Origin of the sequence: Nostoc sp. EspVER01 (assembly GCF_034530635.1) — a bacterium.
Classification (GTDB): domain Bacteria; phylum Cyanobacteriota; class Cyanobacteriia; order Cyanobacteriales; family Nostocaceae; genus Nostoc.
In genome coordinates, this window is record NZ_JAVRCS010000045.1 from 1 (window position 1) to 50,381 (window position 50,381).

The following is a 50,381-nucleotide window of genomic DNA, read 5'->3' on the forward strand; positions in this document are numbered from 1 at the left end:
CTTGTTTTACTTACTGCTTTCTCTGTGTGCCACTTTTAGGTGCGGAATGTGGGTTCTAAATGTCCTGGCGGAATGATTGCTACCATCAACTCTGGTGTTTCTAGCCAGTGTCCCCACTGCGGTAGAGCTTCCAATGGGGGCTGATCAAGAGGAATTTTACATTCTGGGGGATTGAACAAAAACTCTTTTAGCAGATTCATGGGCAGAGGCAATCAAGTATTAACAGCAATTTGAAGAAGAATGCAAAATCCAGAATTAATTTGGTGGGGGACTTAAACCCCTTTATTCATAAGCCACTCACACAGAATTAAATTCTGTTAGCGGTAGCGGGGCGTTTAGCCCATTCTGGCTCCTGAATTCTGTTTGTTAAATACTTCAACCTGATTGTCTCAAAAAGTAGATTTCGATATTCCGCAAGAATTGAAAAGACAGTAACAATTGCAGGCAAGTATTTTCAAAGTTATGATTTCGATTCGAGTGATTGTCAATGCCTGTTCTGATTCCTATTTCAACCTTCTTTATCGGCTGTCATGGGCTACTTGCTCTAGGTTTATCCTATCGAGTGGCAATGGAACGCACCCGTACTCGGATTTGGCATGGTGCATCTTTATCTGAGGTTGCCTCACAGCCCAATTACTTAGATCATCCGAATACTTGGGCAGAGTTTGTGGAAAAAATAACACAACAATCTATTGTCACGAAAAACATCGAAGATGGGGTGTTACAGCGTACTATCCGAGCGCATGGGAACTTTACAGAATACGTACCCCTTAGCCTCATGTTCCTAATTGCCCTAGAGTGGATGCAAGCTCTTAACGGACTGTTGTGGATGCTAGGTACTCTATTGACAGTAGCTCGGATTGCCCATGCCTGGGGATTAATACAGACTTATGGCCCATCACCGGGCAGGGCGATCGGTTTTTTCGGAACTTGGCTAGTTTATATCGTCGGCAGTCTGGCTTGTCTTTACTACAGCGTGCAGCAATTTTTATAGTCCAGCGACGGTTCTAACTCAAAAATTATAATGCTTAAAGCAATTGATACTGACCTTTGGGTTGCTGAACAACCCCTAAAATATTTTGGCTTGGAAGTAGGGACGAGGATGACTGTGATTCGTCTAACCAGTGGTAAATTAATGGTGATCTCACCTATTGGTATAGATGACGCAACTATCAATGAGCTAAATCAATTGGGAGAAGTTATTTACATCGTCGCCCCCAACTTGTATCATCATCTATTTGTTGCTGACTTCAAGCTGTGCTATCCTCGTGCCAAACTATGGGTAGTATCTGGTCTAGAGCGGAAACGACCAGATTTGCAAATCGACCAGATTATTAGCGATCGCACTATTCACCTGATTGATGGGGTTGAATATTTATTAGTACAAGGCTTTAACACACTGGATACTAGTGGATTTTCACCACTCAATGAATGCGTCTTTTTTCATGTCAAAAGCCGGACTTTGATTGTCACAGATACAGTTTTCCATTTTGATGATCAATGTTCGCCAAGCACAAGGTTAGTAGCCAAACTTCTAGGTGGTTACAACCAACTTCGTCCATCGTTATTGGAGAAATTTGCAACTCAGGATAAAGTCAAAGTTAAATGGTCAATTCAACAGCTTCTCACTTGGAATTTTGAACGAGTAATCATGGCGCATGGCAGCATAATTGAACAAGATGGTAAATCTCAGTTTAAAGCTGGTTATGAGTGGTTTTTAGAAACTCCTTTGTAGTGATACTTTACTCACAGAAAATATATAATTCTGTTTTTGAACTTTATACCAAAATAAAATTAGTCTTTTCAAAAAAGCCGCACCCGTTACTGAATAGTATCGGGGTCTACATTGAGCGATCGCAACCTTGCCTTTAACTGTTCTATCTGCAATTCTGCTTGTTCTGCTCGTTGGCGTTCCTGTTCTGCTCGTTGGCGTTCTTGTTCTGCTCGTTGGCGTTCTTGTTCTACCAGTTCTTCTGCCTGCTGCCTTGCTAAAACTTCCTGCCCCAAAGCCTCTGCCAGTTCATTAGGGATGAGTAATTTTTCCCCAGTATCTTCTCGATAAAACCCAATTAGCCTTCCCTCAATCACCAAACGCAGTAGTAATGGTTCACTGCGTCCATCTTCTATAGGTTCGTAGATTTCTCCCCGCAGACGATAACCACGTAGCTGTTGTTCCACCCACTCGCCTTTAGGATCAAATAGCCAGTATTCCTTGACACCCAACTGCTCATAGAGGGTCTTTTTGAAGATTTCGTCTTGTCCCTTAGTCCCAAAAGATGTCATTTCAAAAATAACTGTGGGTACTTGACCTTCTTCCCAGATTTTATAGTTGTCCCGACCGCCAGGTGCAACATCAAAAATCACCATCACATCTGGGGCTACCCGCAACTTAGGAAAGCCCTGTGCATAGTAAAGGAATTGATTTCCTAATACTGTTGCCTGACGATTTGCCAAATACTGTTTCAGGACTTCTAAGGTAGTTAGTAAGGCATAAAGGTGGTCGTAGGTTTCTGCCACTGGTTGACCATCAGCACTGGGGTAAAATATTTCTGATTCGACACTAACAGGTAAAGTAGCCGTCATGGTTGTAAAATCAGCGCTACAAAATTATTGTAGAACAACTCTAGTTCTTCCTAGCTTGAGATGTGCAAGCTTTTCAAAATATAACTAGATAACTCACAAAATCCTTCGCCTTCAGCAGCGCTAGTAATATAAGCAGGGTGATATTTCAACTGATTTATATATTCCAGCACGTTTGCCACGCCTACAGAAATAGGAAAATAACGCTGATCAAATAAACTTTCATCATTGGGACTATCGCCAACAGTGACAATTTGTTCTGATGAGTACTGGGGCAAATATTCGCGCAATACTTGCAACAATCCCACAGCTTTATCTTGTCCTTGGGGTTTAATGTGACACTGCACATTGCTATAGGTAAATCCCCAACCCATATGTTGACAAAGACTATCTAGGGTTTGTAGTTCATCTTGAAGCAAACCAGCTACATCAAAAGTCCAGTCGGTGATGCGAAAGCGATTATCAGCAGATTCTTGGATTTGGGGAAATTTAGTTCGTAAATTCTCAAAAGTTGTAGCTAACTGCTGGCGATGTTTAACTAAATCGGGAATGGGTGTTAAAACTACTGGTTTATGGTTCCCCGGTGGAAAGTACAAACCGCCATTTTCTGCCATTGCACCTGCTACTGGCATCAAGCTACTCAATCCACTTACCCACCCAGCCGAACGTCCGGTGACAATTAGCACTTTAATGTCAGCTGCGGCTAAATCCTCTAAAGCTTGCAGCAGTGCGGGAGTAAATTTTCCTCGTCTAGTCAGGGTGCCATCCATATCTGTGGCTATCAGACGAATATTGCTCAGGCAAATAGATGAAACCTCTGATAGGGGAGGGAGGCTCAAATCTCTGGACATATACGGTTTGTAAAAGGCTGTAAAAAATATTAATCATACAGCAAGATGACCCTGAAGATTTGGGCATCCTAAACATCAGGAGTCAAGTTTTTCAGTTTCCCACCATGTCCACTTCAATGTTTCTTGCCCAATCCTCTGGGAAAAAGACTACTAAAAAGGCATCCCAGGAAGTGCCAGCAAGTAATCCTCAAATACCACCATTACTGTTGGTAACTTCTGGAGGACTGGCTTTAGTGGTGATTGCTTTGATTGTATATATTAAACTCCAGAAGGATAGGCTGGAGAAAAAACTTAAGTTTGAACACTTCCGCGCGCGAGAACTAGAGAAAAAGTTTAAGCTGGCGCTGGAAACAATTCGCAAAATGGAAACTAATCCCGATTTGGTGAACTCACGGGATTTTAACCTGGATTATCTGCGGATGCGGATGTCAGAGGAGGTGTTTCACTTTGCAATTCTTAATCAAATAAAGATTCAGATCAAAGAAAAAATTTCTCAAGCCCTGCGTCCAAGTCAAGCCCAACAAGGATCAGTTGGAATCGCTAATAGTGCTGGACGGCAAGTAGATGAAATTTTTGATGTCGAGTATGAAACTGGTAGTCCAGGGAATTCTGCTAAACGGGTGCTGTTTCGGATTCAAATCAAGTTAATGAAGTTACCGACGCAAGCAACTTCTGCGACTATTAGTCAAATTATTGATTGTATAGAAACTTATTTAAGCCCCATAGAAGACGAAGATAGTTGGCAACCAATAATTCAAGGTCGGATTGCTACTATGCATTGGGATCAAAAGGCTAAACCTACGCCTCTACTTGTGCTGGAACAATCGAATGAAGGGGTGAATGTAACTTTTCGTACCAGTCGCCAACCAAATACTCCAACTCCACCAAAGTCATCTGGAATTAAAAAATCAGGCTCGGCTAGACAATAAATTATGGTTGTCATTGGTCATTGGTCATATCAAGTTCAGGTTATTACTTGTAATAAAATCTATCAATGTAGGTTGGGTTGAACACCAGTGAAACCCAACATAAACAAGGATCAAATGTTGGGTTTTTCAACCCAACCTACAAATATTATAAGTGTTTAAACAGACATGATATTATTGGTCATTCACAAAGGACAAATGACTAAAAATCATGACTGAATAACTGTATTGGGGGAATTACGGGTTAAAAGACCATCTTCCATTTCGACAATGCGATCGGCTATGTCTAAAATCCGGTTGTCGTGTGTCACCAATAAGATAGTAGTTCCCTGATTTTTGGCTAGACTCTGCATTATTTCTACAACATCGCGTCCTGATTGTTTGTCTAATGCTGCTGTTGGTTCGTCTGCTAGTACCAAAGGAGGACGGTTCACTAAGGCGCGAGCGATCGCAATTCTTTGTTTTTGTCCACCAGAAAGATTGTCTGGGTAGTAATCAACTCGTTCTTCTAGACCAACAGACCCCAGCATAGCTTTTGATTTAGCCACTGCTTCTGTTTGAGAAATATTATCGTTCAATTCCACTGCCATTTGCACATTTTGCTTGGCTGTCAAGAACCCTAGCAAATTGTGAGCTTGGAAAATATAACCAATGTTGCGTCGCATCTGCACTAATTTGCTTTGACTGACGCCAATAAGTTCTTCACCTAAAAATTTTAAACTTCCTTCTTGTACAGACCGCAAACCACCAATTAAGCTCAGTAATGTTGTTTTACCTGAACCTGATGGCCCGGTCATAATCACAATCTCACCTGGATAAATATCTAGGTTGATATCAAATAATATCTGTTTTCTCAGTGAGCCTTTGCCATAGAAGTGATTGAGATTTTTAATGGCGATTACAGGTTCTTTTTCCATCATATTTTTGTTAGTTATAAATTAGTAGTTCCAAAATTTAACTGTAGTGGCTGTCAGAAATTAAATTTGCTTAGTTTTTATCATAAGTCAAACTTATTATTAATATCTTTTAATTAATATTGTATTAATTAAAAGATATCTGCTGGATCGGCAGAGCGTAATTTTCTAACTGCGATCGCACCAGAAATAATACACATTAGCATAGTCAAAATCAATACCATTGTAGCTCGTTCAAAACTCATAAAAACTGGTAAAAGTGTTGCATTTCTGGCACTATCATACATAAATAAGGCAAAAACTATTCCAGGAAAATAGCCTAAAACTGCTAGTAATAAAGCTTCTTGAAGAATGACCGTCAATAAATAGTTTTGCGTGTAACCTATCGCCTTGAGAGTAGCGTACTCAGCTAAGTGGTCTGCGACTTCTGTATAAAGAATTTGATAAACAATCACAGTCCCCACAATGAAACCCATGACAGTCCCTAATGTGAAAATAAAGCCAATAGCTGTACTATTCGCCCAGTAGCTCCGCTCAAAATCAATGAATTCTTGTTTAGTTAAAACATTTACTTCATTAGGTAAATACTTTCGTAATTGTTGGGCAACAACATTAGCATCTGCTCCCGGCTTTAATCTAATTAGCCCAATATCAATTAATCCTTTTTGACGATTACTGAATATTCGGAAAAAGTTGAGATCGCTCGTAATTAAATTACCATCTGCACCAAATGATGCACCTAATGTAAAGAGTCCTCCTACTTTAATTCGCCGCCTTCGTACTTCTGCTGTTACAGGCTTTCCTTGATCATAATTAGTAGCGATCGGCCCATACTCTACTCTAGAAGAACGGTCAAATAGAACGACATCAGGTAGTTTAAGTTTATCTAAATTTTCCTGAACTCCAGGTAAGTTAACTAGGTTAGTTTCTGGGTTCATTCCAAAAATTAGGATACTCCGAGGACGACCTGTAACAGGATTTTTCCAAATTGTAAAGTCCAAATAGATCGGATGTACTGATTGAACTGCGGGTAATTCTAAAGCTTTATATAATCGTCGTTGAGAAAAGCTTCTCATCGCCAATATAGCGTTAGATTGACTATTAATTAAAACAATGTCGCCTTGCAAGCTGTTATGGAATCTAACGTTACTATAATACAGAGCATCTCGGAAGCCGAGTTGCATAAACATTAAAATATCGGCAAAAGCAATTCCTGCTAAAGCAACAGCCAGACGAGTTTTTTCTCTTGTCAGTTGTAGCCACGATAGAGGTATTTTTTGATTCATTTTATAGGCGTCTCAACAAGAGTAGCAATTTTAGATTTTCAACCCATTATGGTGACACCCGTACAGAATTGATAGAATGTTTAAAATTGATTAAACAGACCATTCAAGAATATTTTTAATCCAAAATATCAAATTATGGATTAGGATTACTGCTCACCGACAACTTAATTAGTTATTAATATCGACAATAACTTTGGCGTAAGTTAAACCAGAAACTTTCTGGCTATCTTCTGGAGATAGAGCAATTTTCACTTCTACAACTCTGGCATCCACATCTGCGGCTGGATCTGTATTCAGCACATCTTTTTTACCAATTTTTCTGCCAATATCAGTGACAGTTCCCTTTAATTCGCCGCTAAATGCGCCGTTATCACTGGTGATAGTAGCATTTTGACCAAGACGGACTTTACCAATGCTGTCTTCAGCGACTTCAGCAATTACAAACATTTGGTTGGTTTGCCCAATTTCAGCAATGCCATTTGCGCCGATCGCTTCACCCGATTTGGTGTAAACCTTTAAAATCTCTCCAGCGATTGGTGCTTGAACGTAGCTTAATCTTAGTTCTGCTTCGGCTTTTCTGACATTTGCGATCGCATTACTAACTTGAGCTTGTGCTACTTGCACATCGGTAGGACTAACATCTAAAATTCTGCTTAGTTTGGCCTTTTCTTCATCGATTTGTCTTTGCAAAGTTGCGACAGTTTTATCGCGGTTAACTTTAGCTTCGATTAACTGCTGTTGCAAAGTTGCTAAATTTTGTATTTGGTTGGCTCTAGCTTCCGCAAGTTGCTGTCGCAAGGTTGCCAATGTCTGCTTTAGGGTAGCTTGGCTTTCAGCCACCTGCTGATTAGCAGTTATTGCACTCAAGCGTCTTCTGTCCCGCTCTTGCTGAGAAATAGCACCTTCTTTGTATAAATAATCATAGCGTCCGGCATCGACTTGAGCATTGCGCTGTTCGGCTTTAATACGTACAACCGTTGCTCTCAGAGCATCTCTTTGCCCACTAAGTTCAGCTTCTAGGCGATTCACGGTTGCTTGTTGGACAAGTTTATCACCACTTAACTGAGCTGCAACCCGCGCGATCGCTGCTTGCCCTGCATTCCTTTCGCCAATTAACTGTGCTTGTAGGCGAGCAATAACTGCTCTTTGAGCTTGAATATCTCTGGGAGAACCAGCCCTGACTTGTGCCAAATTCGCACGGGCTTCTTGGACTTTCGCTTTTGCCTCTTGTAGTCCGGCTATTTGGGTATCGCGGTTGTCCAAAATTGCCACAATTTGACCTTGCCTTACCTTTTCACCCTCTTTCACCAGAAGTTGCTGAATTCGTGACGATGGCGCTAATCCTGATGATGGGGCGGACAATTTAACAACTTCGCCTCGCGGTTCCAAACGCCCTACAGCACTAATGCTATTGGTAGATGGCATTACTGGTACGGATGTAGCTAGTTTTCTTAACTGCTCGATTTTAGCCGTACCTAGTATCCCAGCAGCGATTACTACTGGCACAGCTACAGCAATACCCCACCAAATCTTAGGTTGTTCATGATTTAGTGTCTGTTCACTTGGCTTCGGCTTTTCAGTCACCCTTGACATAGTATGTTGCCCATTTACCTGAATTGTGCTGATGGAAGTAAAAATAAAAAGGTTTTTAATCAACAGCCAGCTGTTAGGACAAACAACAGTGGTTTCAAGCTGGGTATGGCTTAAAAATCCATTGTGTGATGAACGTTCAACACTATGGCTTTACAAAATGGTGTTTTCTATAGCCGATCATTATGTATGCAATACACTTTGACCTTTCTCCAAACGGCTTTGAGGCTTACTAAGGGGCGGGATTAGGTCTGTATTGAAACTAAGAAACGCTATAGTAGCTGACTATGCAATAACTCTGAGTATTATTGAGACATGAGTGCAATGGGAGTTAGCAGAATTCACAAGCAGTATGAATCTAGATATAGAGACGCGATATATCACATCTCTATAAAAAATTCTAAATTGGTATGATGCGGTACTTTACTGCTACATTCACTACGGCTATAGTTAGTCACAAAATTGAAAAGAAACATCAAAAATAGACTGTTGCCTTTGTTGGACACAATCTTGCTAAAAAAGTTAGTCTTCCTTAAGTCAATCAACGATTAACTAACTAAAAAATGTCTGTCAATTTAAACATTCCTAACATCAGAGTTTCCTTAACTTTCTGGTCAATGAGTTAGCTGTCTCTAGTTGTTTGCATCTACTAGGACAACAAACCATTTTGTAATATTCGCTTCAAAGACCTTACTATTCTCCCTGTTCTGTTTTGGAACTCCATAAAACTCTCGTTGAATGAATTCTACATTTATCCATTAGCTGAAAACGTAGCAGAGCCTACAGATGGGGGAGATGAGGGAGATGAGGGAAATAATTAACTAATTTGGGGGGTTTAAGTTGCATAGCAACTAACAGATGCAAGTTTTGTGGCTCTTGTCTTATAAGAGTTACAAAACTTAATGACGTTAGCGAGTCCGTGAGCGGCATTACGAATTACAAATTACGAATTATTTTAAGTTGGGAGGTCGAATAAAACTGTGGTCATGTAATTTTCTGCCCAAGCTGGGCCAAAGGCTTTTTCTAGTACGCGGCGGGTTTTATCATTTTGCTGCTGTTTGGTGCAGTAGTTGTGTTGTCCGGCAAGATTTTGGGTGACTTGTTCAACTGAAACAGGATGTGAGGCGATCGCTTGGGTGCAATGAATATCTAAAAATTCTCGCACCCGCGAGAGAAACATTGTTTCTTCTTCTGGGGAACTGGGGCGGACAAAGATACAGAAATCTGAAAAAATATTTCCCCATTCTGGTAATTCACGGGGTTGGGAAAAGTTAAGCACTGTTAGCTGTGTCAGTGCAGAAGTATAAGATTCTGGTAAGGTGCGCTCTACGTGAATTGGAGAAAGGTCTGCGATCGCTGCACTAATTTGGCCTCTACCCCCAACTAAATCACAACCAAACATCGGCAGGTTGTATTCTGGACGGGGAAACATGACGCAGTGCAAAATATCCAGCATATTTCCGATTTTTGCCAGTTCCAAGTGCATTTTCCGAAACTGGGGCGTTTGATAGCAACGGTTTTCAATCGTCAGTTTTTCGCCTTCTAATCTACCTTCCACATACCCCAACTCATTAGGCAAATGGTAAGGGGATAAATCCAGGTGTTGATGCCAAGCTGCCTCAATACAATCAGCTAGCTGACGAATTAGGGGATGTTGTTGCTCACGCAGCGAGGGCATAGAAGTAAATGACATATTCTAGTTGGGAATGCGATCTAATGGCCAGTCTACAACCTGTCGTGCCATACCTGTTCTGGTCTGCAATATAAGCAAACACTTGCACCCAGCCAACGTAAATTTATAAGACAGATGCTTTTCACAAGGATTATTTATTTTGTAGTCTAGGTTACAGAAATAATTTTAGATTAGCCCATTTGTGAAGGTTAATAGAAAGCTATGAAACTAGATTCTCATAGACCAGATTTTGCTATGCAAACAAAAAGGCACAATAATCTGGAAGGTTTACAGAGGTTCAGAGCTTCTACTTGGGTAAACCTTTTACAACTTCCCAACCCCTTTAGTTTTGACGAAGCACTTTTATTGTGTCCGGTTTCAGCAGATGAGTGGCTAGCCTGGATTCCAGATCATGGAGAGGCAATACTCAATATCAGGCAATTTAGTTATTAGTTATTAGTTATTAGTTATTAGTTATTACTCATTACTCATTACTCATTGGTTAATAACTTTAGACAAGGGACTATTGCTGCCAGAAATCAGTGACATCGTATCCCAATTCACTTAGCATCTGGCGCAGCAGGGGTAAACTAAGTCCAATTACATTGCTGTGACAGCCTGCAATTTTTTCTACGAAGAAACTTCCAAAACCTTCAATGGCAAAGGCTCCAGCACACTTGAGTGGTTCACCAGTGGCAACATAAGCTTTAATTGCCTTTTCGCTCATTTGAGCAAAGTAAACTCTTGTAACTTGTGACTTGACTAAAGTCCGATTTTGGTCATGGTCAATTAAAGCGTGACCTGTGTACAAATCGCCAAAGTTACCTTGCATTATCTGCCAACGAGCGATCGCTTCAGAGAAGTCTGCTGGTTTGCCGTAAATTTCACCATTGATGGACAAAACTGAATCACAACCCATAATCAAAGCTGATTCAAACTGTGGGGCTACAGTTTCCGCTTTATACTGGGCAAGAGTTTTGACCAATTCTGCTGGTTCACTTAGTTCAATTTGCGACTCATCAAAGTCACTTGCTCGAACTATCGGTTCAATACCAACAGTTTGCAACAAGCGGCGTCGGGCTGGGGAAGCTGAAGCAAGTACAAAAAGTGGAATTTTCATGAGATTTTAGAAAAATTTGTTAATTGGGCATTGGGCTATTCAATTTTGGATTTTGGATTTTAAATTTTGGATTAAATTCCAATCTAAAATCTAAAATCTAAAATCTAAAATTCTTACTTGCCACTCCCCAATTAATAGACAGAAAAAGAATTAACAACCTCATCAATCATCCGTTTAACTTTCTGCCAGCGTTTTTCAGGAATTGAGGCGTTGAAGGTAAAAAGTTTACCACGGCTCACAGCGACACTGGCGATGTTGTGTCGTTCCTGTTGATTGGGGAGTTTAACCTCATACTCTAAAAGGTAGTATGTTTTACCGTCTACTTCTCGCTGTGCGGCATTGACTAATTCCGCCGAACGACCAGAGTCAGGAGGCGCGAGAGCCGCTTTTCCTAATTTGTATCCTACTTCTGTTGGGGTTCCCAATTCTGACAAAGTTTTGCCTTCTGGAACTGGGCTAATCACAACCGAAACATTTTCAGACACCTCAATCAAATCATGAAAAACCACATCTGGCCCATCGGCAACTTTAACTGGTAGCCAGCCGTTAGGATATAAAAACTGATAGCCATCACCACTGTCTACAAAGCTTTTGAGTCCAGCAGCAGACACTACATCCGAATTACTCAGACTGAAGCTCAACACCAATAGCAAAATTAATACAATTCGTTTCCACATTTCTACAGATTCCTTTGGGCTGGAGATAACACAAGGCTTGCATCATTTCTCGTCTTTATTCTCCCACCAACCGGGACGCTTCGGATAATGCATTAGATAGTGAAGTATAAATGCTTAAAGTTTCCAATGATATTAGTCTTTCCAGTTTGCTGATACTAGAAAGCAAACATTGAGCTTCATGATGAGTTTTATCATAAATAGGACTTACGCAAGAACTCTCTGAAACCTTCTTCCCTTCGTGTCCTTTGCGTCCTTTGCGGTTCGTTTTTCCATAATTTTGCGTAAGTCCTGATAAAGCTCAATGTTCCGTAACACCTAATTATAAAAAAGGAGAGGTAGAATTATCTACCTCTCCTATACGGGGACAAACAAATTACTTGAACTATCCCATGATTAATTCCAACTAACTAGACTTAGTATCTGTTGGGTTTGTGAACAAGGAAGCTGAGAACTTGGCACTGCTTGATGTTGTCAAAACCCACAACACGGATATAGCTGTTGTTGAATTGAGAGCGGCATCCTTGAACTTCGCTCAATACTTCTTGAGTAGATTTAGCACCGAACAAAGGCAACTTCCACATTGTCCAATATAATTCTGTTGGCTCAGAAGTTTCGTTAAACTCGATCGCAGGAATGTAACCTTGATTCAAGATGTACTGAACCTGTTTAGCGATTTGAGCATCAGACAGAGGGGGAAGATAAGAAAGGGTTTCGTAACGACGCTCTTTTGGTAAAGTTTGCATAGCTTTTGATAATGGGTTGCGATTTTTACTAGTAGATTGACCGAACTAATTGGATAAGTTATCCAAATTCTGATCTGAAGTTGTTTGCTGTTCTGGTTGCAGACTGGGGTTAGATGTGTCTATTCGTGTGATCCGTTCTAAATGCTGGCGACGCTGCTCCATGTTGGCTTGCTGAATGCCAGTGCGAACCATTTCCGGTAAAAATTCTGCAATTTCTTCCGCAATGTGTTCTCTGACAGTCATGATTCGCAAAGCCAAATCTGGTTTTTCTCGCAACAGCTGCTCAAGGAATGACTCACCATTTTGAATTTTGCCAGACGAAAAGTTATGCAACCAAAGTTCTAATGGCGGATTAGTTTCGCCTAGCTGTGCCAATACTGTCCTTAGAGCCTGATAAGTCAGATAGCTTTGGAGAGTTTTGGCTGTGTCCTTCGCAATTTGCTTAAGATTCATGCTTGACCCCAGCCCTGAAGAGTTATGAGTTATGAGTTATGAGTTATGAATTAATGCAAATCCTAACTCTTAACTCTTAACTCTTAACTGTTAACTCAGATCAGACGGTATCCATTGCTTCAAACTCGAACTTGATTTCTTTCCACAGTTCGCAAGCAACAGCCAATTCAGGAGACCACTTGGCAGCTTCGCGGATGATATCGTTACCTTCACGAGCCAAGTTACGGCCTTCGTTACGAGCTTGAACAACGGCTTCCAAGGCGACGCGGTTAGCGGTTGCACCAGGAGCGTTACCCCAAGGGTGTCCCAGAGTACCACCACCGAATTGTAGTACGGAGTCATCACCAAAGATTTCTACCAGTGCGGGCATGTGCCATACGTGGATACCACCAGAAGCAACTGCCATTACACCAGGTAGAGAAGCCCAGTCTTGGGTAAAGTAGATACCACGAGACTTGTCTTGCTCAATGTAGTTTTCACGCAACAGGTCAACGAAGCCCATTGTGATGCCGCGCTCACCTTCCAACTTACCAACTACTGTACCAGTGTGGATGTGGTCGCCACCAGACAAACGTAGGGCTTTAGCCAATACACGGAAGTGGATACCGTGGTTCTTTTGACGGTCAATTACAGCGTGCATCGCACGGTGAATGTGTAGCAAGATACCGTTATCACGGCACCAACGAGCCAATGTGGTGTTGGCGGTGAAACCTGCGGTGAGGTAGTCATGCATGATGATGGGCATTTTGAGTTCTTTAGCGTACTCAGCCCGCTTCAGCATTTCTTCACAGGTAGGAGCGGTGACGTTGAGGTAGTGACCTTTAATTTCACCGGTTTCAGCTTGAGCTTTGTTGATAGCTTCAGCTACGAACAAGAAGCGATCGCGCCATCTTTGGAATGGTGCGGAGTTGATGTTTTCGTCGTCTTTGGTGAAGTCCAAACCACCGCGTAAGCACTCGTATACAGCGCGTCCGTAGTTCTTAGCGGAAAGACCCAATTTGGGCTTAATGGTACAACCCAACAAAGGACGACCGTATTTATTTAACTTGTCGCGCTCAACTTGGATACCGTGAGGTGGTCCTTGGAAAGTCTTGATGTAAGCTACTGGGAAACGGATGTCTTCTAGACGCAGTGCCCGTAAAGCTTTGAAACCAAATACGTTACCAACAATTGAGGTCAATACGTTGGTTACAGAACCTTCTTCAAACAAGTCCAAAGGATAGGCAACGTAACAAATATACTGGTTGTCTTCGCCGGGAACTGGTTCGATGTCATAGCAACGACCTTTGTAGCGATCGAGGTCGGTAAGCAAATCTGTCCACACAGTTGTCCAAGTACCTGTGGAGGATTCAGCCGCAACAGCCGCACCTGCTTCTTCGGGAGGAACACCAGGCTGAGGTGTCATACGGAACGCAGCTAGAAGATCGGTATCTTTTGGTGTGTAATCGGGTGTGTAATAAGTTAATCTGTAATCTTTAACCCCGGCTTGATACCCAGATTTGCTCTGAGTCTTCGTTTGAGCGTAAGACATAATTTTATCCTTCCCTGAAATCACTCTTGTTAATTATCAAATCACGTTTTGTGCAACTTCCCATCACTCAGCTCTTACCCCCCTTATCGGAGAAAAGATCAGGAAAATTTTTGTTAAGGATTGTTTTTGGCAAAGGTTAGCAGTTTTTTTGCGGCGGACACTTTGGTAGCGGTGGTAGCCCTCCTCACCAGTGTTTTCCCCTTCTAGGGGTACACGACCTAGCGCTTCTACTGTTCCCTCTTGCTAAAAATCAAAATTCTTTTTTACTTCTTCTTCGCACCCAACTAAACCTTCTCAATTTCACCAAAACTTCCGCCTTTTGTGGGCAGCATTTAGATAATTCCCCCATAAATCAGGGTATTCAGGGGATTGGGCTGGCTGGCACACATTCCCGCCTTTACACTCCTTATATCTTTTCCTTTGTTGGAAAAGATACCAGAAAAGAATTTACTTGACAGAGATTTAGCAGAGTGGTGAGCAAAAGATAAAAGAATTGCACACCGCGTAATTTGTAACTTGTTTCACAATATATCAAGAATTCGATAAGTTATTCTTTGAAAGTTTTTAACTTATCTATTTAATTTTGTTATTACATAAAGATTTAAACTTTTTGTTACAAAAGCTTTACAAAATGTCATTAATAACTGTAAAGGACTGAAATGATCGGGTCGTGACGTGTCAAGACTAAATTTGTGCATTAGCAAACTCTTGTGGGATGGGCTTCTAGCCCGTCCTAATTGGCGGGCAAGATGCCCGCCCCACAAGAAAATTTATTGCAACATTTTAGCCTTGACACGCCAATAGATGGCGAAATCCCCAGTTACCACCAATACACTCTAGTTTCGACACAACGACTGCGCCCTTCTCTACGAGAGGCTGCGCTCAGGACAGGCTCAGTGCATCGCTGCACGGAAATCGAGCGACTTGTGCCGAGCGAAGTCGAGGTAAGTCGAGATTCAACTACCGCTTGTCGTTGGCATAGCCTCTCCAAGAGTTGTGTCCCCAATCCCCAATGTTTAAAAAATACCAGCTAAGGGAACACTGAAATTAACCCAAAGCCAGTTTAGGTAAATGCTATGGGTACTGTCTCCAAAGGAAATGTCACCGTGGTATTGTTTTACAAGCGTACTAGTTTATTAATTACTTCTATCTTGCTGGGGTTGATAGCTTTGCCAAATATGGGATGGGCGCAAAAAACCCCTGACATTAATTCATCTGATGTAACCCCCGCTTACCCATCTTCCGCACCGCCACCGCGAGTAGAATCTTTGCCCGATGAGCGGGGCGTTGAAGAAAATTCGCCGAAAACTGATTATCGTGTTGGTAATTTATTGGGAGATGTTACAGGTAATCTTTGGGTAGGTTCATGGCGGGGACTATCGCGGATCGATCCTAAAACCGGCAAGATTATTTCTCGTGTTAGCTTACCGAATGTTGCCATTGGGGCTTTAGCCCAAGACAAAGTAGGACGTTTGTGGGTAGGAAGTTATGAGGGACTAGTTCGAGTTGACCCCCGCACTAACGAAATCACCGCACAAAATTTATTTTTGCCTTCTAAACGCGTGTTGTCACTCTTACTTGACAAACGGGGTTATTTGTGGACTGGAACCGATAGCGGTTTAGCTCTCATTAGTCCCGACCAAGGCTTGATTATGACGACATTAAAAAATCTGCCTGGTGTCAGCGCTAACGCCTTGACTTTAGATGCTGAAGGTCAATTGTGGGTTGGTACTCTGGATGGATTGGTGCGGGTAAATACTGCTAGTGCTGCGATTATGAAGCGAATAGCCGATTTACCAGGGACGACTGTACAAGCTTTAGCTATTAGTCCAGAAGGCTTAATTTGGGCGGGAATGCCGAATAATTTGCTAGTTATTAACCCAAAAACTGGTGCAGTGTTGCGGTCTGTGACTCGCTTGCGTGGGCGTGACGTGACAGCGGTACGTTTTGCTAAAGATGGTAGTCTCTGGGTCGGGACTAATAATGGTTTGTTACGATTAAATCCAAATACAGGAGCTGTATTAGACGAAGAAGTTGCTGGACTTCCTTCTAGTCGGGTTCTTACCCTTGCACCTGACATCGGCAATAAATTATGGATTGGCACTAGTGAAGGTCTAGCTTGGTTAATGCCCAAAACCGACAGTGCAAAACCCCATATTGCTTTCAGCCGCGCCGTTAAATGATTAGTTAAGAGTTATGAGTTAGGAGTTATAAATTAAAGAATTTTTGAAATTGAAAACTCCTAACTTCTCACTCTTAACTCCTAACTCCTCGCTCCTAACTCCTAACTCCTCACCTATAAAAATGGCAATCACTACCCAGCAATTAATTCAATGGAAACAACAGGGACGTTCAATTGTCGCGTTGACTGCCTGGGATTATGCGATCGCTCAACTCCTCGATGCAGCTGGTGTAGACTTAATCCTTGTGGGTGACTCTATGGCAGTAGTTTTAGGGTATGAAACGACACTGCCAATAACTTTGGATGAAATCATCTATCATGCCAAATCTGTACGCCGTGGGGTGAAACGGGCATTAGTAGTTGTAGATTTACCTTTTTTGACGTATCAAGAAAGTCTCCAACAAGCGATGCACTCAGCTGGGCGAGTACTAAAGGAAACGGGCGCTCAAGCGGTAAAATTGGAAGGTGGCTATCCAGCAATGACCGAAACTGTAGCTCGTTTAGTAGAAGCTGGAATTCCAGTCATGGGTCATGTGGGTTTGACACCGCAATCAATACATCAACTGGGTTTGCGACAACAAGGAAAGACGCAAGAAGCTAGTGAGAGAATTTTACAAGAAGCGATCGCTCTCGAACAAGCAGGTGTATTTTCCCTCGTGTTAGAGCATATCCCCGCAGATTTAGCAATGCAGATTTCCCAAAAATTGAGTATTCCCACAATTGGTATCGGTGCGGGAATTCACTGCGATGGACAAGTTTTAGTTACCTCAGATGTCCTCGGACTGGCCCAAAAGCATCCACCATTCGCCAAAGTTTACACAAATTTGCGCGAGACGATTACCAAAGCCGTGCAAGATTATGCCGTGGAAGTGCGAGAGCGGAAGTTTCCTGAGAAAAGTTAAAGAAATAAGCTGCTAATCGAGAACATAAAAAACCCCGACTTGATAGCCGAGGTAAATGGGAGAAGTCCAAATGTCGATGGGATATTGCAAAACCGAAGTCTGTTTTTCTTAGTTAACACCCAATGCAACCAAAACTATATCGGTAATAGACAAGGTGCAATTTTAGCTATGCACCTTTCTTTTGGGTTTTACTAAGCTATGTAAATAAATATAACAATAATATTACAAATAGTCAACTAGACTTGACAAATGAAGGCTGATGTAATTCGCCGCCCCTATTTATCAAGGCAGTACGATCGGCAAATAAAACGGGTTACTGGGTAAGATAGTGGGATGAAAACGAGAACCGAACTTTTAAGGAGTGGAAAAAGTAAGCGATTAGCTGCACAATTCAGGGTAGGTGGAATTAAGGGATTTCCAAATAAAAACATCCCAAATTTTCTTGTGGGATGGGTGTCCCCACCCGTCCCAATATCTAGGGCGGGCAAGATGCCCACCCCACAAAATGGATAATTTATTTCTTGGAAGTCCCTAAGCCAAAAATTTGAGAAGCTAGCTACTAGATCGCGAAAGTCTTTACAATTCCCTTGTTGACTCAAAAAGTATTTCTCGACCTATGACGAATCAAGCTCCTATCCCGGTTATTGTCAACGGTGCTGCTGGCAAAATGGGCCGTGAAGTGGTTAAGGCGGTGGCACAAGCACCTGACTTAAACCTAGTGGGTGCAATTGACTACAGTTTAGAACATCAAGATAAAGATGCTGGGGAGTTGGCGGGTTTAAGCGAACCTCTGGAAGTGCCGATTACCAATCAATTAGAACCGATGTTGGGGTATGTGGCTGGTGACAGACAGTCTCCTCCAGGGGTGATTGTAGACTTTACCCATCCCGATTCAGTTTATGACAATATTCGCAGTGCGATCGCTTACGGTATTCGTCCTGTAGTGGGCACCACTGGGTTAAGTCCAGAACAAATTCAAGATTTGGCAGACTTTGCAGACAAAGCTAGCACTGGTTGTCTAATTATTCCTAATTTTTCCATTGGGATGGTACTTTTGCAACAAGCTGCGATCGCAGCCTCAAAATATTTTGACCATGTGGAAATTATCGAACTGCATCACAATCAAAAAGCTGATGCTCCTAGCGGTACTGCCATTCAAACAGCGCAGTTATTAGGAGAATTGGGTAAAACTTTTAACCCTGCTCTTGTAGAAGAAACGGAAAAATTAGCAGGAGCGAGGGGCAGTATCGCAGATGAAGGAATTAGAATTCATAGCGTCCGCTTGCCGGGATTGATTGCCCACCAGGAAGTAATTTTTGGCGCAGCAGGACAGATTTATACTTTACGACATGATACGAGCGATCGCGCTTGCTATATGCCAGGAGTGCTACTAGCGATTCGCAAAGTCTTAGCGCTAAAGTCGTTAGTATATGGATTAGAAAAGATACTTTAAACACACAATTGGGCATTTATTACTTAGCACTCATGTTAGTACCACTGACTCGCCAGAAATTTGAACAAGTTGTCCCCCTAATTGCCACTGGTTTGCAGTATAAGTACTACTGGGGGAAATTCTCAAATTTTTTGCAACGGCTGTTAATTTCTGTAGTTGCGGTAGTTGTTATTTTGCTTGCAATAGTTATTTTCAAGCTTGAGTTTGCTTCAATAGTATTTGTGCTAGGGGTAATTAGCGCTTTTTTTTGGCTGTGGTATCCAGTGTTTCAAGCAAGTATGCGGAATTTACAATGCCGCCGTTACAAGTATGGCGGCTTTTTCCGTGGTCGAGTCCTAGATTGGTGGATTACAGACCAGTTGATAGGTAAAACCGAAACAGTCAACAACAAAGGCGAATTGGTGATTATAGAAAACCGAGAAAAACAGATAAACTTAGAGATAGGTGATGATACAGGATTTACCATTGAGTTTGTAGCACCATTGCGTCCTGCCCACAAAGTTATTACTCGCGGCCAAATTGCAGAAATGGTAGTGATGTCAAATCGTCCAGATTTGAGCAGTATTGAAGAATTCAGCGATATATACTTTCCCAATCGCGACCTGTGGGTTAGCGATTATCCTTTTCTGCGGCGGGATTTCTTTAATGAAGTCGGTCGCCGCTTGCGTGAAGACCAACAACAAAAGCCGCGTCGTCGGCGTCGTACAGTAGAGGATTGAAGAGGTAATTAGTACAGGCTTCTCTTTCAGAAACGTACAAGATAGAGATAGACTCACACCCTGCATTTACGCATTGTGTGAGTCGTTTAGTAATTAAGAGCCTTAATCGCAAATATTTCGGCAGTTTGCTCTCAACTGCAAAACTTCTTGATAGTTGCCCAAAAGACTCGAGCATTTGGATTCGGGATAAATCTCTCCTGACTTTTTGCTAACGAGAGCATCCCACTTTGATGAGTTTCCCTTGCAAACGATAAGTCACTGTCCCGCAGGCAAAACCTGCCGACTTAGGTTCTACATAAGGTCGTTTTGGCGGATTTTGTTTATCTAACCGCGATTTCCAATCGCCGGATATTTTTTCTAGAGTAGGATACTTGCTTAAAAATTGTGAGCCTGCAACAATATCGTGAGACCCTTTAACATTTATTTTAGAACTATTAATGTAGACATTATAATCATAAATAACATTTTTATTTTTAGTCTTATTATTAATATTTTTTCCAGGAAAAGCATAAAGAATATTCCTAAGAATTCTGACATCAGATGATGTGTGAGCAAATATTTGCCCGCCATTAAGTTCTGGACTTTGGTTATTTAAAACAGCTGTGTTATTTACAATATCAACATGTTCGCTTAAAAATGCATGAATACCCGATCCACCATTATTAAATGCAAGATTATTTTTAACTAAAGTGTATCCTTTATATGCACCCAATTTGGGGTTTTCATCATTTTTTGTACTATCGATAATAATGCCATTACCATCTGTGATCTTTCCGACTGCAATCCAAGGGATGTACATCCGATTGTTGTAGGTTTTGTTGTTAGTAACAAACATCTTGTATCCCCGTTTGTTGTCATAATTCCAACTGCTCAATATCGAAATGCCACTGCAACCATAAACGCTATACCAGGAATTATCGAACACTTCGTTATTATCTATTGTCACATAGTCCGATTGAATAGCGGAAATGCCTGCTCCTCCACACCCATGTACCTTGTTGTTGACAATACGTATATGGTGACTATGACCATCTTTTCGTCCATCTATGTTAATGCAGTTTCCATTCGTTAGCGGGTTTAATTTGTTAGTTTTCTGACTCATCGCATAATCAAGGGTTATGTTGGCATTATTTCCTATCACCTCCAACCCATTTATCTCAATATATGACGCTCCCTTGTGAATGAAAATTCCCTGCCATCCATTGTGTTGAATTTTCGGTTGATGTCCAGGATATGCTTTAAACTTAATCCATGCATTTGCTGTTCCAGAGCGAGTAATAGATACTACGTCCCCACTTGGTTTTGCATTCCTGTAGACTCCATTCATAATCAATACTGTATCGCCAGGGTTAGTCAGATTTGCTGCCCTTTGAATTGTCCTAAAGGCGGATGAACTAGAGAGTCCGCTATTTGTGTCATTTCCAACACCACTAACATAGTATGTTTTTGGAGTTGCCCTAGTGCTGATTAGCTCACGGCTGGATAGGATAATTTCTTTGTTAGTAGATACCTGACGAACGTTTTTAACCAAAGATACTTTTATTCCTTCTCCATCAGCCAAAAGACTTAATATCACAGGAATTGCAAGATATGCGCTTAAACTGAAACCTTGAATTACCACAAGAAAAGGCTCCTTGAACAGCACTACTTAACGCGATGTGCGACTTATTTTTAAAACCCCACTTCCATTTCTCTTCCCGTTGGCGTTAGCCTGCCGTTAGGCAAGCGGAGAGAGGCTTTGAATCTTACTCCCCAACGCTAGTAGGGAAGGGGTTAGGTTTGAGATAAAGTTGCACACCGCGTTACTTAACAAAAATATCAGGATATTCAGTGATTGATGAATACTCTTTTGGATACAGAATAGAATAGAGCTGACTTTCCTAGCTCCCTCGATTTCCATCTTGTCCATAGGCTTGCCAAGCTAAGTCTACTAATCCATCAACGATCGCAGCGGCTACAACTGCATTACCTTTGCGACCGTCAATTATAATGTGAGGCACTAGAGAGTCTTGTAAACGCTCCTTAGCTTCATCAACATTTACAAATCCCACTGGAGTTGCAATTATTAAAGCAGGTCTAATTTCCTCAACTTCAATTAAATCCACCAGTGCAGTCAGTGCCGTTTGTGCTTGACCTACCACAAAAATGCCCTCTGGATAACGCTTGGCTAAGGTTTCTATTCCCCATGCGGCGCGAGTCTTTTCTTTTTGAGGGCGTGTTAAAGCTTCCATGCTGCAATACACTGGATTCGCAAAGGTGTTTTGAATGTCGTAAGCAATACCTACTTGTACCATCGGCACATCTACCACAATCGTGGTACGTGCGGCTAGCGCTGCTGCTCCAGCTTGCAAGGCACGCTCAGAAAAGCGAATCAAAGACTTATACTCAAAGTCAGCCGTGGCGTAGATTACCCGACGCACAATCTCATACTCTGCGGGTGAAAAGACATGATCGCCAATTTCACTATCAATGATTGCTAAACTTTGAGCATCAGTTACGTGCCATTCCATTTTTGTTGAGCTTCTCAAATATTAGCTTTCAGCTTATCAGCTTCAGAGAGTTAAGAGTTAGGAGTTAGGAGTTATAAGTTAATTAAACTACTCACTCCTAACTACTCACTCATAACTCATTACTAGAAGAAGACCGACTGAAAATAGGAGATAGGTAGGCAACCAAGACGCCAATGAGAAACCCAGAGATATTGCGAACTAAAGGCAACCAGTCGCTTGTACGTGTCACAACTGGCCCAATGCCGAAGGCAATAAACAAGATTCCCCACAAAGGTGAGAAAATTAAAGCCCATTGCCAAGCAAAAACTTGTCCTTTTTCGCGGGGTTGAGCTGCAAATCCACAAATCACCCCACCAATTATTGAGCTAATCAAGGTGAGAATCCACTGTTCTCGTGGTAATCCGGGGACAACATTGCAACCCCCTTTGAGCAAACAGCCTTTAACCGATTCTAAGGCTTGTAGAATGGCTTGGTCTTCGCCTTGTTCGCGGACAAAATACAAATTACCGAAGCGGGTTTGCAGTTCTATCCAAAAAGTCCGGGGTAAAAGTTCATAAACAGCATCGCCGACGCTAAAACTGAGGATGTTACCGCCACGAGAATCAGCAACGAGTAGAATACTTTTGTCATCCAAACCCCAATATTTGATAACTGCCCTACCTGGAGTGCGGTCATATTGGGTCAATACTCGCAGTTTCCAGCCCGTGTCAGCTTCAAACTGCTCTAAATCTTTGACAAGCTTTTCTTCTTGCAGTACAGGCAGAGATTTAGCTAAATCTACAACTGGGGTAAAAGTGTCAGGAAGTAACTCAGGATTGTCATAAGCCAGTGCTGGGGGGGAATGCATCACCCAAATTGACCCAGCCAGGAAAAATATTGCAATAGATACGAGAATTCGTCGCCAAAAACAAGATTGCATGGACGTTTTTATACAAATATTAACGGTAAAAGCGAACAAGTTGTTTTAAAAGAGTACTAGAAAAATGATAGTTCTTTACACTTGTTTACTTTACTCTAATCTAAGGGATCAAAGCAAAAGGTTTTTGGGGAGTGGAGAGTAGCCTTCGTGATACATAAAGATAAAGTATATTTTGTCAAGCGCTTAAAATACTCAAAATATCCCTGTGCCTAAGGGAGAGGGGAGGGGGTATAGACACTAGCGCTCTTCTATGGCTCTGGAGAGAGAATAATCCAAGCGATTAGAAAGAAATCGCAGCTACACAAACAAAGTCAGTCTGCGCGGACTAATTAACTGTTGTTTCGAGTGATAATGACTTTTTGCGAATTCAACAGGTGAGAACCTTTTTGGTGTAATCTTGGATTTGATTTGTAGCATAGAGCTATAGCTGCATAATTAATTTTTGGTCAATCTTCGTCATCGAAATTTGTTTCCCAGCTAGCAGTGTCGTTATAACCGTCATTAACGCGGTATACCTCTGCTTTGCTCCGACGATTTTCTTGCCTCAGCACTTCTCGTTCTCGCAACGTTAGTGGTGGTTTTTCATTGCTTGGTAAGCGATCGCTCGTCCGCCTTACAGGTTTTTGGCGCGTGAAGTTTTTCCAAGCAGCTTTCGCGCCAATCAAGATGCTGCGCGTACTTACTTGCAGATTTTGAGCCTGAATTCTTGCATTATCAAGACTTTGATCGACTTGTTTAGCTACTTGACTGGCACTTTTTACACCTTCACTAACATCATCAGTTAAGTCAGTGATTTCCAAACCAGTCACACGTATAGCTTCTAAAGTGGGTGGTAACTCCCGTGAGAGGGTATCAAATAGCTTTTCTGCACTACGAGCGGCGCGTGCTAACTCCTGCAATGCCGGTATTGCCGCCACTAAAACCGCAGTCAAGCTTGTGGCGACTAAAAGTAAAGAAAGTCCCAACCAAAACAGGGGTTCAATCACGGTTATGTCATTTATGAGCGTTCTAATTGTTGGGGAAGCGAATCTGAGTCTTCAACAGCTGTTTGTCGCTTCAAGACTTGGCTTTCTCGCTGGCTGGCATCTACACCTGCTGCGATCGCTTCCCTTAATCTATCTAAAGTCTCATCCCAGTTTCGCAGGGCGCTAGCAGAGAGACGATCTGCCTGAATTTGTACACTCATTGATAAATCTTCTGCCAATTCTGGGATAGCATTGGCAGATTTTTTCAAAATTTTACGCGTTTCGCGCCCTGTGCGTGGAGCCACCAGCAAACCGGTCAAAGCACCGATGGTAGCTCCCAGCATCAAACCGCCAATAAATACTCCAGAACGGTTATTAGACATCTTATTGTTTCTCTCCTTACACCCATTTTAGGTGGGTTTTCTCCCCTTGCAAGACTCAACTGATTTTATTCAGTTAATCTATGGTGACAAAATATCAGCCAGAAAAGTTGCTTTTATTCATTAATACTAAAAGTATTAATTACTTATTATTCAAAACTCCCCGTATCTCCTAAAGTTTTGATACCTCTGCTGGGCGTCCCTTTGGGTTATGTCTTGGGTAGTTCTGTACCCTTTTCCTGATGGAGACGCTCTTAATGACAAGCTTTGAGGGTATGGAAAGGGGAAGTGATGCCTGCGGCGGGCTACGCCTACACTAGAAGCCAATACATCCCAATACTGCTTGGGTTTAGACGAGGTTTATACAAATATTTACATAGATAAAATATAAAAAAATATCTGGTGTATTTGGGTACAATTACTAAATTGTTACTCATTTATATTAGTAAATGCATTGGTATAAATAAAAATAATTATCAAAACTGTCACCAGTGGGTAAACCAACTACTGATGATTATCCCAAAAGTTTACATACATTGTGTTTCCACAGACTACAAATCTCAAATTTTAGTTTTTGTCTCAATTCAATATAAAATCTAAAACTTAAAAACCAAAATCAACATGGCAGACCTAACTCCTAATTCTAGTTTTAGTTTGACACTACGCTTGCAGATTCCCAATCGTGTAGGGATGTTGGCGTCGGTAACACAGGCGATCGCAACTACTGGTGGTAATCTCGGACAAATTGATTTAATCGAGCAAACCCGCAAAGAGTCCACCCGCGATATTACTGTGGATGCTGCCAGTACTGAACACGCTGAAACCATTGTGCAAGCAGTCAAAGCCTTGCCAGATATCAAGTTACTCAGTGTTTACGATCGCACCTTTAATTTGCATCGCGGTGGCAAAATCAGCATTACCAGTAGAATCCCCCTGAAGAGTGTTTCCGATTTGGCAATGGCTTACACGCCCGGAGTCGGTCGAATTTGTACTGCGATCGCTCAAGATCCAGAGGAAGTTTACAACTTAACCATCAAACAAAACACCGTAGCCATTGTTACCGATGGTAGTGCGGTTTTAGGTTTGGGAAATCTTGGCCCAGCCGCCGCCCTACCAGTCATGGAAGGTAAAGCAATGCTATTCAAGGAATTTGCAGGGCTGGATGCTTTTCCCATCTGTCTCGCCACCCAAGATACAGAAGAAATTATCCAAGCAGTTAAAAATATTGCTCCGGTATTTGGGGGCGTAAATTTAGAAGATATTGCTGCACCTCGCTGCTTTGAAATCGAAAAGAGATTACGCCAAGAGTTAGATATCCCCGTTTTTCACGATGACCAGCATGGTACAGCAATTGTCACCTTGGCAGCGTTGTTTAATTCGCTGAAACTGGTGCATAAATCCTTAGCAGAAATCAAGATCGTGATTAACGGTGCTGGGGCGGCGGGAGTAGCGATCGCTCGGTTACTCCGTAAAGCTGGGGCAGAAACAATCTGGATGTGCGATTCTAAAGGGATTATTTCTACCAATCGCACCGATTTAACAGAGGAAAAACTTGAATTTGCTGTGAAAGGTCAGGGTACATTAGCCGGTGCAATGCAAGGTGCAGATGTGTTTATTGGTGTCAGCGCACCAGGAGTTTTGACACCAGAAATGGTGCAATCGATGGCTAAAGATCCAATTATCTTTGCAATGGCAAATCCGATTCCAGAGATTCAGCCAGAATTAATCAGTAAAGATGTTGCTGTCATCGCAACAGGTCGCAGCGATTACCCAAATCAAATCAATAACGTCCTCGCTTTTCCTGGGGTATTCCGTGGTGCTTTAGATTGTCGGGCACACACAATTACCATCAAAATGTACCTCGAAGCCGCAAGTGCGATCGCTTCTTTAGTTAAGCCTTCAGACTTAAATCGGGAACATATTATTCCTTCCGTCTTTGATGAGCGCGTTGTCACCGCTGTTGCTGCTGCTGTGCAACGCGCCGCGCGTGAAGAAGGTATCGCGCGAAATTAATTAAAAGAGAATTCAGAATTCTGTATTCTGAATTCTGAATGCTTTTCCATTGACGATTTAGACCAGTCACTACAAAAGTTGACTACCAAATTCAAAATTTGGTGCGATGTTTCACCTTTTATTCTAGACGCTCTCTACGAGACGCTGCGCTGTCCACCAGTCACCCTTCACTTCTGTTAAGTAGTTCAACTTAATTAAACGTAAAACGCTCAATTTGATACTGTTAACGCACTAGGCATTATCTCTCACTTAATTTCTGAACTCTCTCTATCTTACGTTTTTTTGGGTTGACCTACTTAAAAGTTTCAGTATCAAAAAGCCAAAATTTCATCACTCGTATAATAGACATTGATTTAGTTTATATATTAAACTACACTAAAACTATAGGAATAGTGGTTTTTTTATGGAAAGCGTCCAAAACATTAGTCAAAAGTTGAATGTAACAAGAGACACAGCACTAGAGCAATTACAACAGTCTACTCCAATAGAGTTCAAAAAAGACATTTTCAAAAAACTCAGAGGTGGATTTTTTCTGGTACTAGGATATTTACTATCACCACTATGTTGGTGGAATGACCTACTATTCAATCTGCCAATAGCTTATGGTTTTGGGTATGCATGTAGTTTACTTTTACCAAAATTGCTTATACCTTGTTCAATTATCGGATACTGGCTCTCTAATATTATGGGAATTCTTTTGATGCAATTCGGTTCTAAGGACATTTTTCAAAAAGAGCCTCAAGAGCATAACCTCAAAAAAGAATTGTTCACAGGTCTAATTTCTTCAACAGTTTATACCCTGTTGATTATGCTATTGCTCCAGTTAAAGATTATTGATTCTCCCATTTTCTTCTCCAAGAGTTAATTTAGTTTATCACCTTTCTACAAAGGAATCGATAGTATGGGCGCACCTCTATACGTCCATACTATTTCAAAAAATCGCGGTTTTGAGTCTCTGGATGGAGAGTAAATCAGCGTAAGGATTCAGGTGCTGGGGTATTGACAAGTGTGGTAGGGGAAGCAGAGTATAGCAATTATGGAAAAAGACCTGCCACCAAAACTAGACATTAAAACCCTAAAACAGTTGGAGAAAGAGCAACTGGTAGAGATGCTCCCTGAGCAGGCAAAAGCTATAGAACAGCTAAAATCCAGAGTAATAGAACTAGAATCTATAATAGAGAAACTCAAAGTCAGCAGAGATTTAGACAGCACAACATACATCATCAAAACCACCGTCGGCAGACATCCTCAAAAAAACCGAGAAAAAACTTGAAGATGAACCAGGGGAGAGTGAAGCGCCAAAACGGAAACCAGGAGGACAGCCAGGACATCCGGGACATGCCGCCTGGTAATAATTTAGCTGAACGAACGTTACGTTTAGCAGTCACAAAACGAAAAGTCAGTGGCGGTTCTCGTTCTATGGAGCGCTTCCAAGATACTGCCAATTTATTGACGGTTATACAAACTTGTCGTCATCAAGGACGTTCTGTTATTGACTTTTTTGATCAAGCTATCAAAGCGATGGTTCACCCTACTGTGCAGACTCCTTCTTTAATTCCTCAAATCTAGACCTGAATCCTTACAAATCAGCGAACAAGAAGATCAATTATCATCAAATTTTAAAAATTCACTTAAATTCAACAATTTTGGAGCTTCATTACTTACAATTAATGGCAACTTACCATTCCATTTTTCTATTGCTTGCCTTTGCAGAATTTCTGGAGTTAAACCATCACGTAATAATCTGTGTGCCTCAGCCTCTCCTTTGGCTAAATTCACTTTTGCTTCAGCCTCTTTTGTTGCTTTCAATGCGATAAATTCTGCTCGTTTTGCTTCTTGTTCAGCAATCTGCTTCGCCTCCACCGCCTCACCAAATCGTTCTGAAAAATGGACATGAACTAGAGAAATATCATTAACTGCAACGTGATAGCTACCCAATCTTGTGGACAACGCATCATCTACTCCACTTTTGACTTCTCCTCGTTTAGTGATAATTTCTTCAGCAGTATACTTTGCTATTACCGCTTTTAGTACTTCTTCAACTGCTGGGTTAATAATCCGAATAACTACATTTTGTTCATCTCCAATTTCCTGAAAAATGACATTGACTTCCTGAGAAATAATATGCCAATTGAGAGCTACATCGACAAAAACATTTTGTAAATCTTTGGAAGAACCCTCAGCAGAAATTTCCTGCTTTTGGACTCTAATACTTAACTTTTTTACAGTATTAACTACAGGAATAATTAAGTGAAGTCCTTCTCCTAATATCTGGTTTTGTACTTCGCCAAATTTCATTAATACACCACGTTCTCCTGCATTTACAATTACACAGGGCGTCAGAAAGAGAGTTATCAAAAACAAAAGAGCAGTCAGTTTACCGGCACTGTTAAAACTTGTAATTTTTATCATCTGTGTGAACCATGTATGCATCTTGTACGGAATAGAAAAACGAGTAATTGAACTCGATATTGAAAAATGCTTCGATAGGATTAACCACTCAGGCTTTGAATTTTACTCCCAACGCTATTAGGGAAGGGGGTGGGGGTTAGGTCTGTATTCTATGCAACTGAGAACCGCTATAAATTGCTAAAAACCAAGCTAAATAATGTTGTTATCTTTTAATTCTTAACTTTTTTGATACCGCATACCTGGTAGTTGCGAAATAAAACCCATAAGTTCCAACTGTAACAAAGCACCGGAAACTGAGCCAGCAGCCATGCCAGTTTGTTGGACAATAAAATCAAAGGGCAAAGCATCACTTGCGAGTGCCTCCGGCACGCCTGCGGCGAACGCATTCATTACTGTTTGCAATTCTGGCGATAAAGTTGGCAAACTTAACTGTTCTGGTGGTGTAGAAGTCTCAATTGCATCAATTTGTGGTATTGCTCCTAGCATTGTTAACAGTTCGTCTAGTTCCTTAAGAATAAAGGAAGCTCCCTGACTCAGTAACTTTAAGCATCCTTGGGATGGATAATCGTCAAGTCTTCCAGGTAATGCATAGACATCTCTACCAAATTCATTTGCGTAGGTAGCAGTAATTAAGGCACCAGATTTTAAAGGCGCTTCCATTACCAGAATGGCGCGGCTTAAACCTGCGATAATTCGGTTTCGACGGGGAAAGTGAGTCCGATCGGGTGGGGTTTTTGTGGGGTACTCACTTACGACTAGCCCAGCCGTCAAAATTTGCTTGTACAAATCCCGATTTTTATGCGGATAGATAACATCTACACCAGTTCCCAAAACTGCGATCGTTCGTCCACCTGCTTTCATAGCGGCGATGTGGCTTTCGGTGTCAATTCCCTCTGCCATACCAGAAACGACTGTAAAACCATTTTTAGCTAAAGCTGTACTAATTTGGCGAGTCCAACGGATACCATATTCTGAGGGTTGGCGGGTTCCGACAATCCCAACCATTGGTTTTTGTCCGAGATTTTCTTGGAGTTCGACTTCACCGCGATAGTACAAAATTGGCGGTGGACTGGGAGTTTCTAGCAGTAAACGGGGATAATCTGCATCTGCTGGCGTCCAGAAATGGGAATTTTCCTGCTGGTGCTTGGTGAAGAGTTGTTCTGGGTGCAAACGCGATCGCTGTTGTACTACTTTTTCTAGTGTCTGAAAACCAAAACCCTCTACTTCTCCTAACTGTACCTTAGTAGCGTTCCAAGCTGTTGCTAGCGTGCCAAAATGCTGTTGCAGCCGTCGCAGTAATACTGGCCCAATTCCCGAAATTTGTGCCCAAGCTAGCCAATATGCGCCTTCTTCTACCACCGTTCTATCCTCACGCCACTGGATTGAGTATTCCCAAATTGGGGTTGGCTGTTGATGGCTAGGGGGAGTGGGGAGTGAGGGCAAGGGGAGCAGGGGGGTCTTTCAAGGGCAGGCTTTTAGGCTTTCGATAAATAGTTGAGAATGTTCTCAATTATTGAACGTAGTTTTAAGTTCTCAGACAATGGTTTTGGTTTTAAAATCCCAAAAATTTGTCTAATCAAAAAAACCTGCCCCAGAAAGAGCAGGGGGGTAGGGGGGACAAGGAGGAATTATTGAAAATCTCTCCCAAGTCTCCCCCTTCTTTCTTGTCTCCTTTGTTTCTTCTTCATGCCCAATGACGGCAGTTGCTCCACTTGGGGAGACCCCATCGCCCTTGGCGTCTCCCCTTGGGAGAAGACCGCACTGCCTCCCCAATGCCCAATTTCCAATCCCCCTTGACTTTTGACTCTTGACTCTTGACTATTAACTATTGACTATCTATCTTCTTATCTTCTGTGATGAAATATTTTTATCGTCTTCTAATAAGCCTATCTGGGTGCTTAATATTTTTACTGGTGCATAGTGGCCTTGGTTTATTACCTAGTTTGGCAGCCGAAAAAGTTACCGTCAGGTACGGATTGTTTGAGCAATCGATTCCGGTGGCAGATATACGCAACTATGATGAGACACAAAAGGTTTCTGCCGATCTAAAATCTTTTCTAGATTACCTTAGCGCTAAAGAAAAACAGAAATTTCAAGAAGCCCTACAAGTGAAAATGTCGCTTGATATTGTGGCTTTAGATAAGCTGGTAAACACAGGAATGGGCAAACAAATTTTATCTTTTACTTCCCAAGCGATCGCTCGTCGCGATCAAGCCAGTATACAAGCACTACGATCTGCCCTGATCATCGGAGCAAAATCACCGGAAGGTTTAGGAATAACTAGCTTTCTAGAAGCCTATCCCAGTAATCAACTAGTTATTGATGTGTCAAAAATTAAGAAACTAGTCGGCATGGCGAATTCCTCTGCTAGTTCTGCTGATGCGCCGCCGAAAGATGACGTAACTTCTTCACCTTTAGGGAAAGTTGCCCTACAATATCAAACACTCGCCGCTCAAGATAAACAGTTCTCAGGTTGCTTATTTGGTGATTCTATTTCGGCTGGACTTGGTAATACCCTTGGGAGTGGTACTTTTAATTTTGGGTTAAATGGTCTGAGTACAATCTCATTAATAGAACAACTGAAAAGTTTAATTCCTACCAAGGTTAAATGCGAAAAAGCCATTATTGCCATAGGTGGAAATGATGCTTTGTATGGAATTAGTGATGAGTTATTTAGCAAAAATCTCCAAGAGGCGATCGCACTTATCCGTACAATGGGAACTAAAGAGATTTTTCTGATTCCGGCTTTTTATTCAACAGTGGCAGCAAGCTCAGATCCAAAAGTAGCAGCCCCACTTTCTAGAGTTGAACAAATTAATGTTCTGATTAATCAAGTTGCTGAAACAGAAAAAGTACCAGTTGCCGCAGCCGGACTAGCACCATTATATGAAAATAATGTTTTGAAAGAAAATTTAACCAGTGATGGCGACCATTTGAATGCAGAGGGTCTGAAAATTTATCGGCAAGCATTATTACAAATCCTGGGTAAGTAGGTCAACCTAATTAAACATAAAATGCTCACTAGATAGATCCCCGATTTATTAAATAAGTCGGGGAATTACGAATTATATCATGTCCGCTTGATTGCTTAATAAACCCGAAGAACCCCACCCCGCCAAAGCTGTGCTTTGTCTCCCCTCCCCGCAGGCGAGGGGGTTGGGGGTGGGGTTATTTGATTATGGGTAATTTGGCGGACATGATATTACGAATTACGAATTACGAATTATCACTGTTAGGCTTTCCAATTCAAAAAACGTGCATAAAGATAAGCTATACCTTCATCAAGAACCGTCCGCACACCTTCGCTAGAATTCCACCATTTGTTTGGATTATAATCTTGCGTTGTAGCAGCAATCACACCAACATTAATTTCAGGGGCAAGTATTTTTTTAAAAAGAAACCAACTCCTACGGGCATGAACGTCCAAGGAAAAAAGATTAATCGATTCTATTTTTAAATTTGAATTGGATAGCCAACGCTCAAATTCAGCAGCAGATGCATAACTACGATCCTTAACTACAAAAGGTGTCGGAACAGCTACTACTTTTTCTGCTTCTAAACCGAGTTTTATGAAAGTGTCAGCCGACACGTCTGCAAAGTTCTTGTATCCGGTAAGATAACTTCCTTTTCCTAATGTGCCTCCGGTAGTAATTATTTGATGATAAGAACCGTTTTTAAATTCAGTCAAAGCTTTTTCTATAGCGTAATCTGGTAGCCATCCTTCAACAACTAATACTTCTGCTGATTCGATCGGGGAAGTTACGGCGAGAAATGAGTGTACATGAGTAAAAAGGAAAAATATTAAATAAGCAATCAAAGCGATCGCAATCGCCCACCCTTGAGCCGTAAGTGTCCACATTTCTTGGCGTTTGATTAGTTTGATTTTGGGAAATTTTTGACACCGACGATTTTTTATCCGCATTAAACCTTAGTTAAACGTTGTTCTTTCAAGTAGGTAAACACAGACTTATCTCCAATATCAGCAGGAATTGCTTGGACTGTCTTGCGCAGAGCAAACACTAAAAATAATATCGCCCAAGTTCCTAATAAAATGCTTTCTCCTTGGGTTGGTAAAATTCCTACCAAATGTCCTAACAACAGTAGCGGTACAATTGGGGTTAATACTTTGGTTTCCAGGCGATTGAAGCAAAAAGCCTCTTTAAAATAAATACCTGTCAAAGCTACGAAGATAAAACCAACCCCAAATAAGGTAATTGGATGATTGTAAACAGCAAGAGCTAAAGGTTCACTACTAGTAATTGCCAGAATCACTGATGCGATACTACCAATCGCCCAAAAAACTTGCAATGTTCGGTGCAGTGATGCCATATAGATATGGATGGTAAATAAACTTACACCAAGCGCGAGACTAAAACAAGCATATAGAGGTGTCAGTAAAGTTACAACAGTTGGGTTATTGTTGAGTAAAATTAAGGCGCTGCCGATGGCAAAGCTCAGTGCTGCTAACATTAACCCAGCGCGATAGATAATTACGCCAGTGCGATCGCTCTGAGTAATTGTAAATTCCCCAAACTGACCTTGATAAACTTCTGGTGCAGAGAGTGTTTGTGTAGTCATAGCTAAGAATATAATTATGATTCTCTAGTAGAGTACAACAGGAAATTGCTCAAGGGTTACTTTTATTATTATGAGCAATATAGCGGTTATCAGTTGAGTGAGGTACAAGAACCCCACTCCCAACCCTCCCCGCTCTTCGAGAGGGGACTATGATGTACCTCATGTGATTAGTAAACGCTATAAAGCGAACTTCATGTCACCATTCCTAAACTTACGTCTTTTAGCAGTTGCTTTCTAGAAATTTTTGTCGAATTGGCACTGCTTACGATGAATGAAAATGCTTGTTTTTAAGTGGTGTGTAGTTGCCCATCCTCCTTTTTATATCTAGAATTTTCCCCTTTCTTTGACTTCCCCACAAATCAGTAACAGGCACTTTGCAGCCTGGTGACTTTTTACTGTCTTAACTTTAACAATATTCACTGGTCTGATTTTCTTAAAAAAACAAGACTTCTAGCACATCTTGTAAATTAATCTGTAATTGTGAGTGAGCATCTCCGCAATTAATGGCAATTTCTACCCAGCCATGACTGCCAACTAAAGCTATTATCTCCCCTGCTTTGACTTCACTGTAAGTTTCACAGCCTGGTACACTCAATCCGGCAACTTGCACATACCAACTTTTGCCTTGCACGTAACTCGCTGGAATGTTACTCACTAGGTTGCCAAAGTGGTCAATATATTGAATGCAACCCACTACACTGGTGGTTGTCTGCTTGCAGTTGCCTATATCCAGGTTTACCAAACTTACTGGTTCGATTGCTTGTCCTAGCTGTTTGAGGGGGACACCACTAGCAAGATTAGCTGCCACTGGTGCAAAGATATCTCTACCGTGAAAAGTCTTGCTTGGTTGAGGAGTGCGCCAATAATTAAGATTTGTAAGTTCGACGGCTGCGATTGCAGGACTTTGACTGAGTATCCCGCTGAATATACCATTATCTGGCCCGACCAAAAACCCTTGAGCAAATTCTACTGCGATCGCTCGTCGCTTGCTTCCCACTCCCGGATCTACTACTGCCAGATGCACTGTCCCAACTGGGAAATGAGCATAAGCATTCATCAAGCTAAACCTGGCTGCGGCGATATCTTGCGGCGGAATTTGGTGCGTTAAATCTACCACCGTCAGTCTAGGGTTGATTTGGGCTATGACTCCCTTCATTATGCTTACATAAACATCGCGATCGCCGAAATCGCTTAGTAATGTCACAAGGGGTTGTCGATCTATCTGGTTATTAGACATATTTTGGTAGAATTATATAAAAAATATATTTTCTGTAGCAACAGCTACAAAATATGTGTTATGTTAAGAATACAAGACATAAACTGAAAAATTAAAGCAGGTAATCACTATGAGTCAAAATAGACTACAAAGTTTGAGCAAATCACGCGAAGCTCACAGAGCCAATATTCAAAGAAGCCTAGAGCATCGGTTGGAAATAGCCAGAGCAAAAGGCGACGAACAGCTGATTCGTCAACTGGAAGCTGAAATGAGGTATTCCAGCTAAATCAAGTTTTCATTGTTCATAGTTTTGTTGTGTAACCCGCTAAGGCGGGTTTTTTCTTTTTAGATAGGGAGTTTCCTGGCAATTTCGCTCTGACAGCGTTTTGCAATTAATTGAATTACCCCACTTCCTACTCCCTCCTCACGCTCCTGGCTCAACACCCAAGGCTCGTAACTGTGCTGCCAAGCGTTCAACCCGTTGCAGGGCAGTTTCTTTAGCTTCTCGCTCTTGTTCGGCTCGTTCTGCACCAGTAGGAATCACATTACCTTCAGTATCACACCACCGCAACCAAACATCCCGCTTACCTTCATACGCACCTTCCCACAAACATAAACCTAACTCAACTTCAGTCAGCCATTGCTCGCTTGTAGGTATATATTGCCGCCCTCGCAACTCATACATTTGTAGAATTTCACCACCAAGTTGCTGAGTTGGGTCAAAGATAATGTAGTACATTACCCGCATCCTGGCATACTCTAATAATTTTCGCCCTGTTTCATTGCCTTCTCGATTGGAGACAATTTCAATTACTACCTCTGGCGGTTTGCCAAACTCCCAAAAGAAATAGGAGCGATGTTTTTTTTCCCACCAGTTTTCTGCTATCTGTACATCTAGGCTCAAAAATACATCTGGCACAATCGGCGGTTGCTTACCAGTGGTAAATAAACCCACATTGGCAGCAACGAGAAACCCTTGGGCATTACTTGGCCCGTTCCAAGAACTGTAAAGGGTTTCTGTTAGTAATCTTTGTTGTTTTTCTGATGGTAAATTATCCAAGGGTTCATCGTCTTCTGTCGCCAGAAGACTAACATCTGGTAAAAAATCTTCTGGTAAGAAGCCCGCGTCTGTCAAGGTAATAGATTCACTCATAAGAAATACTGGAGATAGCAGCTTAATTCTATTGTGGCAGCAGGGGAGCAGAGGAGAGTTCAAATACCAAGTTCTTTCCCCTCTGCCCCTCTGACTTCAAGCTTGTAAGAAATGCGGGTATAGCGATCGCGATCGCACCCTTCGACCCTATTGAAGTCAGAGATTAAGGTAAAATTATAAGTAAAAGTATTAAGAATTTTAAAGAAAATAATCCATGTCCAGGATACCTCTTGACAAAAGTAACTCTCGTGTAGTCGTTATCGGTGCCGGAATAGGTGGACTGACTGCTGGAGCATTATTAGCTCATAGAGGTTACAGTGTCTTAATTTTAGATCAAGCCCTCGTACCAGGAGGCTGTGCTTCAACGTTTAAACGCCAGGTATTTACCTTTGATGTAGGAGCAACTCAGGTTGCAGGATTAGAAGCAGGGGGAATCCACCACCGAATTTTCTCAGAATTGTCAATAGATTTGCCAGAAGCAACGCCTTGCGACCCTGCTTGTGCGGTGTATTTACCTGGGGAAACCACACCCATCAACGTTTGGCGCGACCAAGAGAAATGGCAAGAAGAACGACAAAAACAGTTTCCTGGTAGCGAACCATTTTGGCAGTTGATGGCAACTTTATTTGATGCTAGTTGGGAATTTCAAGGACGCGACCCGGTACTACCACCGCGTAATTTATGGGATTTGTGGCAGCTAACTCAGGCGGTGCGTCCGAGTACATTAATTACCGTACCCTTCACCTTGTTTACGGTAGGAGATGCTTTACGGTTATGTGGATTGGGAAATGACCGACGACTGAGAACTTTTTTAGATTTGCAACTGAAGCTATACTCCCAGGTGGATGCAGACGAGACAGCATTACTTTACGCAGCCACAGCGTTGAGTGTATCCCAACTGCCCCAAGGATTGTTTCACCTCCAGGGAAGTATGCAAGTATTAAGCGATCGCTTGGTACAATCCTTAGAGAGAGATGGCGGCAAATTATTGATGCGCCACACAGTAGAAGAAATCAAAGTAGAAAACGGTAAAGCTACTGCTGTTGTTATTAGAAATCAAAAAACTGGCGAAGTTTGGACAGAAGCCGCCGACCACATAGTTAGCAACGTCACCGTGCAAAATTTGGTGCAGTTGTTAGGAGAACAAGCGCCATCTGGTTATAAAAACCGGGTGGAAAAACTGCCCCAAGCATCGGGTGCTTTTGTGGTGTATTTGGGTGTAGATGTCAGTGCAATTCCGCCTGGGTGTCCTCCCCACCTGCAATTTCTGTATGATGTCAATGGCCCAATTGGCGAGAATAATTCCCTATTTGTTTCCGTCAGTCATCCCGGAGACGGCCGCGCACCGGAAGGTAAGGCGACAATTATCGCTTCTTCGTTTGTCGATCCTACACAGTGGTGGCAGACTGATGATTATGAAGGACTAAAAGAGAAGTTTACCAAAGAAGCGATCGCTCGTCTTGCCCAATACTTTTATCTCAAACCAGAAACTATTCTTTATCAAGAAGCGGCAACACCCCGCACCTTTGCCCATTTCACAGCCCGCGATCGCGGTATAGTTGGTGGTATTGGTCAAAGAATTCCTACCTTTGGCCCCTTTGGGTTCGCTAATCGGACTCCAATTCAGAATTTGTGGTTAGTTGGTGACTCCACCCATCCCGGCGAAGGTACTGCTGGGGTGAGTTATTCGGCGCTGACGGTAGTTAGGCAAATTGAAGCGCAAATGTAGTATTTTGTAAAGTTAGTAATGAAGAGTTTGTAGTAAGGACTTTAGTGCTTAGAAAATAACCAATAAAGTCCCTACTACAAAATTGTCTACAACTATTTAGATAGAGCAGAAATTTTATTAAATACTATAAATCATACTTATAACCGATGCCAAGCAGGACACAAAACTGATGAAATAAGGTTAGTGTTGCGAATTTGGAGTAATGACAGACAGCGTTTTAATTCTTGGAGGAAGAGGGCGGATTGGTAGCAGTGTTGCCGAGGATCTAGCTACCCATACGCAAGCAAAAATTACGATTACTGGACGTTCTGCGGAGTTTGGGAAGGCTGTTAGCTTGTCTTCGGGGGGACAAGTGCAGTTTTTGATATTAGATTTGACAGAGGTTGACAAGTTGCGAGATGCGATCGCAAACTCTAACTTAGTCATACATTGTGCTGGACCATTTCACTATCGAGATACTAATGTTCTCGAAACGTGTATTGCTGAAGGCGTTAATTATCTAGATGTTAGCGACCACCGTTCTTATACAAGCAAGGCTCTGAATTATCATGAAAAAGCTGCTACTGCTGGCGTGACGGCAATTATTAATACTGGCATTTTTCCTGGTATTTCTAACAGCATGGTACGCCAGGGAGTTGAACAATTCGATCGACCAGAAAAGATCCATTTAAGTTATTTAGTTTCTGGTTCTGGTGGTGCTGGCATTACAGTGATGCGGACAACTTTTCTAGGGTTGCAGTATCCTTTTGAGGCTTGGATAGATGGAAAATGGGAAATAGTCAAACCTTACAGTGAAAGGGAAGTAGTTGAGTTTCCATCTCCTTATAGACGCAGCGGAGTTTACTGGTTTGATATGCCAGAAACCTTTACATTACCCCATGCATTCCCATCAGTGAAAACTGTAATTACCAAGTTTGGCTCTGTTCCAGATTTTTATAATCACTTAACTTGGATTGCGGCACACGTTTTTCCCAAGTGGTTAATGCAGCGTCGTTACATGATTGAATTTCTGTCTCATGTCAGCCATTCAATGACAGATGTCACTAATAATTTTAGTGGAATTGGAGTAGCAGTTCGTTCAGAAGTTACAGGGCAAAAAAATGGTGCAACAGCCGTTTATTGTTCAACTGTAGTACATGAAAATACAGCGCTGGCTTCTGGTTGCGGCACAGGTAGTATTGCTCAATTATTGCTAGAAGGTAAACTCAAGAAACCAGGAGTTTTTCCTGTAGAAGAAGCATTACCAACAAATTTATTTGCAGAGGTAATGCAAAACCGAGGAATTAAAATTAATCACAGTTGGTCATAAGTGTCTATCCGATAATAAAGTCAAAATATCAGTCTACTTGAGTAGACTTGAGCTATTAGTCCAGAAGTTGAGTTCTAGATGGTATGTTAGTAAGCACGACAATTTTTGACTATAGCGATTATCATTTTAAAGAGGTACACGGCTAAGGTGGCACGATTTTGTCCTACTACTAAATCATTTGTGAACAACGAGATCCCCGACTTTTTAGAGAAGTCGGGGATTTTAGTATTGTGAATAAGATTACCCTAGCTAAAAATTAATATACCTTGAGATAGAAGAAAGAACTGTACCTAAACACTTAGGATGCCTGTGAGCCTAAGATATCTAACCTATCTTCTACCTAAAAAAGCTCATCACAAAAATTAGGAGATTTTTTTCATGCAAAAAATTCTATTAAGTTTAAAACAAGCATTACGTTCAAGCTTTTTGGTTGTTGGCTTGATGGTTTTCATCAGCTTGACAGGTTCCTTCATTTTTGTTCAGCAAAGTAGTTATGCAACTACTCTGGAAGAACTAAAACTAGTACCTCCACAGTATAAACCAAATTCTGAAGAAAAAATTAATCGTGCTAACGAATACGATCCAGGTGTTGGCATTCAAGAGGAAGATAGACAAAAAGCTTATGAGCAAGCAATAAAAGATTCAAAAAATCTTAATACTATCGAAAAGACTTACGAAAGAAATTTGAAGGCGGAACAAAAACAAAATTCCCCAGAAAGTTTTAGCGACAAAGCGAAAGAAGTTATTGAAAAAGTGACAGGTAAATAGGGAATATAGACTTAATGTAAACCCCTTTCTTTATAAGAAAGGGGAATTAAGAATAAAAGCAACTCTCAGGTTTGAAGTAATGTTCAGACAATGAAACTGTCGCCACTATCTAAAAGTGACTGCAAAAATTAATTGATTTCACTCAAATTCGTCTATTGTGGTGGGAGGAGTAGTCTTTCTCTTGTTAGCAAAATTGCGCTCATACCACTTCATTAATGGAGTTGCACTAATCCCATGCACAATTACCGAAGCGACAATTGTAGTGTAAGTTATCCAAGCAATTTGTTCCGCTGCTTCACCTTTCAAGCCATGACCAAAGGCATAAGCTAGATAATATAAAGAACCAACACCGCGAATACCAAACCATCCAAATAACAACCGAGTTCCTGGGTGGAAGGTTCGCCGGCGTGAATCTAAAGGACGTTTACCTATTGTGCTAATCCAAACTCCTAAAGGTCTGACGATAAAGAATAACAAAATTATCACTAACACAGATTGCATAGCATAATTAAGCATTGGTTTCAATAATAATATTGAACCTAATAGTAAAATTGTCCCAACTTCCAGCAGTTTTTCTACTTGCTCAACAAATTCTAATTGTTCTATCGGTTTTTCAGAATTCCTGTAACTGCGTTGGACAACTAACCCAGCAACAAATACCGCCAAAAATCCATAGCCATTAACCATTTCTGTTAATGAATAAGTTATGAGAATTGTGCTGATAGCAATAAAATCTTCCATTAACTCATCGGCAGGACGGCGTTTTTGAACTTTTTTTTCAATCCAAACTATAGATTTGGCGACAACAATTCCCATAACAATACCAGATGCGATCGCCCATATTAAATCAACTGTAATCCACTGTTGAAACCAGTTACCCCAATTGTCATCTTCTAAGGCATGAATGCCAAAATAAACGAAGGGAAAAGCTAAAGCATCATTTAACCCACCTTCAGAGGTTAAACCAAATCTTAACTCATCTTGGTCATTTGCACTGGTGAGTTGTACTTCTGATGCTAATACTGGATCGGTCGGTGCGAGAATTGCTCCTAATAAAATTGCTTCTCCCCAATTCATCCCTAAAAACAATTTACCCACAACAGCCAGAGCAAAAATTGAAATTGGCATCAGAAATACAATCAATCGCACCGTAATATCCCAAACCCCCAACTTTAGAGGCCGAACAATTCTTAAGCCACAGCTAAATACAGAAATAATTACTACAAGTTCTGTTATTTTCTCCAGCAGTTCGCTGTTAAAAACGTCATCTCGACGTAATTGAATCAGCCCTAAGCCATAAGGGCCTAGAAAAATACCAACCACTAGGTAGATGATGGCAAAAGAAAGGGGTAAGCGACTAATCCAACCCGACCCTAAAGTTACCATCAGTAAAAGTAGACCAATTACAAATAGGTCAATAATATAGATATCTACCATATAGCGATTTACATAAATATAAGGTGTTGCTTTGTAAGCTTAGTTGCAATACCTTTGTATTAGAATTTACCTATAGGCAGATTTTCTGGGATTATGAATTTAGAGACATCACCAAATTGGAGAAGAAAGGAATAGATAAATTTGGCGTTGCCTTTGCCCATCGTAGACATTGCTATTTGATTATTTGTTAGAAGTCCTTTAACTAATCGGATGTAGCACGGGAATATAGCTAAGACACACCTATACGCTTTTAGGAAGGTTTATAAGCTAAACGACATCTAATCCAAAATTTATATAACTCTTGTGGCATAGGTCGAAAAGCCTACGCTAATTATGCAAATTAAATGTGGAACAGCTTAATCGTGTCCGGTTAAAGGGATTTTTAGGCTTTCTGCATAGATTAGGGAATATAGCCAATTGGACGGACAGGATATATTTCCTACTTTCTGACTCAGATATCGCCCATTTTAGTACAAATATACTATAATGGGTATAGCGTCCACAAAGCCTAGCCAAATGCATAATGGCTCTGTGAAAACCTTCTGGAAGATGGATTCAAGGGTTAGTTCGATGATGAAGCATTATATTCTCAACCTCAATCCGACTGCCAAGCATGAATGGGATCGGTGTATTTTACGTGACCCGCTGACTGCCAAACGCCCAGACATTGCTAAACTAATTGCCGAAGCAGTTGGTGCTGATACAGGTAGTTATTTGGTCAGCGTGAATATTGAAGTTCAAGTTTTGCAGCAAGCGGCAGTACCTCAAGCCGAACAACTCTCGCTTTCATTTCCAGAAGTGAGTGTGCCCTCACAACCACAACTGCGGGAAGCGGCTTGAGGCTACAAAATCGCTCATTTGGAATATCTGCGTAACCAGTTTAGTGTAACTAAGTTGGAAGCAAGATTAGCGTAGCTTGCCGCCGTAGGAATCGCTCAACAACTCTCTGATTTTGAATCTCGTGAATTAGTTGGTTTGTAATCACACCCATAAACCCCAGATGTGAATCTGGGGTTATCTAAACAAAATCGGTGATTGTAAGATTAGAGAAGTAATTATAATCTGTGGGACAGCAGTTGGGAAATTTGCTGATTAATAGTTGCAATATCAAAACGCTGACTAGCAGTAGTCCTGGCATTATTAGCTATAGTCGCAGTTATTTTCGTCTCCTGTAAACAAGTGATAATTACTTGTGCAAGTTCCTGGGGTTTTCCTGGTGTTGCTAGAAAACCATTAAGGCCATGTTCTACTAATTCCGTTGCGCCCCCAGCTTTGGCTGCAACTACAGGTTTTCCGCATAGCATCGCCTCTACAATCACTCTACCAAAGGGTTCTGGCGAAGTAGATGTATGTGCCACTAAGTCACAAGCTGCCATTAACTGGGGAATATCAGAACGAAATCCTAAAAATTTGACGCGGTTTTCTAATCCCAGTTCACTAACTTGTTGGTGTAACTTTTGAACATAATCTTGTTCGCCAAACAGTGCATCACCTACTAAAATTGCTATCACATTATGCGGACATTTAGCCAGGGCATCAATTAAAATATGCTGACCTTTCCAAGGTGCAAGACGGCTAAAGTGTCCAACGACAAATTTTCCTTCTAATCCTAACTGTTGCTGTAATTGTTTAATATCAGACTCATCAGTTTGATAAATTTTTGGATTAAAGCCGTTATAAACAACTTCGATGATATCTGGGCGTCCTCCTGCTTGCACAAAGGCAGTTTGACTAGCTTGAGAATTAGCAATTACTAATGATGCAAAACGATTAGCTAAGTTAACAGCAATGCGCAGATTAGTTTGGCTAAAATGTTCTTGGGAAAGAATATCATGTAAATGATAAACCAGAGGGCGACGACTGAAAAAACTTGCCAATGCACCGACAACTAATGCTTTTTGGGTGTTGGCATAGATTAAATCGTATGTCCGCGCTTTTTTAACTACCTTACTAATCAGAGGTACAAGTTGTCCCAAACTCTTGAATCCTTGTAGCAAACTGCTTTCTTTGCGAACTTGGATTGTTTGAGTTGTGAGAACTTCTACTGGGATATGATTTTGTTGTAGTAAATCTTTAAACGATCCATCTGCAAATAAACCTACTAAAGCGCGATCGCCATAAGGTTTAGCAATATCTATTAAACATAATTCGGCACCGCCTGGTTTACCGCTTTGGTCTAAAAAAAGAATTTTCATAAAACCTCTAATTTATCTAATTTGACCCACGCAGCAACCATAAAATCTATTACAATTATTTGTTTAAGCTAATAAAACATTCCGTACTTGCTGGGCAATTTGATTCCAGTCGTAGTGTGTGGTGGCATAGTGGCGACAGGCTTCTCGTGAAGGTATGGGGATATTTCCCAAAAGTGCTTGTTCTAATTTTTCAGCAATAGCTAAGGCGTCTGTTGAAGTAGTAATTAAATCTGGTGAAAATTCTGATAAAATTTCTGGCATTCCCCCAATTGGAGTACATAAAACAGGAGTACCACAGGCTAGAGACTCAACTATTACTAATCCAAATCCCTCAAAAGATTGGCTAGGCATAATAGTCAATTCAGCCGCTTGATAAGCTATGGGTAATTGCTCATCAGGTAGAAAACCTAAAAATTTAACGTTGTCAGCTAGTCCTAATTCTGTAGCCTGTTGTTGTAGTGCAGCTTGGATGTGACCACGACCTGCGATCGCTAGCCAAACATCTGGTATTCTGGGCTTAATTATAGCCAGAGCTTGCAATAATTTGTCAACTCCGGTTCGATGTACTAAGCGGCGTGATGTAAATATAATCTGGCGATTAGTAGGCCAGCCTAACTTTCTACAAGCCTCTTGGGGTGATAAATTTGGTTGAAACCAATTAATATCAACTCCACCAGGAATAATATTAATTTTGTTCCACGGTACTTGATATTTATCATGTAAAATTTTCCCAAAAGCTTTGCTCAAAACAATGAAGCGATCGCAGCGATTATAAGTATTTTGTTCTATTAGCCAGTGTTTAATTAAAAGACTGAGGTTTTTGTTAACAACTTCCTGCTGACTCTCAGAAGCCCAAGGGCCATGAAAGTTAAAAGTAACTGGTACTCCCTTTGGTAAAATATCTAAAATCGGAAAGCTGTATAATGCAAAGTGCAAATTAATAGCATCTGGTTTGCTGGTTCTTGTTTTCTGGAAGTTCGTGCGAATTGACCATAATCTTTGCCAAATAGCACTATCCGGACTCGCCAAGTTAGTCAGCTTAATGGGCGAATTTATTTCAGTCTCTGGTAGACCGACTCCGCATAATTCAATCTGGTCTTGATTTGCGGCTAATTTATGAGTTAGTTCGTAAATATACCTTTCTAGTCCTCCAGGACTTTTGGGAAACCAGCCTAATCCCAGAGTGAGAATAGATGCAGATGATGAAGTAAAATTTTCTAGTTTCTTTTCCACTAATGTATCTCCTATAAATATACTAAAATGGGCGCACATCTGTGCGCTTTTACATCTGTATCTATAACTGAATCAATAGAATTTATGAATACACATTACCAATAATAATTTTTGTATAGAAAACCAATTTATAAACTATTTATATATCAACGTCAACAAGGAATTAAAACTGTATTTTTATTAACTCGATTACACTTAGATAGATATATATATATGATACCTATAAATTCAGAAATGTGAATGCTATATAGGGAGAGAGAAAAGCTGCTACAAAGTAATAAATATAGAATGTTTTTGTATTAATATTTACCATTCTGATTTAAAAATAAGTAAATATTAATACCTTAACTCGACTATATCCATTTTTGTCGCAACGCGAACGCCTAAGCTGAAACCTTTGTGGGAAGGGAAGTTTACTTTTTTAACTTCATCGATATCTGTGACGTGGAAAAAGTATTTACCAAAAATCTAGAATTTTTACCGGATCAATAAAACCCAGTTATTAATTTTGGATAAAGTCGAGCTTAAATAATATTTTAAAGATATTAACTGAAAATTTAAAGAATAAGGGCAGCTACATAAAGCTGATGTAAAATAATTTGCTACTTATATATCGCTCTGCAATCACTCTGTTCAACGAAAAATCTCAGCCAAATTTGAAAGCAAGAGTAATTGAGGTAATAAATAATGCTAATGCTTAGTACTTGTTTCGTTCGCTGATTGGTAGAGAACTAAGGCGTTTTCACGTAAAATTGCTACAGAAATTGTCTCAGCTTCAGCTACAGTTATGTCAGAATCTGTAATTGCTTGCTCTAGCACTTCCCCTAAAATCTGGCGACCCCACTTTGCACCCAAGTAGTACAATTCTGGAATTGAGTGGGCATCAGAAGAATACATCAATTTAGTAGTGGGAGTTAATTCTAACATCTGCCTGATTACTTCCCGCATTCCAGATACGCTTAAAAAGGGTATTGCCAAACCGAAATCTAGATAAACTTGGGGATATACAGAAGCTAAATAACCAGCCTGCTGCATATAAGGATATGAAGCGTGTAGCAATACTATTGGTACATGGCGATACTGCGGTAACTCTAGTAAATATCGCAGATTTAAAGGATTAGCCAATCGTAAATCTAAATCGGGATCGCCGTAGCCAGTATGAAATTGCACTGGTAAGCGGTATTTTGCTGCTACTAATAATGCCTGTTGTAACAAAAAATCAATCAGAGGTTTATCTGTCAGTCGCAGAGGTTGATTGTGCAATTGTTGTTTGAGGTTGTCAAAGTGAGCCGCCGCCACCTCGTCAGTTACCGATTGAATATCCAAACCACTCCGGTAACAGGCAATACTTTTAAAAGCTACTACTCCCAGCGGTGGGGGATCGAGTTCACTGTTGAATCTGGCTAGGAAAGTAGCAAAATCAGGAGATTGCAAAATTAGCTGTTCTGCTAATAGTTCTAATCTCAAAATCCGTCGCACAGGAATAAACCTTTCATGCCACGACAGAGGTAGGATAGTTTCTGGCTGCAAACCATCATCTAAGTAAATTGCCTCTAGGTTAGCAGCCCGAAAATAAATCTGCGTTAGTTCTTCTAATCCGAGACTTTCCCGCCGTGCCAAAATTGCTGTTTCTTCAGCTTCGCAGTTCAATAAAGCAGCAATATCGCGCAAGCTACGCCGATAAAAGAATGTATGACGGGCATGGTAGTTGATGATTTCTGGATCGTAGCCTTCAGTAAAGGCAGCTGCATAAGGAGACTGGGCAGCTACCTCTGGTTTTAAGATGTTGTGGGCGTGTTGGTCAATTAAGGGAATATCAGCCAGATTCATCTGTAGTAAGGAGTAGAGAGTGGGGTGCTAATATTTTTCTAATAATGTTTTCACTTCTGCCGTTAATTCCCAATCTTTCATTGCTTGCCACTCTGCTTGACGCACTGCTAAGAACGCTTTGGCTAACTGGGGATTTAAAGCTGTTAATAGGATATCGTCTTGCTGGAGGTGAGCGATCGCTTGCCCCAAATTATTTGGTAATAAGTCTATTTTCTTAGCATTGTGCTCTTCAATTGATAAATATCCGGGGTCTTGATTGACTGGGTTTGGTGGTGTGAGACTGCGCTGTACACCATCAAGTCCGGCTGCAATGACTGCTCCTAAAGCTAAGTAAGGATTAGCTGAGGCATCTACAGTTTTCAATTCAAAGTGGCTGGGACAGCCCAAAGCAGGGTCACTAGGAACTCTAACGGCAGCCTCCCGATTATCTAATCCCCAACAACGGAAAGCACCACTCCAACTATGAGGAAGAATGCGGCGGTAAGAATTAGTACTTGGGGTAGTTAGTGCCATCAGTGCCGGCAGATGGTGTAGGATACCAGCGATGAATTGTAATGCCACCTCAGAAAGACCATAGATACTCTGAGGATCGGGTAATAGATTTTTCTCCCTATGCCAAAGGCTCAGATGGATATGACAACCACTACCAGCTGCATCCGGGAAAATTTTGGGTAAAAATGAAGCGATGAGGTTGTGGCGGTGGGCGATCGCTCTGACAGTTTCTCGAAAAGCAATTTGCCAATCAGCTGCTTGTAAAGCATCGGTATAGCGCATGGAAATTTCTTGCTGACCTGGGCCTGATTCAGGATAATACTGTTCTACAGGTATACCTTGGGCAATAAGTGCATCAGCGATTTTATCAATTACTTCGCGGTGGAGATCCATTGCTTGAGTTGAAGCAAAAACTGTGGAGTCAGCCGGAATGATGCCATCAGGTGTTTGCCGTAGTAAATAAAACTCATTTTCAAAGGCTGCTCGTACTTCCCAACCAGTTGATTTAGCTGCCGCAATCATCCGCTTCAAAAAATTTCGCGGGCATAACTCCCAAGCAGCACCATCTAATACCATATTGCCCATGACACGAGCATGACCAGGACTATAAGGTAAAGGCTTGAGACTAGACCAATCTGGGACTAAGCGAATTTCACCTACTGGCCCTAAATTTGTTTCTGGCACAACTGCATCATACATTACGGGAACTCCCTGCTGCCCTACAGAAATCCCTACTCCATGTTCAAAGTAGTGAGCTAACATTCCCAGATGCACAGCTTTGCCACGGATAATATTAGCATTATCGCACCAAAGAACTCGCACAAATTTAACATCAGCTTCTTCAAGATATTTTCGTATTTTTTTAAAGTTATTTTTTTCAGCCATTGTTAGTTATTTTTATTTTTACTCGATTATTTTCTCATAAAAGTTATGGCAGAGTGATATCAGACGCCGTGTCCATACATAGACCGGATCTTAAGCACTTCAAAATAGTTATATTTTTTTACGGATTTCATAAACAATGATTGTATATAAATAATTAAAACCTGAAAATTATATGATAAATAAATTACCGACGCGGTTAAAAAAACTACGTCACAAGCTCAATCAGCACATCAAAAAATTATCTAATACTAGATATTTACAAAGAAATAAAACTTTCAATTTTTTATTCAGTCTGACCATTGGAGTTATTGTTACTACTCTTGGAATTACAACAGACTGGGCGACAAATGGAACAGACACGCTTACACATAATACTATTGGCAGTGAAAACCTGCGGGGTAAAAACACTACTGAAATACCCAGGCTTACAGACAAAATATCGCCAATAAATAATACTATTGGCAGCGAAAATCTGCGAGTACAAAACAATACTGAAATACCCACACTTACACACAAAATATCACCAATAAGTAATACTATTGGCAGTGAAAATCTGCGAGTACAAAACAATACTGAAACACCCGCGCTTAACTACAAAACATCGTGGATAGGTAATACTATAGGCAGTGGAAATCTGCGGGTACAAAATAATATTGAGGCAATGTATGTTGCTCCTGATGGCACGGTTTATACTAACAGCCATTGGGATGAGGCGGCAATGGAGGCAGGAATATATAAAGATGGTAAGGTTATTGCTGCCCTTGGGGATACTCATGGCTGGAGTCGTGGCGGTGGCAAAGCTGTAACCGCAAATAGTAAATATGTTTACATTGCCATGACTCAAGGTTCGAGGGGCGATACAAAAGAAGATTACCCACCAGAAGGAACAACTTGGTATAGCGTTAGACGCTATGACTTATCAGGAAAACCTGCGCCGTTTCCGAATGGACGTGGTTGGGATAAAAGTATGTTGATTACCAGTACTAAAAGTGAAGTTACTGGATTAGCAACTGTGGGAAGCGAGTTGTATGTAAGTGATTTTGCGGCGAACCGCATTTGTGTTTATGATACTGAGACGATGAAGGAACTCCGCAGCTTTACCTTTGCTAATCCGGGAGCAATAACTATCGATCCACAAAAAAATCTGTGGATTATTCAAAGTAAAAATGGTAGTAAGCCTGCCAAGATTCTCCATTATTCCCAAAGTGGCAAGCAATTGCCCCAAGAGATTGCAGATATCGTTGAACCAACTGCGATCGCTATTAATCATCAAGGTAAGCTGTTAGTAGCAGAAAATGGCCCGCGTCAGCAAATGTTGACTTATGACATCAAAGATAAACCGATACAGGTGAGTAGTTTTGGTTCTAAAGGCGGTATCTATGCAGGAGTTGCTGGTGAAGTTCGAGATTTGAAACTTTACGGACTTACCGGAGTCGGTACAGATGCTTCCGGCAATATCTATATAAATAGTAATGGTTTCAACAAATCAGGAACAGATTTGCGGAAATTTTCGCCATCGGGAAAACTAATGTGGCGATCGCTAGGATTGATATTCGTCGATAATGCAGATGCCGATCCTAAAACTGATGGTGTAGATTTATTCACCAAACAAGAACACTATCTGATGGATTACAGTAAGGCTGCTGGTAAGCAGTGGACTTACAAAGCCTACACCTTAAATCCTTTCAAATATCCTCAAGATCCACGTCTGCATACATCACCAGATGGAACCTTTGTTCGCCGCATCCAAGGGAAGCGGTTTTTGTTCCTCACAGATATGTATAACAGCTTTCTGCAAATCTATCGTTTTAATCCAGACACGGATGGTAAAATAGCCATCCCCGCCGGCATGTTTGTCGGTACTAATGGCGCAGATAAACCATTTATTAAGGGAAATTGGCCACCGCATCAGCCAGAACAAGGCGAATGGATCTGGCGCGATCGCAACGGTAATGGCAAATTTGAAAAGAATGAATACGATCGCAGCAAAGATTATCCTCATCTTGGCGGCTGGTGGGTAGACAGCAAAGGAGATGTTTGGAAAGCTTTGCGAACAGAAGATGGCATTCGACACTATCCTTTAAAGGGAATAGATCCTAAAGGCAACCCCATCTACAACTATAGTTCGATGGAAAAGCAAACTACTCCCAAAATATTTAACGACTTGCGGCGGATCGAATATTTCCCTGAAACAGATAGTATGTTTTTGTCGGGGTTTACGATAGATCGCCCTGCATTTGGTGACGATGCTGGAGTTGCTGGATCTGAGATTGCCCGTTTTGACAATTGGAGTAAAGGAAATCGTACTCCCAAATGGCGGATTGTAATACCCTACGACAGAACCGGGAAGCGTGAAGTGTCTACAGCAGCAATCAGTGTGACGGGAGACTATGTATTTGCCGTGACAGTCAAAACCGCAGAGGTATATGTCTACAATGCCAAGACGGGAGCGCAAGTACAACAGTTAAAACCAGGCCCAGAAGTTGGCAGCGAAAGTGGCTGGATTGATATACCCTACGGTATTCGCGCTTTTCGGCGTTCCAATGGTGAGCATCTGGTATTTGTGGAAGAAAATTGGAAAGGAAAAGTGATTATGTATCGGCTGGCGGGGTGAGTATTTATGGTAATTACGACATAATATCATGTCCGCTTGATTACTTACTAAAACCCAAGAACCCCACCCCGCCAAAGCTGCGCTTTGTCTCCCCTCCCCGCTCTTCGGGAGGCAGGGTGGATTAATTGTCGGGAGAGAAAAAGT

47 protein-coding genes and 1 pseudogene are annotated in these 50,381 nt (G+C 41.3%); 20 read left to right on the forward strand and 28 right to left on the reverse strand.

Annotated features, from left to right (window positions below):
- Positions 1-35: 35 nt before the first annotated feature.
- Positions 36-200, reverse strand: coding sequence for a hypothetical protein (locus RMX69_RS25625; protein ID WP_322639120.1), 165 nt, complete (start codon positions 198-200; stop codon positions 36-38).
- 287 nt (positions 201-487) lie between these two features.
- Here RMX69_RS25625 and RMX69_RS25630 point away from each other — a divergent pair, with 287 nt between their 5' ends.
- Positions 488-994 (forward strand): MAPEG family protein, encoded by a 507-nt coding sequence (locus RMX69_RS25630; RefSeq protein ID WP_322639121.1) that lies wholly within the window; start codon positions 488-490, stop codon positions 992-994.
- Positions 995-1,024: 30 nt separating this feature from the next.
- The gene (locus tag RMX69_RS25635; protein ID WP_322639122.1) at positions 1,025-1,735 is read left to right on the forward strand and encodes a DUF4336 domain-containing protein; all 711 of its coding nucleotides are present in this window, start codon (positions 1,025-1,027) and stop codon (positions 1,733-1,735) included.
- A gap of 86 nt (positions 1,736-1,821) precedes the next feature.
- Here the strand turns inward: RMX69_RS25635 and RMX69_RS25640 are convergent, their stop codons facing one another.
- Positions 1,822-2,583 carry a Uma2 family endonuclease gene (locus RMX69_RS25640; RefSeq protein ID WP_289799076.1) on the reverse strand — a complete coding sequence of 254 codons (762 nt, stop codon included), beginning with the start codon at positions 2,581-2,583 and terminating at the stop codon, positions 1,822-1,824.
- Positions 2,584-2,633: 50 nt separating this feature from the next.
- Entirely contained in the window at positions 2,634-3,431 is a 798-nt protein-coding gene (locus RMX69_RS25645) for an HAD family hydrolase (RefSeq protein WP_322639123.1), read from the reverse strand.
- 104 nt (positions 3,432-3,535) lie between these two features.
- Between RMX69_RS25645 and RMX69_RS25650 the strand changes: the two genes are divergently transcribed.
- Complete coding sequence (locus RMX69_RS25650) at positions 3,536-4,360, forward strand: hypothetical protein (protein WP_289799078.1); 825 nt, start codon at positions 3,536-3,538, stop codon at positions 4,358-4,360.
- A gap of 206 nt (positions 4,361-4,566) precedes the next feature.
- On the opposite strand, the gene RMX69_RS25655 is transcribed toward RMX69_RS25650, so the two are convergent.
- The 4 genes from RMX69_RS25655 to RMX69_RS25670 form a co-directional block, all read right to left on the reverse strand.
- Positions 4,567-5,277, reverse strand: a complete 711-nt coding sequence (locus RMX69_RS25655; RefSeq protein WP_289799079.1) for a DevA family ABC transporter ATP-binding protein — start codon at positions 5,275-5,277, stop codon at positions 4,567-4,569.
- Positions 5,278-5,402: 125 nt separating this feature from the next.
- Complete coding sequence (devC, locus tag RMX69_RS25660; protein ID WP_289799080.1) at positions 5,403-6,557, reverse strand: ABC transporter permease DevC; 1,155 nt, start codon at positions 6,555-6,557, stop codon at positions 5,403-5,405.
- Between the two features lie 168 nt (positions 6,558-6,725).
- The gene (locus RMX69_RS25665) at positions 6,726-8,150 is read right to left on the reverse strand and encodes an HlyD family efflux transporter periplasmic adaptor subunit (RefSeq protein WP_289799081.1); all 1,425 of its coding nucleotides are present in this window, start codon (positions 8,148-8,150) and stop codon (positions 6,726-6,728) included.
- Positions 8,151-9,102: 952 nt separating this feature from the next.
- Positions 9,103-9,840 carry a phycocyanobilin:ferredoxin oxidoreductase gene (locus RMX69_RS25670; RefSeq protein WP_322639124.1) on the reverse strand — a complete coding sequence of 246 codons (738 nt, stop codon included), beginning with the start codon at positions 9,838-9,840 and terminating at the stop codon, positions 9,103-9,105.
- Between the two features lie 201 nt (positions 9,841-10,041).
- Between RMX69_RS25670 and RMX69_RS25675 the strand changes: the two genes are divergently transcribed.
- The gene (locus tag RMX69_RS25675; RefSeq protein WP_289799083.1) at positions 10,042-10,272 is read left to right on the forward strand and encodes a hypothetical protein; all 231 of its coding nucleotides are present in this window, start codon (positions 10,042-10,044) and stop codon (positions 10,270-10,272) included.
- 70 nt (positions 10,273-10,342) lie between these two features.
- Here the strand turns inward: RMX69_RS25675 and RMX69_RS25680 are convergent, their stop codons facing one another.
- The 5 genes from RMX69_RS25680 to RMX69_RS25700 all read right to left on the reverse strand — a co-directional run bounded on the left by RMX69_RS25680 (position 10,343) and on the right by RMX69_RS25700 (position 14,343).
- Positions 10,343-10,939 (reverse strand): Maf family protein, encoded by a 597-nt coding sequence (locus tag RMX69_RS25680; protein WP_289799084.1) that lies wholly within the window; start codon positions 10,937-10,939, stop codon positions 10,343-10,345.
- A 131-nt stretch (positions 10,940-11,070) separates the two neighbouring features.
- Positions 11,071-11,616, reverse strand: coding sequence for a photosystem II reaction center PsbP (gene psbP / locus RMX69_RS25685; protein WP_322639125.1), 546 nt, complete (start codon positions 11,614-11,616; stop codon positions 11,071-11,073).
- A 413-nt stretch (positions 11,617-12,029) separates the two neighbouring features.
- Positions 12,030-12,359 (reverse strand): ribulose bisphosphate carboxylase small subunit, encoded by a 330-nt coding sequence (locus RMX69_RS25690; RefSeq protein ID WP_069072884.1) that lies wholly within the window; start codon positions 12,357-12,359, stop codon positions 12,030-12,032.
- 45 nt (positions 12,360-12,404) lie between these two features.
- Positions 12,405-12,812, reverse strand: a complete 408-nt coding sequence (rcbX, locus tag RMX69_RS25695; RefSeq protein ID WP_289799086.1) for a RuBisCO chaperone RbcX — start codon at positions 12,810-12,812, stop codon at positions 12,405-12,407.
- Positions 12,813-12,912: 100 nt separating this feature from the next.
- Positions 12,913-14,343 (reverse strand): form I ribulose bisphosphate carboxylase large subunit, encoded by a 1,431-nt coding sequence (locus RMX69_RS25700; RefSeq protein ID WP_069072882.1) that lies wholly within the window; start codon positions 14,341-14,343, stop codon positions 12,913-12,915.
- Between the two features lie 749 nt (positions 14,344-15,092).
- On the opposite strand from RMX69_RS25700, the gene RMX69_RS25705 reads away from it, so the two are divergent.
- The 5 genes from RMX69_RS25705 to RMX69_RS25725 all read left to right on the forward strand — a co-directional run bounded on the left by RMX69_RS25705 (position 15,093) and on the right by RMX69_RS25725 (position 19,599).
- The gene (locus tag RMX69_RS25705) at positions 15,093-15,377 is read left to right on the forward strand and encodes a hypothetical protein (RefSeq protein WP_289799087.1); all 285 of its coding nucleotides are present in this window, start codon (positions 15,093-15,095) and stop codon (positions 15,375-15,377) included.
- 42 nt (positions 15,378-15,419) lie between these two features.
- Positions 15,420-16,526: a ligand-binding sensor domain-containing protein gene (locus tag RMX69_RS25710; RefSeq protein ID WP_289799088.1), complete on the forward strand. Its 1,107-nt coding sequence runs from the start codon at positions 15,420-15,422 to the stop codon at positions 16,524-16,526.
- Positions 16,527-16,647: 121 nt separating this feature from the next.
- On the forward strand, positions 16,648-17,427 hold the full coding sequence (panB, locus tag RMX69_RS25715; protein WP_289799089.1) for a 3-methyl-2-oxobutanoate hydroxymethyltransferase: 780 nt from the start codon (positions 16,648-16,650) through the stop codon (positions 17,425-17,427).
- Between the two features lie 616 nt (positions 17,428-18,043).
- Positions 18,044-18,880, forward strand: a complete 837-nt coding sequence (dapB, locus tag RMX69_RS25720) for a 4-hydroxy-tetrahydrodipicolinate reductase (RefSeq protein ID WP_194041462.1) — start codon at positions 18,044-18,046, stop codon at positions 18,878-18,880.
- Between the two features lie 32 nt (positions 18,881-18,912).
- Complete coding sequence (locus RMX69_RS25725; protein ID WP_289799091.1) at positions 18,913-19,599, forward strand: phosphate ABC transporter permease; 687 nt, start codon at positions 18,913-18,915, stop codon at positions 19,597-19,599.
- Positions 19,600-19,807: 208 nt separating this feature from the next.
- Here the strand turns inward: RMX69_RS25725 and RMX69_RS25730 are convergent, their stop codons facing one another.
- The 5 genes from RMX69_RS25730 to RMX69_RS25750 all read right to left on the reverse strand — a co-directional run bounded on the left by RMX69_RS25730 (position 19,808) and on the right by RMX69_RS25750 (position 24,376).
- Positions 19,808-21,220, reverse strand: a complete 1,413-nt coding sequence (locus RMX69_RS25730) for a right-handed parallel beta-helix repeat-containing protein (RefSeq protein ID WP_322639126.1) — start codon at positions 21,218-21,220, stop codon at positions 19,808-19,810.
- Between the two features lie 259 nt (positions 21,221-21,479).
- Complete coding sequence (locus RMX69_RS25735; protein ID WP_289799093.1) at positions 21,480-22,109, reverse strand: precorrin-8X methylmutase; 630 nt, start codon at positions 22,107-22,109, stop codon at positions 21,480-21,482.
- Positions 22,110-22,218: 109 nt separating this feature from the next.
- Complete coding sequence (locus tag RMX69_RS25740) at positions 22,219-23,028, reverse strand: TPM domain-containing protein (RefSeq protein ID WP_322639127.1); 810 nt, start codon at positions 23,026-23,028, stop codon at positions 22,219-22,221.
- Positions 23,029-23,474: 446 nt separating this feature from the next.
- Positions 23,475-24,014 (reverse strand): DUF948 domain-containing protein, encoded by a 540-nt coding sequence (locus tag RMX69_RS25745; RefSeq protein WP_289799095.1) that lies wholly within the window; start codon positions 24,012-24,014, stop codon positions 23,475-23,477.
- An 11-nt stretch (positions 24,015-24,025) separates the two neighbouring features.
- The gene (locus RMX69_RS25750; protein ID WP_289799096.1) at positions 24,026-24,376 is read right to left on the reverse strand and encodes a YtxH domain-containing protein; all 351 of its coding nucleotides are present in this window, start codon (positions 24,374-24,376) and stop codon (positions 24,026-24,028) included.
- 618 nt (positions 24,377-24,994) lie between these two features.
- Between RMX69_RS25750 and RMX69_RS25755 the strand changes: the two genes are divergently transcribed.
- From RMX69_RS25755 to RMX69_RS25770, 4 genes and pseudogenes are all read left to right on the forward strand, one after another.
- On the forward strand, positions 24,995-26,386 hold the full coding sequence (locus RMX69_RS25755; RefSeq protein WP_322639128.1) for a malic enzyme-like NAD(P)-binding protein: 1,392 nt from the start codon (positions 24,995-24,997) through the stop codon (positions 26,384-26,386).
- A gap of 403 nt (positions 26,387-26,789) precedes the next feature.
- Positions 26,790-27,251: a hypothetical protein gene (locus tag RMX69_RS25760; protein WP_289799098.1), complete on the forward strand. Its 462-nt coding sequence runs from the start codon at positions 26,790-26,792 to the stop codon at positions 27,249-27,251.
- A gap of 171 nt (positions 27,252-27,422) precedes the next feature.
- The gene (locus RMX69_RS25765; protein WP_322639129.1) at positions 27,423-27,659 is read left to right on the forward strand and encodes a hypothetical protein; all 237 of its coding nucleotides are present in this window, start codon (positions 27,423-27,425) and stop codon (positions 27,657-27,659) included.
- A 62-nt stretch (positions 27,660-27,721) separates the two neighbouring features.
- Positions 27,722-27,955: pseudogene (locus tag RMX69_RS25770) on the forward strand (IS66 family transposase); the annotation flags it as partial.
- Positions 27,956-27,988: 33 nt separating this feature from the next.
- Here the strand turns inward: RMX69_RS25770 and RMX69_RS25775 are convergent.
- Entirely contained in the window at positions 27,989-28,798 is an 810-nt protein-coding gene (locus tag RMX69_RS25775) for a prohibitin family protein (RefSeq protein WP_322639130.1), read from the reverse strand.
- Positions 28,799-29,014: 216 nt separating this feature from the next.
- Positions 29,015-30,157, reverse strand: coding sequence for a DNA-processing protein DprA (gene dprA / locus RMX69_RS25780; protein WP_289800109.1), 1,143 nt, complete (start codon positions 30,155-30,157; stop codon positions 29,015-29,017).
- A 554-nt stretch (positions 30,158-30,711) separates the two neighbouring features.
- On the opposite strand from dprA, the gene RMX69_RS25785 reads away from it, so the two are divergent.
- A complete protein-coding gene (locus RMX69_RS25785) occupies positions 30,712-31,791 on the forward strand; it encodes an alpha/beta hydrolase (protein ID WP_289799102.1) in 1,080 nt (359 codons plus the stop codon).
- A gap of 239 nt (positions 31,792-32,030) precedes the next feature.
- Here RMX69_RS25785 and RMX69_RS25790 read toward each other — a convergent pair whose 3' ends face one another.
- The 3 genes from RMX69_RS25790 to RMX69_RS25800 all read right to left on the reverse strand — a co-directional run bounded on the left by RMX69_RS25790 (position 32,031) and on the right by RMX69_RS25800 (position 34,613).
- Positions 32,031-32,720, reverse strand: a complete 690-nt coding sequence (locus RMX69_RS25790; protein WP_289799103.1) for an ElyC/SanA/YdcF family protein — start codon at positions 32,718-32,720, stop codon at positions 32,031-32,033.
- Complete coding sequence (locus tag RMX69_RS25795; RefSeq protein WP_322639131.1) at positions 32,720-33,376, reverse strand: DUF2301 domain-containing membrane protein; 657 nt, start codon at positions 33,374-33,376, stop codon at positions 32,720-32,722. The genes RMX69_RS25790 and RMX69_RS25795 overlap by 1 nt, the downstream gene beginning before the upstream one ends.
- Before the next feature lie 433 nt (positions 33,377-33,809).
- Entirely contained in the window at positions 33,810-34,613 is an 804-nt protein-coding gene (locus RMX69_RS25800; protein WP_322639132.1) for an SAM-dependent chlorinase/fluorinase, read from the reverse strand.
- Positions 34,614-34,722: 109 nt separating this feature from the next.
- Here RMX69_RS25800 and RMX69_RS25805 point away from each other — a divergent pair, with 109 nt between their 5' ends.
- Complete coding sequence (locus RMX69_RS25805; protein WP_289799106.1) at positions 34,723-34,878, forward strand: hypothetical protein; 156 nt, start codon at positions 34,723-34,725, stop codon at positions 34,876-34,878.
- 138 nt (positions 34,879-35,016) lie between these two features.
- Here the strand turns inward: RMX69_RS25805 and RMX69_RS25810 are convergent, their stop codons facing one another.
- Positions 35,017-35,745: a Uma2 family endonuclease gene (locus RMX69_RS25810; protein ID WP_322639133.1), complete on the reverse strand. Its 729-nt coding sequence runs from the start codon at positions 35,743-35,745 to the stop codon at positions 35,017-35,019.
- A gap of 214 nt (positions 35,746-35,959) precedes the next feature.
- Between RMX69_RS25810 and crtD the strand changes: the two genes are divergently transcribed.
- From crtD to RMX69_RS25825, 3 genes are all read left to right on the forward strand, one after another.
- Positions 35,960-37,474, forward strand: coding sequence for a C-3',4' desaturase CrtD (gene crtD / locus RMX69_RS25815; RefSeq protein WP_322639134.1), 1,515 nt, complete (start codon positions 35,960-35,962; stop codon positions 37,472-37,474).
- Positions 37,475-37,676: 202 nt separating this feature from the next.
- The gene (locus RMX69_RS25820) at positions 37,677-38,783 is read left to right on the forward strand and encodes a saccharopine dehydrogenase family protein (RefSeq protein WP_322639135.1); all 1,107 of its coding nucleotides are present in this window, start codon (positions 37,677-37,679) and stop codon (positions 38,781-38,783) included.
- Positions 38,784-39,161: 378 nt separating this feature from the next.
- The gene (locus RMX69_RS25825) at positions 39,162-39,551 is read left to right on the forward strand and encodes a hypothetical protein (RefSeq protein ID WP_289799111.1); all 390 of its coding nucleotides are present in this window, start codon (positions 39,162-39,164) and stop codon (positions 39,549-39,551) included.
- A 138-nt stretch (positions 39,552-39,689) separates the two neighbouring features.
- On the opposite strand, the gene RMX69_RS25830 is transcribed toward RMX69_RS25825, so the two are convergent.
- Positions 39,690-40,988 (reverse strand): sodium:proton antiporter, encoded by a 1,299-nt coding sequence (locus RMX69_RS25830; protein WP_322639136.1) that lies wholly within the window; start codon positions 40,986-40,988, stop codon positions 39,690-39,692.
- Between the two features lie 570 nt (positions 40,989-41,558).
- Between RMX69_RS25830 and RMX69_RS25835 the strand changes: the two genes are divergently transcribed.
- Positions 41,559-41,828 carry a hypothetical protein gene (locus RMX69_RS25835; RefSeq protein ID WP_069069307.1) on the forward strand — a complete coding sequence of 90 codons (270 nt, stop codon included), beginning with the start codon at positions 41,559-41,561 and terminating at the stop codon, positions 41,826-41,828.
- Between the two features lie 215 nt (positions 41,829-42,043).
- Here the strand turns inward: RMX69_RS25835 and RMX69_RS25840 are convergent, their stop codons facing one another.
- The 4 genes from RMX69_RS25840 to RMX69_RS25855 all read right to left on the reverse strand — a co-directional run bounded on the left by RMX69_RS25840 (position 42,044) and on the right by RMX69_RS25855 (position 47,623).
- Positions 42,044-43,183 carry a glycosyltransferase family 4 protein gene (locus RMX69_RS25840; protein ID WP_322639137.1) on the reverse strand — a complete coding sequence of 380 codons (1,140 nt, stop codon included), beginning with the start codon at positions 43,181-43,183 and terminating at the stop codon, positions 42,044-42,046.
- Positions 43,184-43,246: 63 nt separating this feature from the next.
- On the reverse strand, positions 43,247-44,416 hold the full coding sequence (locus tag RMX69_RS25845; RefSeq protein WP_322639138.1) for a glycosyltransferase family 4 protein: 1,170 nt from the start codon (positions 44,414-44,416) through the stop codon (positions 43,247-43,249).
- Positions 44,417-45,106: 690 nt separating this feature from the next.
- The gene (locus tag RMX69_RS25850) at positions 45,107-46,246 is read right to left on the reverse strand and encodes an amidohydrolase family protein (protein ID WP_322639139.1); all 1,140 of its coding nucleotides are present in this window, start codon (positions 46,244-46,246) and stop codon (positions 45,107-45,109) included.
- Between the two features lie 27 nt (positions 46,247-46,273).
- Positions 46,274-47,623 (reverse strand): glutamine synthetase family protein, encoded by a 1,350-nt coding sequence (locus RMX69_RS25855; protein ID WP_322639140.1) that lies wholly within the window; start codon positions 47,621-47,623, stop codon positions 46,274-46,276.
- A gap of 172 nt (positions 47,624-47,795) precedes the next feature.
- Here RMX69_RS25855 and RMX69_RS25860 point away from each other — a divergent pair, with 172 nt between their 5' ends.
- Positions 47,796-50,237, forward strand: a complete 2,442-nt coding sequence (locus tag RMX69_RS25860) for a hypothetical protein (protein WP_322639141.1) — start codon at positions 47,796-47,798, stop codon at positions 50,235-50,237.
- The last annotated feature ends 144 nt before the right edge of the window (positions 50,238-50,381 follow it).

What these genes read in the sequence shown, in the direction of transcription:
- psbP (WP_322639125.1), bottom strand. Translation starts at nt 11,616, where the DNA reads ATGTGGAAACGAATTGTATTAATTTTGCTATTGGTGTTGAGCTTCAGT.
- RMX69_RS25670 (WP_322639124.1), bottom strand. Translation starts at nt 9,840, where the DNA reads ATGTCATTTACTTCTATGCCCTCGCTGCGTGAGCAACAACATCCCCTA.
- RMX69_RS25645 (WP_322639123.1), bottom strand. Translation starts at nt 3,431, where the DNA reads ATGTCCAGAGATTTGAGCCTCCCTCCCCTATCAGAGGTTTCATCTATT.
- RMX69_RS25800 (WP_322639132.1), bottom strand. Translation starts at nt 34,613, where the DNA reads ATGTCTAATAACCAGATAGATCGACAACCCCTTGTGACATTACTAAGC.
- RMX69_RS25850 (WP_322639139.1), bottom strand. Translation starts at nt 46,246, where the DNA reads ATGAATCTGGCTGATATTCCCTTAATTGACCAACACGCCCACAACATC.
- devC (WP_289799080.1), bottom strand. Translation starts at nt 6,557, where the DNA reads ATGAATCAAAAAATACCTCTATCGTGGCTACAACTGACAAGAGAAAAA.
- RMX69_RS25790 (WP_289799103.1), bottom strand. Translation starts at nt 32,720, where the DNA reads ATGCGGATAAAAAATCGTCGGTGTCAAAAATTTCCCAAAATCAAACTA.
- RMX69_RS25735 (WP_289799093.1), bottom strand. Translation starts at nt 22,109, where the DNA reads ATGGAATGGCACGTAACTGATGCTCAAAGTTTAGCAATCATTGATAGT.
- RMX69_RS25830 (WP_322639136.1), bottom strand. Translation starts at nt 40,988, where the DNA reads ATGGTAGATATCTATATTATTGACCTATTTGTAATTGGTCTACTTTTA.
- RMX69_RS25820 (WP_322639135.1), top strand. Translation starts at nt 37,677, where the DNA reads ATGACAGACAGCGTTTTAATTCTTGGAGGAAGAGGGCGGATTGGTAGC.
- RMX69_RS25860 (WP_322639141.1), top strand. Translation starts at nt 47,796, where the DNA reads ATGATAAATAAATTACCGACGCGGTTAAAAAAACTACGTCACAAGCTC.
- RMX69_RS25825 (WP_289799111.1), top strand. Translation starts at nt 39,162, where the DNA reads ATGCAAAAAATTCTATTAAGTTTAAAACAAGCATTACGTTCAAGCTTT.
- RMX69_RS25840 (WP_322639137.1), bottom strand. Translation starts at nt 43,183, where the DNA reads ATGAAAATTCTTTTTTTAGACCAAAGCGGTAAACCAGGCGGTGCCGAA.
- RMX69_RS25775 (WP_322639130.1), bottom strand. Translation starts at nt 28,798, where the DNA reads ATGATAAAAATTACAAGTTTTAACAGTGCCGGTAAACTGACTGCTCTT.
- RMX69_RS25795 (WP_322639131.1), bottom strand. Translation starts at nt 33,376, where the DNA reads ATGACTACACAAACACTCTCTGCACCAGAAGTTTATCAAGGTCAGTTT.
- RMX69_RS25700 (WP_069072882.1), bottom strand. Translation starts at nt 14,343, where the DNA reads ATGTCTTACGCTCAAACGAAGACTCAGAGCAAATCTGGGTATCAAGCC.
- panB (WP_289799089.1), top strand. Translation starts at nt 16,648, where the DNA reads ATGGCAATCACTACCCAGCAATTAATTCAATGGAAACAACAGGGACGT.
- RMX69_RS25810 (WP_322639133.1), bottom strand. Translation starts at nt 35,745, where the DNA reads ATGAGTGAATCTATTACCTTGACAGACGCGGGCTTCTTACCAGAAGAT.
- RMX69_RS25765 (WP_322639129.1), top strand. Translation starts at nt 27,423, where the DNA reads ATGGAAAAAGACCTGCCACCAAAACTAGACATTAAAACCCTAAAACAG.
- RMX69_RS25710 (WP_289799088.1), top strand. Translation starts at nt 15,420, where the DNA reads ATGGGTACTGTCTCCAAAGGAAATGTCACCGTGGTATTGTTTTACAAG.
- RMX69_RS25690 (WP_069072884.1), bottom strand. Translation starts at nt 12,359, where the DNA reads ATGCAAACTTTACCAAAAGAGCGTCGTTACGAAACCCTTTCTTATCTT.
- RMX69_RS25725 (WP_289799091.1), top strand. Translation starts at nt 18,913, where the DNA reads ATGTTAGTACCACTGACTCGCCAGAAATTTGAACAAGTTGTCCCCCTA.
- rcbX (WP_289799086.1), bottom strand. Translation starts at nt 12,812, where the DNA reads ATGAATCTTAAGCAAATTGCGAAGGACACAGCCAAAACTCTCCAAAGC.
- RMX69_RS25630 (WP_322639121.1), top strand. Translation starts at nt 488, where the DNA reads ATGCCTGTTCTGATTCCTATTTCAACCTTCTTTATCGGCTGTCATGGG.
- RMX69_RS25650 (WP_289799078.1), top strand. Translation starts at nt 3,536, where the DNA reads ATGTCCACTTCAATGTTTCTTGCCCAATCCTCTGGGAAAAAGACTACT.
- RMX69_RS25655 (WP_289799079.1), bottom strand. Translation starts at nt 5,277, where the DNA reads ATGATGGAAAAAGAACCTGTAATCGCCATTAAAAATCTCAATCACTTC.
- dapB (WP_194041462.1), top strand. Translation starts at nt 18,044, where the DNA reads ATGACGAATCAAGCTCCTATCCCGGTTATTGTCAACGGTGCTGCTGGC.
- RMX69_RS25740 (WP_322639127.1), bottom strand. Translation starts at nt 23,028, where the DNA reads ATGCAATCTTGTTTTTGGCGACGAATTCTCGTATCTATTGCAATATTT.
- RMX69_RS25625 (WP_322639120.1), bottom strand. Translation starts at nt 200, where the DNA reads ATGAATCTGCTAAAAGAGTTTTTGTTCAATCCCCCAGAATGTAAAATT.
- RMX69_RS25750 (WP_289799096.1), bottom strand. Translation starts at nt 24,376, where the DNA reads ATGTCTAATAACCGTTCTGGAGTATTTATTGGCGGTTTGATGCTGGGA.
- RMX69_RS25640 (WP_289799076.1), bottom strand. Translation starts at nt 2,583, where the DNA reads ATGACGGCTACTTTACCTGTTAGTGTCGAATCAGAAATATTTTACCCC.
- RMX69_RS25675 (WP_289799083.1), top strand. Translation starts at nt 10,042, where the DNA reads ATGAAACTAGATTCTCATAGACCAGATTTTGCTATGCAAACAAAAAGG.
- RMX69_RS25665 (WP_289799081.1), bottom strand. Translation starts at nt 8,150, where the DNA reads ATGTCAAGGGTGACTGAAAAGCCGAAGCCAAGTGAACAGACACTAAAT.
- crtD (WP_322639134.1), top strand. Translation starts at nt 35,960, where the DNA reads ATGTCCAGGATACCTCTTGACAAAAGTAACTCTCGTGTAGTCGTTATC.
- RMX69_RS25760 (WP_289799098.1), top strand. Translation starts at nt 26,790, where the DNA reads ATGGAAAGCGTCCAAAACATTAGTCAAAAGTTGAATGTAACAAGAGAC.
- RMX69_RS25805 (WP_289799106.1), top strand. Translation starts at nt 34,723, where the DNA reads ATGAGTCAAAATAGACTACAAAGTTTGAGCAAATCACGCGAAGCTCAC.
- RMX69_RS25705 (WP_289799087.1), top strand. Translation starts at nt 15,093, where the DNA reads ATGCCCGCCCCACAAGAAAATTTATTGCAACATTTTAGCCTTGACACG.
- RMX69_RS25835 (WP_069069307.1), top strand. Translation starts at nt 41,559, where the DNA reads ATGATGAAGCATTATATTCTCAACCTCAATCCGACTGCCAAGCATGAA.
- RMX69_RS25755 (WP_322639128.1), top strand. Translation starts at nt 24,995, where the DNA reads ATGGCAGACCTAACTCCTAATTCTAGTTTTAGTTTGACACTACGCTTG.
- RMX69_RS25680 (WP_289799084.1), bottom strand. Translation starts at nt 10,939, where the DNA reads ATGAAAATTCCACTTTTTGTACTTGCTTCAGCTTCCCCAGCCCGACGC.
- RMX69_RS25635 (WP_322639122.1), top strand. Translation starts at nt 1,025, where the DNA reads ATGCTTAAAGCAATTGATACTGACCTTTGGGTTGCTGAACAACCCCTA.
- RMX69_RS25855 (WP_322639140.1), bottom strand. Translation starts at nt 47,623, where the DNA reads ATGGCTGAAAAAAATAACTTTAAAAAAATACGAAAATATCTTGAAGAA.